At 67.6% G+C, this 57,671-nt stretch carries 45 protein-coding genes, 3 tRNA genes and 1 pseudogene (1 of these 49 running past the window's edge); 24 read left to right on the top strand and 25 right to left on the bottom strand.

The genetic code is table 11. The features are described from left to right. The 5 genes in view from GGR43_RS02640 to GGR43_RS02620 are tightly spaced (at most 58 nt apart) and all read left to right on the top strand, a layout consistent with a single transcriptional unit that may run on beyond the window. Positions 1-349: the 3' portion of a polysaccharide biosynthesis/export family protein gene (locus GGR43_RS02640; RefSeq protein ID WP_246343297.1), read on the top strand. The gene continues 155 nt to the left of window position 1, outside the view; 349 of the gene's 504 nt are visible here — the last part of the coding sequence; the start codon falls outside the window, past its left edge; it ends in the stop codon at positions 347-349. A 58-nt stretch (positions 350-407) separates the two neighbouring features. After that, positions 408-869, top strand: a complete 462-nt coding sequence (locus GGR43_RS02635; protein ID WP_188070407.1) for a hypothetical protein — start codon at positions 408-410, stop codon at positions 867-869. Between the two features lie 49 nt (positions 870-918). Continuing rightward, positions 919-2,214 carry an outer membrane beta-barrel protein gene (locus tag GGR43_RS02630; protein WP_188070406.1) on the top strand — a complete coding sequence of 432 codons (1,296 nt, stop codon included), beginning with the start codon at positions 919-921 and terminating at the stop codon, positions 2,212-2,214. 41 nt (positions 2,215-2,255) lie between these two features. Next, positions 2,256-4,382, top strand: coding sequence for a GumC family protein (locus tag GGR43_RS02625; protein WP_188070405.1), 2,127 nt, complete (start codon positions 2,256-2,258; stop codon positions 4,380-4,382). A 42-nt stretch (positions 4,383-4,424) separates the two neighbouring features. Beyond that, positions 4,425-5,108 carry a hypothetical protein gene (locus GGR43_RS02620; protein WP_188070404.1) on the top strand — a complete coding sequence of 228 codons (684 nt, stop codon included), beginning with the start codon at positions 4,425-4,427 and terminating at the stop codon, positions 5,106-5,108. On the opposite strand, the gene GGR43_RS02615 is transcribed toward GGR43_RS02620, so the two are convergent. From GGR43_RS02615 to GGR43_RS02595, 5 genes are all read right to left on the bottom strand, one after another. Continuing rightward, a complete protein-coding gene (locus GGR43_RS02615; RefSeq protein ID WP_188070403.1) occupies positions 5,084-6,511 on the bottom strand; it encodes an O-antigen ligase family protein in 1,428 nt (475 codons plus the stop codon). The genes GGR43_RS02620 and GGR43_RS02615 overlap by 25 nt on opposite strands. A 40-nt stretch (positions 6,512-6,551) precedes the next feature. Further along, positions 6,552-8,870: a WD40/YVTN/BNR-like repeat-containing protein gene (locus tag GGR43_RS02610; RefSeq protein ID WP_188070402.1), complete on the bottom strand. Its 2,319-nt coding sequence runs from the start codon at positions 8,868-8,870 to the stop codon at positions 6,552-6,554. 302 nt (positions 8,871-9,172) lie between these two features. Beyond that, entirely contained in the window at positions 9,173-9,862 is a 690-nt protein-coding gene (locus tag GGR43_RS02605) for a WecB/TagA/CpsF family glycosyltransferase (RefSeq protein ID WP_188070401.1), read from the bottom strand. A gap of 495 nt (positions 9,863-10,357) precedes the next feature. Then, positions 10,358-11,500, bottom strand: coding sequence for an SGNH/GDSL hydrolase family protein (locus GGR43_RS02600; RefSeq protein ID WP_188070400.1), 1,143 nt, complete (start codon positions 11,498-11,500; stop codon positions 10,358-10,360). A gap of 3 nt (positions 11,501-11,503) precedes the next feature. Then, a complete protein-coding gene (locus tag GGR43_RS02595; RefSeq protein ID WP_188070399.1) occupies positions 11,504-11,770 on the bottom strand; it encodes a spike base protein, RCAP_Rcc01079 family in 267 nt (88 codons plus the stop codon). 254 nt (positions 11,771-12,024) lie between these two features. On the opposite strand from GGR43_RS02595, the gene GGR43_RS02590 reads away from it, so the two are divergent. Then, entirely contained in the window at positions 12,025-12,846 is an 822-nt protein-coding gene (locus GGR43_RS02590; RefSeq protein ID WP_223177262.1) for a WecB/TagA/CpsF family glycosyltransferase, read from the top strand. Positions 12,847-12,878: 32 nt separating this feature from the next. Here the strand turns inward: GGR43_RS02590 and GGR43_RS02585 are convergent, their stop codons facing one another. Then, on the bottom strand, positions 12,879-13,916 hold the full coding sequence (locus tag GGR43_RS02585) for a glycoside hydrolase family 5 protein (protein WP_188070398.1): 1,038 nt from the start codon (positions 13,914-13,916) through the stop codon (positions 12,879-12,881). Positions 13,917-14,163: 247 nt separating this feature from the next. On the opposite strand from GGR43_RS02585, the gene GGR43_RS02580 reads away from it, so the two are divergent. The 5 genes from GGR43_RS02580 (at position 14,164) to GGR43_RS02560 (ending at position 19,002) form a co-directional block, all read left to right on the top strand. Then, positions 14,164-15,066 (top strand): hypothetical protein, encoded by a 903-nt coding sequence (locus tag GGR43_RS02580; protein WP_188070397.1) that lies wholly within the window; start codon positions 14,164-14,166, stop codon positions 15,064-15,066. Positions 15,067-15,073: 7 nt separating this feature from the next. Continuing rightward, positions 15,074-16,522: an oligosaccharide flippase family protein gene (locus tag GGR43_RS02575; RefSeq protein WP_188070396.1), complete on the top strand. Its 1,449-nt coding sequence runs from the start codon at positions 15,074-15,076 to the stop codon at positions 16,520-16,522. Further along, positions 16,519-17,847: an O-antigen ligase family protein gene (locus tag GGR43_RS02570; protein ID WP_188070395.1), complete on the top strand. Its 1,329-nt coding sequence runs from the start codon at positions 16,519-16,521 to the stop codon at positions 17,845-17,847. The genes GGR43_RS02575 and GGR43_RS02570 overlap by 4 nt, the downstream gene beginning before the upstream one ends. 52 nt (positions 17,848-17,899) lie before the next feature. Then, positions 17,900-18,814, top strand: a complete 915-nt coding sequence (locus GGR43_RS02565) for a glycosyltransferase family 2 protein (RefSeq protein ID WP_188070394.1) — start codon at positions 17,900-17,902, stop codon at positions 18,812-18,814. 111 nt (positions 18,815-18,925) lie between these two features. After that, a tRNA-Pro gene (locus GGR43_RS02560) sits at positions 18,926-19,002 on the top strand. Between the two features lie 130 nt (positions 19,003-19,132). Here the strand turns inward: GGR43_RS02560 and GGR43_RS23930 are convergent. After that, a pseudogene (locus GGR43_RS23930) lies at positions 19,133-19,462 on the bottom strand (tyrosine-type recombinase/integrase); the annotation flags it as partial. A 66-nt stretch (positions 19,463-19,528) separates the two neighbouring features. On the opposite strand from GGR43_RS23930, the gene GGR43_RS02550 reads away from it, so the two are divergent. Both GGR43_RS02550 and GGR43_RS02545 read left to right on the top strand, forming a co-directional pair. Further along, positions 19,529-20,971 carry a mannose-1-phosphate guanylyltransferase/mannose-6-phosphate isomerase gene (locus GGR43_RS02550; RefSeq protein ID WP_188070393.1) on the top strand — a complete coding sequence of 481 codons (1,443 nt, stop codon included), beginning with the start codon at positions 19,529-19,531 and terminating at the stop codon, positions 20,969-20,971. Positions 20,972-21,057: 86 nt separating this feature from the next. Further along, a complete protein-coding gene (locus GGR43_RS02545; RefSeq protein ID WP_246343296.1) occupies positions 21,058-22,137 on the top strand; it encodes a L,D-transpeptidase family protein in 1,080 nt (359 codons plus the stop codon). Positions 22,138-22,144: 7 nt separating this feature from the next. Here GGR43_RS02545 and GGR43_RS02540 read toward each other — a convergent pair whose 3' ends face one another. From GGR43_RS02540 to GGR43_RS02525, 4 genes are all read right to left on the bottom strand, one after another. Beyond that, complete coding sequence (locus tag GGR43_RS02540) at positions 22,145-22,405, bottom strand: hypothetical protein (protein ID WP_188070392.1); 261 nt, start codon at positions 22,403-22,405, stop codon at positions 22,145-22,147. 34 nt (positions 22,406-22,439) lie between these two features. Beyond that, the gene (locus GGR43_RS02535) at positions 22,440-24,155 is read right to left on the bottom strand and encodes an NADPH-dependent assimilatory sulfite reductase hemoprotein subunit (protein WP_188070391.1); all 1,716 of its coding nucleotides are present in this window, start codon (positions 24,153-24,155) and stop codon (positions 22,440-22,442) included. An 11-nt stretch (positions 24,156-24,166) separates the two neighbouring features. Beyond that, positions 24,167-25,975 carry an assimilatory sulfite reductase (NADPH) flavoprotein subunit gene (locus GGR43_RS02530; protein WP_188070390.1) on the bottom strand — a complete coding sequence of 603 codons (1,809 nt, stop codon included), beginning with the start codon at positions 25,973-25,975 and terminating at the stop codon, positions 24,167-24,169. Between the two features lie 175 nt (positions 25,976-26,150). Further along, positions 26,151-26,561 carry a MarR family winged helix-turn-helix transcriptional regulator gene (locus GGR43_RS02525; RefSeq protein ID WP_188070389.1) on the bottom strand — a complete coding sequence of 137 codons (411 nt, stop codon included), beginning with the start codon at positions 26,559-26,561 and terminating at the stop codon, positions 26,151-26,153. A gap of 80 nt (positions 26,562-26,641) precedes the next feature. Here GGR43_RS02525 and GGR43_RS02520 point away from each other — a divergent pair, with 80 nt between their 5' ends. Next, positions 26,642-28,417, top strand: a complete 1,776-nt coding sequence (locus tag GGR43_RS02520) for a chloride channel protein (protein WP_188070388.1) — start codon at positions 26,642-26,644, stop codon at positions 28,415-28,417. On the opposite strand, the gene GGR43_RS02515 is transcribed toward GGR43_RS02520, so the two are convergent. Both GGR43_RS02515 and GGR43_RS02510 read right to left on the bottom strand, forming a co-directional pair. Beyond that, the gene (locus GGR43_RS02515) at positions 28,414-28,848 is read right to left on the bottom strand and encodes a DUF6306 domain-containing protein (protein ID WP_188070387.1); all 435 of its coding nucleotides are present in this window, start codon (positions 28,846-28,848) and stop codon (positions 28,414-28,416) included. The genes GGR43_RS02520 and GGR43_RS02515 overlap by 4 nt on opposite strands. Then, entirely contained in the window at positions 28,845-29,693 is an 849-nt protein-coding gene (locus tag GGR43_RS02510) for a LysR family transcriptional regulator (RefSeq protein WP_188070386.1), read from the bottom strand. The genes GGR43_RS02515 and GGR43_RS02510 overlap by 4 nt, the downstream gene beginning before the upstream one ends. A gap of 215 nt (positions 29,694-29,908) precedes the next feature. Between GGR43_RS02510 and GGR43_RS02505 the strand changes: the two genes are divergently transcribed. After that, positions 29,909-30,535 (top strand): peroxiredoxin, encoded by a 627-nt coding sequence (locus GGR43_RS02505; protein WP_188070385.1) that lies wholly within the window; start codon positions 29,909-29,911, stop codon positions 30,533-30,535. Between the two features lie 181 nt (positions 30,536-30,716). Here GGR43_RS02505 and GGR43_RS02500 read toward each other — a convergent pair whose 3' ends face one another. The 5 genes from GGR43_RS02500 to GGR43_RS02480 all read right to left on the bottom strand — a co-directional run bounded on the left by GGR43_RS02500 (position 30,717) and on the right by GGR43_RS02480 (position 35,768). Further along, positions 30,717-32,159 (bottom strand): efflux transporter outer membrane subunit, encoded by a 1,443-nt coding sequence (locus GGR43_RS02500; protein WP_188070384.1) that lies wholly within the window; start codon positions 32,157-32,159, stop codon positions 30,717-30,719. Continuing rightward, entirely contained in the window at positions 32,153-33,052 is a 900-nt protein-coding gene (locus GGR43_RS02495) for an efflux RND transporter periplasmic adaptor subunit (protein WP_188070383.1), read from the bottom strand. The genes GGR43_RS02500 and GGR43_RS02495 overlap by 7 nt, the downstream gene beginning before the upstream one ends. A 2-nt stretch (positions 33,053-33,054) precedes the next feature. Further along, positions 33,055-33,279 carry a DUF1656 domain-containing protein gene (locus GGR43_RS02490; RefSeq protein ID WP_188070382.1) on the bottom strand — a complete coding sequence of 75 codons (225 nt, stop codon included), beginning with the start codon at positions 33,277-33,279 and terminating at the stop codon, positions 33,055-33,057. Next, positions 33,276-35,339 (bottom strand): FUSC family protein, encoded by a 2,064-nt coding sequence (locus GGR43_RS02485; protein ID WP_188070381.1) that lies wholly within the window; start codon positions 35,337-35,339, stop codon positions 33,276-33,278. The genes GGR43_RS02490 and GGR43_RS02485 overlap by 4 nt, the downstream gene beginning before the upstream one ends. Positions 35,340-35,510: 171 nt before the next feature. Further along, on the bottom strand, positions 35,511-35,768 hold the full coding sequence (locus GGR43_RS02480; protein ID WP_246343295.1) for a hypothetical protein: 258 nt from the start codon (positions 35,766-35,768) through the stop codon (positions 35,511-35,513). 520 nt (positions 35,769-36,288) lie between these two features. Here GGR43_RS02480 and GGR43_RS02475 point away from each other — a divergent pair. After that, a tRNA-Val gene (locus GGR43_RS02475) sits at positions 36,289-36,364 on the top strand. 18 nt (positions 36,365-36,382) lie between these two features. Here GGR43_RS02475 and GGR43_RS23705 read toward each other — a convergent pair. The 5 genes from GGR43_RS23705 to hflK all read right to left on the bottom strand — a co-directional run bounded on the left by GGR43_RS23705 (position 36,383) and on the right by hflK (position 43,663). After that, entirely contained in the window at positions 36,383-37,531 is a 1,149-nt protein-coding gene (locus tag GGR43_RS23705) for a winged helix DNA-binding protein (RefSeq protein WP_188070380.1), read from the bottom strand. Between the two features lie 364 nt (positions 37,532-37,895). After that, the gene (locus GGR43_RS02465) at positions 37,896-39,512 is read right to left on the bottom strand and encodes a helicase HerA-like domain-containing protein (RefSeq protein ID WP_188070379.1); all 1,617 of its coding nucleotides are present in this window, start codon (positions 39,510-39,512) and stop codon (positions 37,896-37,898) included. Between the two features lie 457 nt (positions 39,513-39,969). Beyond that, positions 39,970-41,466, bottom strand: coding sequence for a Do family serine endopeptidase (locus GGR43_RS02460; RefSeq protein ID WP_188070378.1), 1,497 nt, complete (start codon positions 41,464-41,466; stop codon positions 39,970-39,972). Positions 41,467-41,588: 122 nt separating this feature from the next. Continuing rightward, positions 41,589-42,431: a protease modulator HflC gene (gene hflC / locus GGR43_RS02455; RefSeq protein ID WP_188070377.1), complete on the bottom strand. Its 843-nt coding sequence runs from the start codon at positions 42,429-42,431 to the stop codon at positions 41,589-41,591. Beyond that, entirely contained in the window at positions 42,428-43,663 is a 1,236-nt protein-coding gene (hflK, locus tag GGR43_RS02450) for an FtsH protease activity modulator HflK (protein ID WP_246343293.1), read from the bottom strand. Before hflK ends, hflC begins: the two co-directional genes overlap by 4 nt. Before the next feature lie 73 nt (positions 43,664-43,736). On the opposite strand from hflK, the gene GGR43_RS02445 reads away from it, so the two are divergent. The 7 genes from GGR43_RS02445 (at position 43,737) to GGR43_RS02415 (ending at position 50,626) form a co-directional block, all read left to right on the top strand. Continuing rightward, on the top strand, positions 43,737-44,702 hold the full coding sequence (locus tag GGR43_RS02445) for an Mrp/NBP35 family ATP-binding protein (protein ID WP_188070376.1): 966 nt from the start codon (positions 43,737-43,739) through the stop codon (positions 44,700-44,702). Positions 44,703-44,750: 48 nt separating this feature from the next. Next, a complete protein-coding gene (locus tag GGR43_RS02440; protein WP_188070375.1) occupies positions 44,751-45,179 on the top strand; it encodes a CoA-binding protein in 429 nt (142 codons plus the stop codon). Positions 45,180-45,579: 400 nt separating this feature from the next. After that, on the top strand, positions 45,580-47,796 hold the full coding sequence (locus GGR43_RS02435) for a xanthine dehydrogenase family protein molybdopterin-binding subunit (RefSeq protein WP_246343322.1): 2,217 nt from the start codon (positions 45,580-45,582) through the stop codon (positions 47,794-47,796). A 14-nt stretch (positions 47,797-47,810) separates the two neighbouring features. Continuing rightward, complete coding sequence (gene hemH, locus GGR43_RS02430; RefSeq protein WP_188070373.1) at positions 47,811-48,833, top strand: ferrochelatase; 1,023 nt, start codon at positions 47,811-47,813, stop codon at positions 48,831-48,833. Positions 48,834-48,846: 13 nt separating this feature from the next. Continuing rightward, the gene (gene phbB, locus GGR43_RS02425; RefSeq protein ID WP_188070372.1) at positions 48,847-49,569 is read left to right on the top strand and encodes an acetoacetyl-CoA reductase; all 723 of its coding nucleotides are present in this window, start codon (positions 48,847-48,849) and stop codon (positions 49,567-49,569) included. A gap of 28 nt (positions 49,570-49,597) precedes the next feature. After that, positions 49,598-49,906 carry a ribbon-helix-helix domain-containing protein gene (locus GGR43_RS02420; protein WP_284278712.1) on the top strand — a complete coding sequence of 103 codons (309 nt, stop codon included), beginning with the start codon at positions 49,598-49,600 and terminating at the stop codon, positions 49,904-49,906. 222 nt (positions 49,907-50,128) lie between these two features. Then, positions 50,129-50,626, top strand: coding sequence for a GNAT family N-acetyltransferase (locus tag GGR43_RS02415; RefSeq protein WP_188070370.1), 498 nt, complete (start codon positions 50,129-50,131; stop codon positions 50,624-50,626). Here GGR43_RS02415 and GGR43_RS02410 read toward each other — a convergent pair whose 3' ends face one another. After that, positions 50,627-55,312, bottom strand: a complete 4,686-nt coding sequence (locus tag GGR43_RS02410; RefSeq protein WP_188070369.1) for an NAD-glutamate dehydrogenase — start codon at positions 55,310-55,312, stop codon at positions 50,627-50,629. Between the two features lie 243 nt (positions 55,313-55,555). After that, positions 55,556-57,070 (bottom strand): PAS domain-containing protein, encoded by a 1,515-nt coding sequence (locus GGR43_RS02405; protein ID WP_188070368.1) that lies wholly within the window; start codon positions 57,068-57,070, stop codon positions 55,556-55,558. Between the two features lie 260 nt (positions 57,071-57,330). Here GGR43_RS02405 and GGR43_RS02400 point away from each other — a divergent pair. After that, positions 57,331-57,406 (top strand) — tRNA-Thr (locus GGR43_RS02400). The last annotated feature ends 265 nt before the right edge of the window (positions 57,407-57,671 follow it).

Below are 57,671 nucleotides of genomic sequence, written 5' to 3'. Positions count from 1 at the left end.
GATCGGCGACATCGCCGCCGACAACCGCACGACGCAGGATATCGCCACAGAGACGCAGACCAAGCTGGCCGACGGCTATCTGCGCGATCCCAAGGTGAACATAGAGGTGGTCAGCTACCGCCCCTTCTTCATCCTGGGCGAGGTCAAGTCGCCGGGCCAATATCCCTATGCCAGCGGCATGACCGTGCTGAACGCGATCGCCACCGCGCAGGGCTTTTCCCCGCGCGCCGAACGCAAGGTCGCCTATATCCGCCGGTCGGGCGCCGCGGTCGAGGAAAGCTTCCGCCTGACCCCGGACCTGCGGGTGTGGCCGGGCGACACGATCCGGGTCGGGGAACGCTATTTCTAAAGTCCCGCGGGCCGCAATGCCGGCCCGGCGGCAATCACCATAATGGGGGGTCTCATCAATGGCTAAGGTAATGGCGGCCAAGTTCAATCTCATACCGCTGGCGCCCGCGCTGCTCATCGCGGCGGTTCCGACCGCGATCCTGTACGCGGCCGAACAGGCGTCCGCCCCGGCGGCGGCGGGGCAGCAGGACGCGGTCGACGCGCCCGCGCTGGCGGCGGCGATCAACGCGGAAGTGGACAGGCTGGCCCCGACCTCCTCGATCAGCGATTATGAGGCGAGCATCATGTTCGTCATCAGCCAGCAGACCGCCACCGACGAGGTCGTGCTGGCCGCGCTCGACATGGCCGATGCCCGCCCCAACCTGCCGGAAACGCTGAAGGTGGCGATCGAGAATATCCGCAAGTCGCTCCGCCGCAAGAAGCTCGGCCGGGGAACGGGCGCGCTGGGGGACGGGGTTTCCTCCAGCTTCTCCTCCCCCTCGATAGGCCTGGGCGGCGGGTCCACCAATTATACGCAATGATTTCGGCCGCACGGCGAAAAGACAGGATCGGCGAGACGAAGGGGCTGCAATGAACTGGAAAAAACTCATCCTGACGGGGATGGCCGGGAGCATCGGTCTTTCGACCCCCGGCTTCGCGCAGGACGACAGCGTGCTGCTCCGCCCGGTCGTGCCGGACGATTTCGACCGGGGCCGCAACGAAAGCGTGACCGAGCGGGCGCGCCCGGATTACGACCCCATCGGCATCAACACCGGCAGCTTCGTCCTGCGCCCGCGGGTGGAACTCGGCCTCGGCTATGACAGCAACATCTACCTGATGAAGGAGAATGAGACGGACGCCGCCTATGCCGTCCTCTCCCCGTCGATCCAGGCCAGCTCCGCCTGGTCCCGCCATGCGCTCAACCTCACCGCGTCCAGCAACCTGCGCCGCTATCTGGGCGAATCCGACCGCAACGAGACGACCTGGAACCTGGGCGCCCTGGGCCGGGTGGACGTCAACAACGCGTTCAGCCTGACCGGCGAGGCGCAGTTCGCGAAGCTGGCGGAAAACACGCTGTCGGGCGCGATCGATTCCCAGCTCGCCGCCTTTTCCCGCTATCGCCGCGATTTCTACGGGCTGCGGGGCGAATATCGCTCCGGCCAGTTCCGCTCCTTCGTCAGCGCCGACCGGACGTCGTTCCGCTTTTCCAACATGACCCTGTCGGACGGCACCGGCATCGATCAGGGCGATCGCGACAGGGACGTCACGCGCGCCGTGGGCCAGGTCGAATATGCGTTCACCCCCAGCCTCTCCATCTATGGCCAGGGCACCTACGACTGGACCGATTATGACCGCGCGCTGCTCCTGTCGGGGCAGGACAACCGCGATTCCGAGGCATTCCGCCTGATCGGCGGCTTCAATTTCGACCTTGCGGGCCTGCTGCGCGGCACGCTGGGCGCGGGCTATATCCGCCGCAATTTCGACTCGCCGCTCTACAACACCGTCAGCGGCCTGTCGGTCGAGGCGCGGGTGGAGATGTTCCCCAGCGAGCTGACCACCGTCACGCTGCAGGCGCGCCGCGCGCTGGAGGATTCGAACATCAACCAGACCACGGTGTTCTTCTCCAACAGCTTTTCGGCGCGGGTCGATCATGAACTGCTGCGCAACCTCATCCTCAACGCCCGCAGCGAGGTCGAATATCTCGACTATGTCGGCAGCCGCCGTCACAACTGGCTCTATCGCGCGTCGACCGGCGCCCGCTATCTGGTGGACAACCGCTTCTCGCTGGGCCTGAGCGCGCAATATACCAGCCGCACCACGCAGGCCGGTTTTTCCAGCGGCTTCCAGGATTTCCGCGGCCAGCTCTCGTTGATCGTCCAGAAATAGCGGCCCTCCCTCCCCACCCCCAAGATAAGGTTACCAACTGCATGGAAATCACTCATAAAGTTGACGGATATGAGCGACAGCTTTCTGACATCCTGCAACTGGTGCGGGACGTGCTGCGGCGCCGTCGCCTTACCTTCGGACTGGTCGCGGCGGGGGTGCTGGCACTGGCCGTCGCGCTGATGATGCTGATGACGCCGCAATATGAATCGGTGGCGCGCATCCGCATCGACCCTTCCCAGAACCCACTTGCGAACAAGCAGCAGAGCGACCAGACGACCCTGTCGCCCGAAGCCATCGAAACCGAGGTTTCGGCGATGTCCTCGCTCGACGTGGCGCGCACCGTGGTGAGGGAGCTCAACCTCGCCAATGATTCGGAATTCGCCAAGGGGCTGGACGAAGGCCCGGACGCGGCGCGCATGGGGGCGGAGGAACGCGAGACGCTCGTCGCGCAGGCGGTGCTCAAGAAGCTGAGCGTCGGGCGCGAGAAGCTGACCTACATCATCGCGATGCGCTTCCGCTCGCGCGATCCGGTGAAGTCGGCGAAGATCGTCAACAGCTTCGCCGACAATTATCTCAAGGCCAAGACGGGGATGAGCGTGGGCACCGCCTCGCGCCAGACCCAATGGTATGAGCAGCGCCTGGCCGAGCTGGGCAACGAAATGCGCACGGCCGAGGCGGCACTGGCCGACTATCGCGCGCGGACCGGCCTCGTCGCCACCGACAGCCGCTCCAGCGGAACCGTCGTCGACCAGCAGATCCCGGCGCTTTCCGGCTCGCTGGCCAATGCCGAATCCAACGCGGCGGCGGCGCAGGCCGCCTATTCCTCGGCCCGCGAGCAGATCTCGCGGGGCGGCATCGATTCCGTCTCGGAGGTCCGCAACTCGCCGGTCATCGCCGACCTGCGCAGCCAGCGCGCGCAGATCCTGCGCAGCATGGGCGAGGTGCAGGCCCGCTATGGCGACAAGCACCCCGAAAGCATCCGCGTGCGCGACCAGCTCGCCTCGATCGACGAACAGATCCGGGACGAGGCGGCCCGCGTGGTCAATTCGCTCGCGGCCGATGCGGTGTCCGCGCAGGCGCGCGCCGCCAGCCTGCGCAATTCGCTCTCGCAGCTGGAGGGCGCGCGCGCCCAGAACACCCGCAACGAGGCGATGGCGCAGAGCCTGGAGCGCGACGCGGTGGCCAAGCGCGCCGCCTATGACAAGATGTCGGAAATGGCGCTGACCAGCGCGCAGGCCTCGCAAAACTCGCTCTCGCAGGCGGTGATCGTCGAGCGGGCGCAGCCGCCGATGCAGCCTTCCGCGCCGAACAAGCCGCTCATCCTGGCCCTCGGCCTGGTCGCCGCGCTGGTCGCGGGCGGCGGCACCATCGCGGTGCAGGAAATGCTGGTGACCGGCATGCAGACAGTCGAGGAAGTGGAAACCGCGCTCGGCATCCCGGTGCTGGCGGCGGTGCCCAAGGTCGCCAAGTCCGCCAACCCGGCGGACATATTGATCGAGCGGCCGACATCGCTGTTCGCGGAATCGCTGCGGATCGCGCGCGCGTCGATCCTCGGCGTGCGCGAATCGCGGCCGCCGCAGGTCATCGCCCTCACCTCCGCGCTGCCGAGCGAAGGCAAGACCACCACGTCGCTCGCCTTCGCCCGCACGCTGGCCCTCAACGGCGCCAAGACGCTGTTGCTGGAATGCGACGTGCGCCGCGCCGCGCTGCGTCACATGGTCGGCGATCCGGCGATCGGCGCCGGTCTGGTCGAGGTGCTGCACGATGAAGCGCCGCTGGATGCGGCGATCCAGCCTTCGGGCATCGACAATCTCGACCAGCTGCTGGTGCGTTCCCCCTTCTTCAGTTCCGAAAATCTCTTCGGCGACGGCAAGATGGAGGAGCTGCTGCGCCGGCTGCGTTCCCGCTATGAAAGCATCGTGCTCGACCTTCCGCCGCTGGTGGGGCTGGCCGACGGCCGGTTTCTCGCGACGATGGCGGATGCGGCGGTGCTGGCGATCCGCTGGAACGCGACCCCGTCCAGCGCGGCGGCTTCCGCGCTGGGCTGGATGCGGTCCGACGGGGCCAATCCGATCGGCGCCATCTACACGATGGTCGATTCTTCCGCGGAGGCGATCGGCGGTCTTTACTATTCGAAGAAATATTCGGCCTATTATCAGGGCGAATAGGGTCATCCTTTCCGGGTGATCGAGGATCATCATGTGGAAAAGATGGCAATCGCGACAGCCTGGGGACGCACGCACAGGACCGCCCTTCTCGCATTGGCCATATGCGCCCTTCCCGGCGCATATGGCCTCGATTTCATCCATCAGGAACAGGCCGTCCTCGCCGCGCAGGAGCGGATCGAGCGCAACCATGTGCTGGGCGCGGAAGGGGGCGAGCGGGATTTTGCCCGCCCCTATTCCGCCGGCAGCCCCGGCGATCCGCCCCGTCTCCTCCTCGCCGCCGCGCTGATCCACGCGCAGCAGGCCGCCGCCGCGCCGCTCGCCCCCCAGCGGGCGGCCCTGCTCCAGCAAGCCCGGCAGGAAATCGACGCCATCGCCGCCAGCCGTCCCTATTGGGGCGAGGCCGATGTCGTGCGCGCCTATATCGCCAGCCTTGCCCCGACAGGGCGGCGGGAGGCGCTGGCCGCGCTGGCCCGCAGCTATGAAAGCTCGCCCTATCTGCTGAACGCCGCCGCCTGGCGGTGGCGCTTCGGCATCGAGCATTGGGGCGAGCTATCCCCCGCGATACAGGCGCATCTGATCGACGAGGCGGTCTGGCTCGCGCGGCTGAAGCCGGACCAGCACCCGCAGGTGATGGACCTCGCGCGCGGGACCGACGCCTACAAGCCGCTGCTGCTTCGCTGGCGCGAGGTGCGGCTCAGGGATCAGAATTTGTACAGGCGCCCCTGATCGGCCGGGGCGGCAGGGCCGGTCAGCAGCGCAGGCTCCCTCCTGCCGATGGCCCTTCCTCCCCACAGCACGCCCGCCATGGCGAGGAAGAGTATCGCCAGCGCGGGCACGTTGAGGCAGATATCGACCAGCGCGCAGCAGAATATCTGCACCAGCGCCAGCAGCGCTGCCAGCCGCCCCGGCGGCCATCCCTCGTTCCGCAGCCCCGTCAGTATCGCCGCCCCGACATAGAGAAAGGCGAGCGCCAGCAGGCCGAAATAGGGAAAGCCGCCGTTCAGCAGCAGCTGGAGCATGATGTTATGGGCGGAATTCACGTTCCACACCGACTGCGCCATTTCGATGTTCGACAGGAAATGGGCGTTGAGGCTGGGAAAGGCGCCGAGGCCATAGCCGTAAAAGGGCGCCTTGCCCACCAGTTCGGCATAATGGCGCCACATGGTGAAGCGATCGCCCAGATCGCCGCCCGCCGAGGAAAAGCGGTCCATCAGGATCGCGCCCGCCGCCGCCAGCAGGACGACGCCCGCCGCCGCCAGCGCGAGGACGGTCCGCCGCAGCGTCGCCGCCCGGATCCGGTTGCGCGCGCGGCTTCCGATCAGGCCCGTCCCCAGCACCAGCAGCAGCACGACGGCGACCAGCGCCGCGAAGCGGGAAGCGGTCGCGATCATCGCGCCGACGAACAGGAAAAAGCCCGCCCCCGCCAGCAGCGCCGCGACCGGCCTGCGCCTGCGGCCCGGTTGCAGATAGCCGAACACCATCCCCGCGGCGAGGATCGCCATCGCCCCCGCCAGCGCGGCGGTGACGTTCGCATTGCCGATCGTTCCGGTGAACCGCCCCTGCCGCGTCACCGTCCACAGGTCGAACGCCATGTCCATGTCGCTGGCGCGCAACGCCAGCCCCCACAGCACCCAGGCCGCATTGAACAGCAGCAGCCAGCGCAGGAAACGCGACGCCGCATCGGGATGCCGCCCGATCAGCGCCCCGCACGTCAGCGCCAGCACGCCCGCGAGAAAGCCCAGCATCTCCGGCCCGAAAAGATCGCGCGCGAAGGCGACGGGCGGCCCTGCGCCCGGTATCATCCGCACCCCCTGGTTGACGAGCCACACCCAGCCCGTCGCCGCCGCGCAGAGCAGCAGCACCGGCATCACCCGCCGCCAGAAGCGCCCGGCAGGACGATAGACGACCAGCAGGAAAATCAGCAGCGCCGCATTGACGATATAGGCCACCGCCTGCCCCAGCAGGCTGTTGAAGCCGCCCAGCAGCGCGCCCAGCGACAGCAGCAGCGCGGCGAGCGCGGGCGCCTGATCGCGCACCGGCGTCCACAGCGCGCGCAGCCCCGCCGGGCGGGCGCGCCGCTTCACCGCGCCGCGCACCTGAAGCCCCAGGGCAGGCCCGTCCGCGTTCATCGGCGCGCTCCGGCTCCGCCCGGCCGCTGCCCGGCCAGGATCAATTCACCGCCCTGCATATGCGTTCCGCATTCCCCCTTTTCGCCGCCGCGCACGGCCCCGGCTCGCCATAGACCCAGCCCGACCCCATCAGCCCCAGATAGACGCGGCCGAATATATCCTTGTCCGCCTCCATCACAACGACCTGATCGAGCCGGTCGAGCGGAAAATCCGCAATGCGCCGCCAGCTGCCCAGCGCATCGGTGGAGCGCCAGATGCCATAGCGTCCCTCCACCTTGCCGGAAATATAGATGGCGGGATAATCGACGCCCGGCGCGGCCTTGCCGAACGCGATGTCGTCGACCTGCGACACCGTGTCGATGCGGCTCCAATGCTCGCCGCCATCGGTGGAGCGCAGCAGCTGCTCGCTCTCCCCCGGCTGCGCCGAGGTGAAGAACAGATGCCCGGCCCGCCCCGGCACCGCCCTCAGCTTCGCCCCGAAGCCGTCGCGCGGGGACAGCCTGCCCTTATGGACCTGCTCCCAGCCGCGGCCGCCGTCGACCGTGCGCCACAGCCCGGCAAGGCCGGGGTTGGACGCGTTGCCTCCATGATAGAAATAGAAGGTGCCGGGCCGCACGCGATCGGCGGCGAGGGTTTTGCGCTGGACCCAGATATTGGGGTAGGACCCGCTATAGGGCGGCACTTCCCCCGGAAAGACCACGCGATGCCATGTGAGGCCGCGATTGAGCGTGTAGAAGGGCGCGCGGTCATAGCCGGGAACCCAGACGATATTGTCCGGCGTGTCGGCCGCGACGGCGATGGTGCCGAACGCCATGCGCCACGGGTCGTCGGCGCGGGTTCCGGGCGGCTGCGGCAGGGTCGGGAATTTGTGCCAGTTCCGCCCGCCGTCGCTGCTATATCCCGCCATCACCGCATTGCCGTCGCCAGAGCAGCAGAAGGTGCGCGTGTCCGACGCATTGGTGACGATGAAGTCGGGATCGGCCGGGGTCCACGCAATCTGCTGCGCGGCGATCAGCACCCGCTCGGCCGGGCCATAGCCGGTCGAAAAGGCGTCCAGATCCTCCTTCAGGTGAATCCCGAAATCGAGCGCGGCGAAGAGCGGCGCGCGCCCCGCGGGCTGGATGACGTCGCTCGCCACCAGTTCCTCTATCCCGCGCACCGCGCTGGTCCAGACCAGATCGGTGCAGCCTTCCGGGCAATCGGCATAATAGGGCCCGGCCCCGGTCATCGCCCACAGGCGGTCCGGCACCACCGGATCGGGAAAGAGCGCGCCGGTGGCGAAATAGGAAATATCGGTCACGCGCAGCCAGGGCGGCTCTCCCTCGCCCACGCGCGCCCGGTGGTTCAGCCGGGTCCAGCTTTCGCCCTGATCGGCCGAGGCGAAGGCCGTGCCGCCGTCGTCCACCACGACGATCCGGCCCGAACGGGGGTCTATCGCCACGCCGACGAAGCCATGGGCGGCGACGCGCCCTTCCGCGACCAGATTGCGCCAGCGCCCCTGATGCAGCCGGTAGACCGACCGCTCGGTGCTCGACACCGCGAAGAAATCGCCGCCGGGCGCGAAGGCGCCGCGCGCCAGATCGCGGGGCGCGGCGCCCTGGTCCGCGCCGACCGGCACGAAGCTGCGCCCCTTGTCCGTCGATCGATAGAGGCCATGCCCCGGCGAGAAGAGGAGCAGCGGCGCGGCGCGCTTCGGCTGTTCCGGGCCGGGCGGCGCGAACCAGACCAGCATGGGCGCGGGGGCCTCGTCCCCCTGCGCGGCGGACGGCGGCACCGCAGCCACCGCCTGCCAGCTGCGCGCGCCGTCGGTGGAGCGCCACAGCCCCTGCCGCTCGGTCCCCAGGAACAGCAGGTCCGGGTCGTCCGGGCTGACGGCCAGAAAGGCGCCGCGAAAGCGATGGGCGCCATCGGGCGAGAAGCGGAACTCCGGCCCGCCCGCCGGGCGGGTCCAGCTGCGGCCGTGATCGTCGGACCGATATATCCTGCCGCGCAGCGCCATATAGAGGCGGCGCGGGTTGCCGGGCGCGACGGCGATCTCATAGACGCCTTGCGCCATGCTGCCCTGCCAGCGATCCTCCGGCGGCATGGAGCGGGCGGTGACGAGCTGCTCCCACCGCCCCGCCTCCTTGCGCCAGATATAGGCGCCATAGACATCGGTGCGCACGATGCGCGTACCGCCCCGCGCATCGCTGGCAAAGCCGGTGACGCTGCCGCCGCCGCCGATCGCGACCGGCTTCCACACATAGCTTTCCCCCGGCACCGGGCGTCCCGCCGCCGACAGAGGCGGCGGCGGCGAGGTCGCGGGCGTCACGCCCCCGGTGCGCAGCACCATCGCCAGCCCCGTCCAATCGGCGAGCAATGCCAGAATTGCTGCGACAGCAACAAGAACACCGCCATATCGGAGATGGGGGCCTGCGCTCATCGGGGGGCTGAACCTCATTTATCCACGGCGGTTCAATCCGCCCTTCGACCGAAAATAAGATATAAGATTCAGAAAGATAGGCAACATCCCTGCCACTCGATTCGTCTCATTCGACATAAGGCGGCGGGAAAGGGGCGTTTTTACGGCCTTCCGCCGGCCGGCCCGCCATCGGCGGGCGGCGCGCGCGATACGCAATTGCAGCAGGATTTCCTTCGCACCGCACCGGCACAGGCGCGGCGTCATCCGCGAGTCTTGGTCAGCAGATGATAGAGCGCCACCGGGTTGGTCATCACATAGCGCTTGCCCAGCCGCCACGGCTCCTGCCAGACGCGGTAGAGCCATTCCATGCCGATCTTCTGCAACCAGAGCGGCGCGCGCGGAATCCGGCCCGAATAGAAATCGAACAGGCCGCCGCAGGTCCGGATCCAGGCGACCCCGGCCAGCCTCGCGCGATTGCGGACGGCGAATCGCTCCTGAAGCGGACTGCCCAGCCCCAGCCACAGCACGTCCGCGCCGCTTGCGCGGATATCGGCGCACAGCGCCTCTTCCTCGTCCGCGCTGAAATAGCCGTCCCGCACGCCGACGATCTGGAGTCCGGGAAAGCGCGCCTGCAACTGCTCGGCCGCCTTGCGCGCCACCCCCGGACGCGCGCCGAGAAAATAGAAGCGGATGCCCTCCCGCGCGGCGGTTTCGCAGGCGTCGAGAATGAAATCGGTGGTCGCCACCCGCTCCTTCAGCGGCTCCCGGCACAGCAGGCGCGTCGCCAGCACCGACGGCATCCCGTCCACATCGACGATATCCGCCTGCGCGATGAGGGAGCGGAACTCGCTGTCCTGATGATATTTGGCGATGACCAGCCCGTTGGACGCCACGATCAGCTTGGGAGTCGTGGAAAGGCCGGCGCGCGCGGCCATGGCGTCATCGACCATTTGCTGCGCCAATTCCCGCCGGGTCGCCCTGGAACTTCTGATCCCTCCCACTAAGACGGTATCAGAGTTCATTCCATTCCCTCGAAACTGCAGACGTCCTCCATGTGCAGACCAGCAGGCTACGCAGCGTCGCCTAAAAATTCCTTTAACCAACGGGGCGGCTCGTGGCCAGACGCATCAGGACGGAGGGATGATATCCCGGACTGCCCGGCACGACAAACCCGCTTCGCCGCGCCTTTTCCATAGCGGATCAGGCTCCGGCCACCCGAAGAACCGGGTACGCGATCTGCGCACGTCTGAAAACCCGTTTTCGCTGCCTTTCTGTCTCAAAAAGAATTGCATTCGGGCGGCAGGGGAACGGCGGCGGAGCCATTTCGGACCAGCCGGGGGAAAGTCCTCCGGCGCCGCCGCCGCTCGCCCCGCCTGCCCTGCGCCGCGCGCCGCCTCATGGCCGGCGCGGGAACAGGGCCGGGCGGGTCCATCAGCGGGGGGCGATCAGGCGGACAGCGCGATCTGCGCGTAGAACTGCCCCTGATCCTGCGCGCCGAACCAGTTGGCGTGGAACGCATCGCCCGCGTCCGCCATCAGCCCCCTTGCGCTCGCCTCGGCATAGCTGCCCCAGCGGTCGCCGAAGCTGTAGACGGCGACGTTCTTCGCCTGCGCGACGGCGATCTGCGCCGCGTCATAGGCCTGCATCAGTTCCACCGTGGTGTCGGTCAGCGCCGAACGGATCGGCAGGATGATGCGCGGCACGATGCCCCTGGACTGGCACTGATCGACCCACGCCTGCACATAGCCCTGAAAGACCGCGAGGTCGGTCGGCGCCGAGCTTTTCCAGTCGTTGACGCCGATCTGCCACCAGCATTCGTCTCCCGCCGCCAATATCTGCTCCGGATAATAGAGCGAGGCGCTGGCGGCGGTGCTGTTGGCGAGGTTCTGGGCCTTCATGCCGCTGGCCGATCCGTTCAATATCTGGAAGCCGGGCAGCCTGCTGTTGTAGCACCAGATCGAATCGATCGACACATTGCCGCTCGCGGCGGTGCGGCGGATATCCGCCTTGTGCGCGCCCAGCGCCACCCCGTCGGCAGGGCCGATCGTGACGGAGCCGAAGCCCGCGGTGGCGTTATACTGGTTGAACGCCTTGGTGACGCCGCCGAAGCTGATTTCGCCGGTGCTGCGGCTGTTGTCCCGCGCATAGGTGAATATGCAGCTGTCGCACTGCGTATCGGGCGCGAAGGTCCAGATGCTGGTGGTGTCGGTGTTGTTGCGGATCGTGCCGAAGACGGCGGTGGTGACGGCCCAATAGCCCCAGCCGCTGCCGGTCATGCTGATGCGCGGGTCGAAGCTCATGAAGCCGCTCGCGCTGGTATAGCCGCCGCTGCCCGCGACGAACTCGTCCTGCGCATAGCAGCCCGCCGCGATGAGCGCGTCGCGCATCCGCCGCGACGGCCCGCAGCGCTGCGCCGCCGCATTGCCGCTGGGATAGGCCGTCATATAGCCGATCCCGGTGCTGTCCCCGCGCAGCATGATCCTGCGCGGGCGGGCGAGCGGCGCGGAAAGGCCGGGAAGGCCCTGCCGCCTCGCCCAGCGCGCCGCCGCCCGGCTCGAAAAGCCGAGGCTGCCTGATGCCCTCGTCATCGGTCAGGCCTCCGCGATCAGGTTGGAGGCGGTGGTGCCGGTCGCCCGCACATATTGCGCGCGCACCGCGATATAGCTCGCGTCCGGCAGGTTCCTGTAAGTGACGTCGGCCACGCCGTCGACGCCGCGCAGCGTGACATCGCCGCCACTGCCCACATAGATGCCCTTGGGCACCAGGGTCAGCTCGTCGGTGTCGTGCGGCACCAGCGTATAGGGCGCGCAGGACGGGGCGGCCGGGGCGTCGGCAAAGGAGTTGAACGGGTTGGTCATGCGGTGTCTCCATCGACCGGCGGGAGTGCCGGCGAAGAGGTGGGGTATCCACAATAGCATGGTGTAGGACATAGTTTTTATCCATATAGGTTATTTCTCTCGTCCGGAACCAGAGGCACTCATGGCCCAAAGCGCCCAATTCCTCCAAGAAATCCGGCAATTCGCCGCGACCGCCGCGACAGAGCATCTTGCGGTGCGGCGAACTTTCCTGCATTTACCGGGCGATATCCGTTCAGACAGGAAGACCGATCCCCGTGACCAGCCACGTGTCTTTTCGCCTTGACCCCGACAAGGACAGGAAACGGCCTCCCCGCGTCATAGTGGGCGGATTGCCGACCGTTTCGGTCACGCGCGCGGGGCTGGCGGACATGATGGTGGAAGACTGCGTCCGGGCGCGCGCCGCCGCCGGGCAGGTGCCGCCCAAGCTGGTATTCTCCTCCAACGGCCAGGGCGTTTCGCTCGCGGGGCGCAGCCGCGAATTCCGCGACACCATGCTGGAGGCCGCATGGATCCACGGCGACGGACAGTCGATCGTGATCGCCAGCAAGCTGACCCAGGCGCCGCTGCCCGAGCGCATCGCCACTACCGATTTCTTCCACGACGCCGCCCAGGCGGCGATCGAACATGGCCTGTCCTTCTTCATCTTCGGCGGCTCGGAAAAGCAGAATGCGGCGGCGACCGACGCGATCGGCAGGCTCTATCCGCGCCTGAAGATCGCCGGACGCCGCAACGGCTATTTCAAGCCGGAGGAAGAGGAAGCGATCTGCGCGGAAATCCGCGAAAGCGGCGCCGACGTGCTGTGGGTCGGGCTCGGCAAGCCGCTTCAGGAGGAATGGAGCGTCCGCAACCGCCACCGCCTTGGGGGCATTGGCTGGCTCAAGACCTGCGGCGGGCTATACGCGTTTCTCTGCGGCGACGCCCCGCGCGCGCCGGAATGGATGCAGCGCTTCGGCCTCGAATGGCTGTTCCGCACGATGAAGGACCCCAGGCGCCTCGCCTGGCGCTATCTGACGACCAACCCGCATTCCTTCTACCGCCTGCTGGTCCACACCCGCCGCCGCCCGATCGAGCGATAGGCCCGGCCGCTCCCGCATCGCGGCAAGCAGGTTCAGCCCGCCCCGCTCTCCGCCAGCCGCGCCATCACATAGCGGCCATAGGCGGTCGGGGTTTTCCAGTCCTTTTCGACCAGGCTGGGCTGGGCGCGCGGGCTGAAGCTGTAGGCGAACCAGCTCATTCCGTTTGCATCGAGCAGGCGCAGCAGGGGATCGGCGAAGGATTGCGGCGTCGCGAGGAATTGCGGGTCGCCGACCTGCGCAAACCCCCATTCGGTGACGATCACCGGCCGGTGCTTTTGCAGATTGTCGAGGCGGACCAGCCAGTCGGGCAGGCTCTGCCGCCCCTGGCGCGGATAGACGTGCCAGGCATAGGCGATATTGTCGCTTTCCACCGGCGCCTCGGCAATGCCGCGCAGGTCGTAGCTGTAGCGATTGCCGGAGCAGATGACGACATTGTCCGCCCGCGGCCGGATGACGGTGCCGACGATGTCGGTCCACACCGCGCGCAACCGGGGCCAGAGCCGGTATTCGACATCCGGGTTCCTGGGATCGCGGATCGGCTCGTTGAAAAGCTCGAACGCGATGCCGCCGTCAGGGGCGTATAGTTCCGCCATTTCGGACCAGAAGGCGCGGCATTTCGCGATGCTGGTGTCGAAGGCGTCCGCGCGGGTGCCCCATGTCGCGGGCGGGCGGAAGGTGAAGCCGTCGGGAAAGCCCAGCGCGTGCCAGCAGAGGATGACGAACAGCCCCGCCGCCCGCGCGGCGCGCACATTGTCCGCCACCCTGCGCCGAGCGCCTGGCGTGTCGGCGTTCCAATAGCCGGGGTGGACGCTGATCCGCACCGCATTGGCGCCCCATGTCCGCGCGATATCGCGATAGGGGAAAAGCGCGGGCCGTCCGGGCTTCAGCAGATCGCCGACCACCACCCCGCGCAGCCGGACGGGCTCGTCGCCCAGCAGCAGGCGGTTGCCCGATGTCCGCAGGCGCGGCGCCTTCGCCGCCTGGGCGGCCGCGCCCGTCCCGGCGACGCCGGCGGCCAGCGGCGCAAGCCCGGCCAGCATGGCCCGCCGGTTCATGCAGAGATCGATCATCGCAAACGGCCTTTCCGAACCTTCGACATCCGGCCCGCAGGGAGGGGTGAACCGCCTGCCCGTCCCGCGCCTGTCACTGTGCGTCGCAAAATAATATGGCTATGAAAAGAGAAAGGATGTTATTGTCCGGCCCATCCAGTTCAAGCCCGGAACGACAATGACAGCATGGTCTATGCAGACGGAAACTTCTTTTTCATCTTCCGGGGATATCGGCCATAAGCGCCATTGCTCCAGCACGGGAAACGGGATGAGCGCTGAACGGATCGATCGCTTCCAGCAGATCGCGGCGACGAATCGCCTTGCCCTTCCCCCCGCGACGCTGGAGCAGATCGCCCGGCTGGATACCGCATTGCAGCATTGGAAGACCCCTGCGCTGATGCGGGAGTTCGGCCCCGCCTTCACCCGGACATGGCGGGAGATCACCGCCCCGCTCGCCCCGCCGCAGCGCAGGCAGTTCGCCGCCCTCTATCTGGCGCAAAAGGCGCTCGCCATCGACGACGTGCTGCGGGAAAGGTCGCTCACCCCCGCACTGCTGGCGCGTTATCCACTGGCGCTCGACCGGCTGGCCGACACGCTGGAGGCGATGCCCGATCCCTATGATTTCGACGACGAGCTGTTCATCAAGGATCTGCGCCTGGTGCTCGGCCTGGGCGTTCCGGCAGGCGCGTGCATCCTCGACATCCGCAGCCGCATGGGCGGCACCATCCTGCTCGGCGTCGCGCGCCGCGATCCGCTCCGGGTCCTGCGCACCGGAGGGAAGATCCCCTGCTTCCGCCTCTATCTCGACCCCCGCTATCGCGAGGCGTTCAACCGCGAGGGCATGATCGACTATTATCGCGAGGCCGGGGAATTGCTGGTCCATCACCCGGACGTGTACGGCTTCGTCTGCAAGAGCTGGTTCATGGACCCGCAACTGGAAAGGGTCAGCCCGCGCCTCGCCCATCTCTCCACCATCCCGCTGTCGGCGGGCGCCTTCGTCATCACGCGCAAGGCGTCGGACGGCGACCGCGCGCGCGCGCTCAAGACTTCGCCGACGCGCAGGGCGCTGCACGAGGCGGGGAAGTATGAGCCGCGGGCGGTCTCGCTCGTCTGGCCGCGCGAGGGGATGATCCGCTGGGCCATGGCGCAACGGCAAGAGCGGAAGGCCTGACCTCCCGATGTCGTCCCCCCTGTACCGGCATACGCTGATCTACCTGTTCGGCCGCATCGGCCCCGCGCTGCTCAATCTGGTCGCGACCGCCATTTTCACGCGCCTTGCCGCGCCGGGCGACTATGCCGCGCTGGTGCTGTCGGTCGCCGCCGCGCAGCTGGGCAGCGCCGGCCTGTTCCAATGGTTGCGGATGAGCGTGCTGCGCTATGCCGTGGGCGATGACGCGCCCAGGGTGATCGGCACGATAACGCGCCTGTATCTGGCGCAGGGGCTGGTCTGCACGCTGCTGATGGTCGCGCTCTGCTTCCTCCTGCCCGCATTCGGCCTGCCCTGGATCGTTGCCATCACCTGCGGCGTGATGACGCTGGCCCAGTCGTGGTTCGACTTCACCCAGGAATTGCAGCGGGCGGCGCTTCAGCCGGTGCGCTATTCGCTGTCCTTCGCGGTGCGGGCGCTGCTGGCGCTGGCGCTCGGCTCGGCCGGCATCTACCTGACCGGCAGCGGCTTCGTGCTGGTGCTGTGCGTCGCGCTCGCCTATTTCCTCGCGCCGATCCCGTTCATGGGCGCGATGTTCGGCCGGCCGGATTTCAGCCGCGACCCGGAACTGACGCGGCGGATCGTGCGATACGGGCTGCCGCTGGGGCTGGCGCTGATGCTCAACAATCTGGGCGTCACGGCGGATCGCTTCATCGTCGCCTATCTGCTCGGCGCGGAGGCGGCCGGGCTGTATGGCCCGACGGTGGAACTGGGCCGCCAGAGCATCTTCACCCTGCTGCAAAGCGTGACGCTGGCCTGCTATCCGCTGGCGATCCGCGCGCTGAAGAACCATGGCACGCAGGCCGCCGTCGAGCAGATGGCGAAGAATTTCGGCTTCCTGATGGTGATCGCCCTGCCCGCCGCCGCCGGGCTGGCGGTGATGCGCGTCGAGATCGCGCAGATCATGCTCGGCCCGCTGTTCCGCGACACGGCGGCGCAGCTCTTCCCGCTGGTGGCGGTGTCGACGCTGCTGCTCAGCCTCAACACCTTCTATTTCATCCAGGGCAACCAGTTGGGCGAGAATACCGGCGGGCAGGCGACCGTCGCCGCGATCGCCGCCGTCGCCACGCTGGTCCTGAATTTCCTGCTGATCCCGGCCATGGGCCTCAAGGGCGCGGCGGTCGCGGCGGTGCTGTCGCAGAGCGTTTCGCTGGTCGCCTCGATCATCATCAGCCGCCGCTCCTTCCCGCTGCCGATACCGCCCGCCCATCTGCTGCGGCCGGCGGCGGCCACCGCGATCATGACCCTGGCCATCCTCGCCGCCCAGCATGCCTGGCCGGGGATGAACCTCGTCAGGACGCTGGGGCTGTTCTGCGTGGCGGGGCTGGCCTATGGCGCGGGTGTGCTGCTGACCGATGCGGGGGACATGCGGCGGCTTTTCTTCAAGGCCGTCAAATTCAAAAAGGGACTTCTATCGTGAAAAGGGCGGGATTCAGGCGGGCTGGCGGGCTGCGCTTCACCGGCGAAATGATCTATGTCGCCTTTGCCATCGCCTTGTGCAGCGGCGGCCTCAATCATCTGGTCGTCGATCCCGTCGGGCTGGTGGACAGGCTGCAAAGCGGGCAGGCTTCCTGGCTGGCCCGCCTGCTGCCTTTTCCGGGCTATCTCTATGTCGCCTATGTGATGCTGCTTTCGCCCGCCCATTTCGTGAAGACGCTCAATTCGCTCGGCATCTTCCTCGTCCTCACTCTCGCCTGCGTGCTCTCCAGCCTCTGGTCGCTGTCGCCGGTCGATACGCTGATCCGAAGTCTCATCCTGGTGGCGGCGACCTTGTTCGCGGTCGCCATTTCCGCCCGCTTCGACAGGCGGGAGGTGCTGCTGATCGTGGGGCTCGCCCTCGTCATCGTGTTCCTCATGGGCATGGCCGCCTTCCTCGCCGCCCCTTCCATCGGCCAGCATCAGGACAAGCTCTACCCGTCGATACGCGGCCTGTTCCTGCACAAGAACGTGGCCGGACGCACCTATGTCATCGGCATCCTCGTCGGCCTGTCCCTGTTCTACGCCCGGCAGTTCCCGCGCTTCGGCCTCTTTGTAACGGCATGCTGCGCCGCCGGGATCGCCGCGACCCTCTCGGCTTCGGCGCTCATCAACATGGTCACGATGTTCGCGCTGTTCCCCATATTGAAAATCTATCACTGGAAGCCGCAGGTCGCCCTTTTCCTCATCGCGCTGCTGGGCTTCGCCGTCTGGCTCCTCTTCTATTTCGAGGTGGTGGACCTGATCATCGAATCGGTGCTGGGCAGCCTGGGCAAGGATACGACCCTCACCAACCGCACCTTCATCTGGGAACAGCTGATCAACCTGCTGACCAGCGGCCCGCACTGGATACTGGGCTATGGCTATGAAGGCTTCTGGACATCGCCCGAAGGCGCGATGCTGACCTTCGACCCGCGCTATTTCGTGCCCGGCCATGCCCATAACGGCCTGCTCCAGACGGTCGTCGCGCTGGGCGTGCTGGGCGGCGCGCTGCTGGTCTATGGCTATCTGAAGCTGCTGGTGCGGAAGTTCACGCTGCTGGCGAAATATCCCGACGGGCTCTGCATGTTCGACGCGGCCTTCATGATCTTCTTCTTCATCACCAACATGACGGAGCAATCCGTGCTGAGCGATGACGGATTGCTGTGGATCATGTTCATAATCGTGGCGACCCTGCGCGATCCGGTGGGCAGGGCCAGCGCCCGTGGCGGCCTTCGCCTTCCCCGCCCCGGAAGCCCCGCCGTCCCCAGCTCGCTTCCCCGCGCCTGAGGTCTTCATGCGCGGAACCCCTCAGGCACAGGCCCAGGATGGAGATCAGGATTTGAGCGCCCCCGTCGTCAGCATCGTCATCCCCTATTATAACCGCAGGAACACCATCGACCGGGCGATGCGGTCGATCGCGGACCAGAGCTTCCGGGCCTTCGAAGTCGTCATCGTCGACGACGGATCGACCGAACCGCTGCAGGCGGCGGATGTCGAGTGCCGGGGCTGCGACGTGCGCATCCTCCGCCAGGACAATGCGGGCGCGAACGCGGCGCGCAACCGGGGCATCATGGCCGCGCGCGGCAAATATGTGGCGATGCTGGATTCCGACGACGAATTCCTGCCCCATCATCTCGAAAACGCGGTTGCGGCCCTCGACGCCGCCCCCGCCAATATCGCGGTGTTCAGCCCCGTCATCGTCGACAGGGGAAACGACAAGCGCTTCATTAAGCCTCCGCGCGCGCCACGGGAGGGAGAGCATATCGCCGATTATCTCCTGCGCGACAGGGGCTTCATCCAGACCTCGACGCTCGTGCTGCCGAGGGAACTTGCGCTGGCCACCCAATATGGCGCCGGGCTGCCCTACGGACAGGACAAGGATTTCGCCATCCGCCTTTATGACCATGGCGTCCGGTTCCGGATGCTGCCGGACCCGGCGGCGATCTGGGCCGACGGCTTCGATCCCGACCGCGTATCGAGCAAGGCGGTCGCCGGAAGGCGGTCGGAATGGCTGGACAGCGTCAGGCCCATCATCACCGACAGGGCCTATCATGGCGACCGGGGCTGGAGCATCGCCCGCTCCTACCGCCGAGAGGGACAGGGCGCCAAGGCACTGTGGCTCTATCTCAACGCGCTGGCGCGCGGATGCTATTCGCCCCGGCTGGCGCTGATGATCTTCACCCAGATTTTCGTGCCGGAGAGGAGCTATCGCCGGCTGATCGACTTCATCGGCCCGCTGCTGAACAGGGCCTGAAACCCGTGGAGATTGCAAGACCGAAGAATTCTCCGATTTGGCCTTGCACAATCGAATCCAGCATTCTATGGAGCCCCCCTGTCTTGCCGAAACCAAGCGTTTCGGCCCGGTCGGGGAGTAGCTCAGCCTGGTAGAGCACTGTCTTCGGGAGGCAGGGGCCGGAGGTTCGAATCCTCTCTCCCCGACCAAAAAACCTTTGATATTCCATTTTGTTATCCCAATAAAGACATGATCCAACGGTTCATATTGAACCTTGGGCCTTGCGCTCGATAGCGCTGACAACGCTCGCAGATGGTCCTGGCTGAACCTCGCATAATATTTCTGCGTCGTCCGGTCGTCGTCATGGCTCATCATTTGCGCCGATTCTGGCATTGAGACACCCGATTCGGCGGCCCAAACCGCGCCAGTATGGCGCAGGGTATAGGGCGTCGCATGGACACCGCTCCTTTCGCTGGCGGCCTGGAACGCCTTCTTTATGTTCGCAACCCGCTTACCACCGCGCTCGATCACATACATGGAAGTGCGCGCCTTGAACGCCGCCTGTAGCGCGGCAAGCAAGGTATCGCCTATCGCAACGACCGTGCGGCGCTTGGCTAAGCGCCGGATGACGGATATCGATGCGCCGATAGGAATTTTTGGTTGCGCCACAGCAAATTTCGGGATTTGAAGCCTTCGTGGCTACAGGGCCTGTGTCAGGTGCAACGGAGTGTGTTTATGATCCGCCAGAATATCGTTCCCGTCATATTGGCCGGTGGATCGGGCACGCGCCTTTGGCCCTTGTCGCGCAAATCCTATCCGAAGCAGTTCGTGCCGCTGCTGGGCGAGGAGACGCTGTTCCGCCAGGCGGTGCGGCGCCTGTCGGGCGAAGCCGACGGGCTGCATTTCGAAAGGCCGGTCATCCTGACCGCCACCGATTTCCGCTTCATCGTGATGGAGCAGCTGGGGCTGGAAGGCATCGAGCCCGGCGGCGTGCTGATCGAGCCCGCCGCCCGCAACACCGCGCCCGCCATATTGGCCGCTGCCCTGCATCTCATGGCATCCGACCCCGAAGCGATCATGCTGGTCGCGCCGTCGGATCATGTCGTTCCCGATGCCCCCGCCTTTCAGGCCGCCGTCGCGCAGGGCATCGAAGCCGTGCGCAACGGCGATCTGGTGACGTTCGGCATTCAGCCGACCCATGCCGAAACCGGCTATGGCTATCTGGAGCTGGCGGCGAAGCCGGACGCGGACGGCACGCCGGTCAAGCTGGCCCGCTTCGTCGAGAAGCCCGATGCGGAGCGCGCCGGGGCGATGCTCGCGGCAGGCAATTATATGTGGAACGCGGGGATCTTCCTGTTCGCGGTCAAGGACCTGATCGCCGCGTTCGAACGGCATGCGCCGAGCCTTGTCGGCCCCGTGCGCGGCGCGGTGGAGCAGGCGCAAACCGACCTCGACTTCCTGCGCCTCGCGCCCGGTGCGTGGGAGGAGGTCGAAGATATTTCCATCGATTATGCGATCATGGAACGGGCGTCCAACCTGTCGGTCGTGCCCTATGGCTCCGGCTGGTCGGATCTGGGCGGCTGGGATGCCGTCTGGCGCCATTCCGACGCCGATGAGAACGGCGTCGCCCTTTCCGGGTCGGCCAATGCGCTCGATTGCCGGGATACGCTGCTGCGCTCGGACAGCGAGGGGCTGACGGTCGTCGGCCTGGGATTGAGCAACATCGTGGCCATCGCGATGAACGACGCGGTTCTCATCGCCGACAAGAGCCGCACGCAGGATGTGAAGGATGTGGTCGACCTGCTGAAGCAGAAGCAGGTGGCGCAGGCGACGCATTTCCCCAAGGATCACCGCCCCTGGGGCTGGTACGAAAGCCTGCTCGTCGGCTCCCGTTTCCAGGTCAAGCGCATCACCGTGCTGCCGGGCGCGTCGCTCAGCCTGCAAAGCCATTTCCACCGCTCCGAACATTGGATCGTGGTGGAGGGAACGGCGCGGGTGACGGTGGATCAGGAGGTCAAGATCCTGACGGAGAACCAGTCCATCTATATTCCGCTCGGCGCTGTCCATCGCATCGAAAACCCCGGCAAGATCCCGATGGTGTTCATCGAGGTCCAGACCGGCGGCTATGTCGGCGAGGACGATATCGTCCGCTATGAGGATAAATATGCGCGGGAGTGACGCGCGCCGCTGAACGGACAGGCAGCGCGCGCAGGAACCCGACGGACTCCCGGCGCGTTCCCTTCCCAAAAGGAAGGAGACCCTGCTTGAAAATCCGCGCCTGTTTCCCCGCCGCCACCCTGTGCCTCCTTGTCGCCTGCCAGCAGCCCGCCGACACCACCCCTCCGCAAAATCCGCCGGAAAAGCCCTCCCCCAACGCCCAGTTCGAGGCGCTGCGCTTTGCCGATGCGAAGGAAGGCGGCGGCGACTACCGGCCGCCCGACATGATGCAGGTGGAGGTGATCCTCGACCGGCTGGGCTTTTCCAGCGGGGTGATCGACGGCAAGGCGACGCCGCTGGACGAGCTGGCGCTGCGCGGTTTCCAGACCGCCCACAAGCTCCAGCCCACCGGCAAGCTGGATGACGCCACCAAGGCCGCGCTGCTGCGCTGGAAGGATGTCGCGCCGGTCCGGCTCGTCACCATTCCCGCCGAATTCGCGAAAGGTCCGTTCGTGCCGGACCTGCCGCACCAGAATGCGGCGCAGGCCAAATATGACCATCTGGGCTATCGCGACCTGATGGAGGCGCTGGCCGAGCGGTTCCACACCACGCCGGAAACGCTGAAGGTGCTCAACGGTCCCGAACTGAAACCCGGCCCCGGCGCGGTCATCCGCGTGCCCAATGTCGCCGATGCCGACCCGACCAAACTCGGCACGGACGAGCGCGGCTGGAACCGCACGCTGATGATGCTGGGCGTATCGCCGGATCAGCCCACCGCCGCCCGCGTGGTGGTGGACAAGTCCGACGGCGCGCTGCGCGCCTATGCGGAGGACGGCGCGCTGCTCGCGCAGTTCCCCGCCACCATGGGCAGCCGGCATGATCCGCTGCCGATCGGCAAATGGACGATCCAGGGGGTCAGCCGCAATCCCGACTTCCATTACAACCCCAAGCTGTTCTGGGATGTCAGCGACGCGGCGAAGGACCATCTGCTGAAGCCCGGCCCCAACAATCCGGTCGGCGTGGCGTGGCTCGACCTGTCCAAGGAGCATTACGGCATTCACGGTACGCCCGAACCGGCGATGATCGGCAAGAGCGAAAGCCATGGCTGCGTCCGCCTGACCAACTGGGACGCGGCGCGCCTCGCCCAGATGGTGAAGGCGGGGACACCGGCGATATTTCAGGAATGAGGGCGCCTCAGGCGGGCGTTTCGACCAGTTCGACGATCTCGAACGCGTAGCTTTTCCAGCCGCGCATGCGGGCGGCTTCCTCGGTGGCGATCCGCTTTTTGCGGGCCTCCGCGAGGGAGCGGCTATGCCCCCAGAACACCTCGGTCTTGCCGTTCTCCAGCTCGGCGACGATGCGCCAATAATGGGTGAAGGCGTCGGTGGTGGGGCCGATCGTCTTCACATAGCCGTCGGGCATGGTGGCCGTCAGATAGCGCCGCTTCTTCTTCATGACCGGCCCGATCTGCCAGAGGCGGCGCGCGCCTTCAATCGTTGAAATAGCGCCCCTCGGTCACTTCCCGCACGATCCCGGCGCGAATGGTGAAGTCGCCGAAGCGCTCTCCGGGCTGGCGCTCCCGCGCATAGCGGCCCAGCACCTCGTCCAGCACCTCCAATATCACCCCTTCCCCCACATTTTCGCGGATCATGCGATTGAGCCGCTCGCCGTGGAAGCCGCCGCCGAGATAGAGATTATATTTGCCCGGCGCGCGCCCTGTAAAACCGATTTCCGCGATATAGGGACGGGAGCAGCCATTGGGACAGCCGCTCATCCGCACCGTGATCGGCTCTTCGGAAAGGCCGTGTCGCGCCAGCATCGCCTCCACCTTGTCGAGCAGGCCGGGCAAATAACGCTCGCTCTCCGCCATGGCGAGGCCGCAGGTGGGCAGCGCCACGCAGGCGATGGCGTTGCGACGGATCGGCGAGACGCTTTCCTCCTCCAGCCCATGCTCGGCCAGCACCGCGTCGATCGCCGCCCGGTCCTCCGGCCGGACCCCGGCGATGATGACATTCTGGTTCGGCGTCATGCGGAACGTGCCGCGATGGATATGCGCAATGTCGCGGAACGCATCGAGCAGCTTCAGGTCCAGCCGCCCGTTCTGGATAGTGACGGTGCGATGCAGCCGCCCGTCCGGCGTCTCGTTCCAGCCGAAGCTGTCGCCGTTGGAGGTGAAGGCGTAGGGCCGCGCCTCCTCGAACGGCGCGCCCATCACCCGCTCGATCTCCGCCTTGATCCAGCCCAGCCCCTTGTCGTCGATCGTATATTTGAAGCGCGCCCGCGCCCGGTCCTTGCGGTCGCCATAGTCGCGCTGCACCGTCATCACCGCGTCGGCGCAGGCGATCATCCGGTCGGCGGGGATGAAGCCGATCACGCTGGCGAGCCGGGGATAGGTTTCGGGCGCCTGATCCGTCCGCCCCATGCCGCCGCCGATCGCGACGTTGAAGCCTTCCAGCCCTTCCGGCCCGCCGATCGCGATGAAACCCAGATCCTGCGCATAGACGTCGATATCGTTGGACGGCGGCAGCGCGAAGCCGATCTTGAACTTGCGCGGCATGTAGGTGCGCCCGTAGAAAGGCTCCTCCGATTCCGAGGACGCGACGCGCTCGTCCCCATACCAGATTTCATGATAGGCGCGGGTCCTGGGGATCACATGATCGCTCACCCGCTTGGCCATCGCCGCGACCTCGGCATGGAAGCGCGAGCTTTGCGGATCGACCGTGCACATCACGCCGCGGCTGTCGTCGCCGCAGGCCGCGACGGTATCGAGCAGCGTTTCGTGCAGCCCCTGGATGATCGGGCGCAAGCTGTCCTTCAGCACCCAGTGGAACTGGAAGGTCTGGCGCGTGGTGATACGCAGCGTCCGCCCGCCATGGGCGCGGGCCAGTTCGTCGAGCTTCAGCCATTGCGCGGGCGTGCACACGCCGCCGGGCAGGCGCACCCGGATCATGAACTGAAAGGCCGGCTCCAGCTTCTGCCGCCGCCGCTCGTCGCGCACATCGCGGTCGTCCTGCTGATAGATGCCATGGAATTTCATCAGCTTGACGTCATCGGCAGATGGCACCGCGCCGGTGATCCGGTCGAGCAGGCCCTGCTTGATGGTGCCGCGCAGATAATCGCTGGCGTCCTTCATCCGCTCGTCGGCACTTAGCCGGTCGAGCGGTTGCGAGAGGTCGTGGCTGCGGTCGATGGTCTGGCTGGTCATGCTCTGCCCTCTCAATAGACGTCGCGCTGGTAGCGATGGTCGGCCTGCAACGAGCGGACATAATCCTCCGCCGCCTCGCGCCCGGTGTGCGCCTCCTGCGCGACGACATCGATCAGCGCCTGATGCACGTCGGGCGCGAGATTGGACGCGTCGCCGCAGACATAGACATGCGCGCCCTCCTCCAGCCAGGCGAAGAGGTCGCGCGCCTGCTCGCGCATCCGGTGCTGGACGTAGACCTTGTCCTGCCCGTCGCGGGAAAAGGCGACGTCCATCCGCCCCAGCGTCCCGTCCTTCAGCCAGCCCTGCCATTCCGTCTGGTAGAGGAAGTCGGTGCGGAAATTGCGCTCGCCGAAGAACAGCCAGCTCTTGCCGCCCGCCCCGCGCGCCTCGCGCTCTTGCAGGAAGGCGCGATAGGGCGCGACGCCAGTGCCCGCGCCGATCATGACGATCGGGGTGTCGTCGCCGGGCAGGCGGAAATGCGCGTTGCTCTGGATATAGACGGGCAACTCGCTGTCCGGCTCCGCCCGGTCGGCGAGCAGGCAGGAGGCGACGCCGCAGCGCGTTTCGCCATGCAGCTCATAGCGCAGCGGGGCGACCGTCAGATGCGCCTCGTCCGATACCGAGGCAAGGCTCGACGCCAGCGAATAGAGGCGCGGCTGCAACGGGCGCAGCGCGGAGACGAAGCCCTGCGGCATCACCGGCGACACCGGATAGCGGCGGACGATATCGATGATGTGGTGGGTGCGCAGAAACACGGACCGCTCGCCCGCGCGGTCTTCCTGCTGCAACTGGCGCAGCGCCCCCGCCTCGCTGATCAGCGCCCAGTAATCGAGGAAGCGCGGGGTCGCGGCGGTGATCTCGAACCGGTGGGTCAGCGCCTCGCCCAGCGCCAGTTTCTGCCCCCTATGCTCGAACTCGGTATCGGCGGAGAGGGCCAGCGCGTCGAGCAGCGCGGCGACAAGCTGCGGGTCGTTGGAGGCGGCGATGCCCAGCGCGTCGCCCGGCTCATAGCGCAGGTCGGAGCCTTCGAGCGAAAATTCGATATGCCGCGTTTCCTTGCTCGACCCCCGGCCGACGATCGGGATGTTGTCGAGGATGCGCGCCGGGAACGGGTTGCGCTTGTCGAACAGCGGGACGGCGGCCTGTGTCATGGGGGCGGCCGCCGAAGCGGGAACGGCGGCGGAGGCTTCGCGCGTTTCGGCGGCGAGCTGCGCGACGATCGCCCCGGTCCAGGCGGCGGCGGGCTCCTCATAATCGACGTCGCAATCCACCCGCCCGGCGAGCCGTTGCGCGCCCAGTTCCTCGAACCGCTGGTCCAGGCGCTTTCCGGCCTGGCAGAAATATTCATAGGTCGAATCGCCCAGCGCCAGCACGGCGAAGCGCACTCCCTCCAGCTTCGGCGCCTTGCGGCCCTCGATGAATTCGAAAAAGCCGGTCGCGGGCTGTGGCGGATCGCCCTCGCCATAGGTGCTGACGATGACGAGCAGATCCTGCTCCTGCCCCAACTGGCGGACCTTGTAATCGGCCATGTCGATCCGCTTGCATGCCAGACCGGCGGCCTGCGCGGCCTGTTCCAGCGCCAGCGCCAGACCGGCGGCGTTGCCGGTTTCCGTTCCGTAAAGGATGGTCAGCGAACGCGCGTCCGCGGCAGCGGCGGATGACGCCGGTTGCGACAGGGGGCGTCGCAAACCGGCGTCAAACCCGGCAAAATAGCCGCTGATCCAGCGCGCCTGCATCGGATCCAGCGACCGGGACAGTTCCTCTACCAGCCGCACCTGCTCCGGGGTCAAGGCACTCCCCGGAAATTCCGATGTCGTCATTCGCGCTTATCCTCGGCGTTCCGCGCCTCTTCCCCGCGCTCCGGCCTGCAACAGGATCCTCTCCGGGCGCCGGATAACAGGCAGCGTCTTTCACTCAGGCCCCGACTGTGCGCGCGGCAATAGCATAAGGCAAACGACTATTATTTGTGTTTAAACACAATATATTTGCACTTAATCACGCAATCTGGTCGAGCAACTGGGAAAGAACCGGCCGCATGCGCTGGATTTCCTCGCGGTGGATGGCCGACAGCGCGTCCAATATCTCATAGGCGCGGGGCGTCAGGCGCAGGCAGGCGCGGCGCCGGTCGTCCGCCGCCGGTTCGCGCACGACCAGCCCCAGCGCCACAAGACGGTCGACAAGGCCGGTCGCGCTGTGCGGCTTCAGGATCAGGCGCTCGGCGACGAGGCCGACCGTTGCCTGCCCCACCGGCGCCGCGCGGATCGCGAGCAGCGCCTGATGCTGCTGCGGCGTCAGCCCCATCTCTGCCGCCCATGTCTCGCTGAACGCCAGAAACCGGCGGATCGCGTGACGGAAATCAGCCAGCGCCCGATAATCCGCGTCGTCCAGTTCCCCGTCGCGCCCCATCGATTGATCTCCACCGTTGAATTATATCGCAATACGATATAACTGCCGCCAACCCAATAGCCGGAAAGCCCGTCCTGCCCATGTCGCTTACCCCAATGCGCGCCGTCGAGACACATCAATTGGCCGATCACAGCGTCGACCGGCGCATGGCGCTGCTCGCGCTGATGGCGATCGTCGTCGGCACCGGCGGGGCGCTGGGCGCGTGGCTGTTGGTGAAGCTGATCGCCATCGCCACCAACCTCTTCTGGTTCGGGCGGCTTTCCGCCGATCACAGCCTGATCACCGACGCGTCGGTCGGCCTGCTGCTGCCGCTCATTCCCGTCATCGGCGCGCTTGTCGTCGGGCTGATGGCGCGCTTCGGGTCGGACAAGATACGCGGCCACGGCATACCGGAGGCGATCGAGACGATCCTGTTCGGGGAAAGCCGCCTCTCGCTCAAGGTCGCGCTGCTCAAGCCGCTCTCCTCGGCGATCTCGATCGGCAGCGGCGGCCCGTTCGGCGCCGAAGGGCCGATCATCATGACCGGCGGGGCGATCGGCTCGCTCTTCGCCCAATGCTTCCACCTGAGCGCCGCCGAGCGCAAGACGCTGCTGGTCGCGGGCGCGGCGGCGGGGATGACCGCGATATTCGGCACGCCGCTGGCCGCGATCCTGCTGGCGGTCGAGGTGCTGCTGTTCGAATGGAAGCCGCGCAGCTTCGTGCCGGTGGTGGTCGGCGCGCTGGTGTCGTTCGCGTGGCGGCCCTTCCTCATCGGCTCCGGCCCGATGTTCGCGGCCGCGCTGCCGCTGCCCGGCACGTCGTGGGATCTGCTCGCCGCCGCCGCCATCGGCATGGCGGTCGGGGTGGAGGCGGCGTTCCTCTCCACCGCGCTCTATCGCATCGAGGATCTGTTCCACCGGCTGCCCGTCCACTGGATGTGGTGGCCCGCCATCGGCTCGGTCGTCGTCGGCCTTGGCGGCCTGATCGATGCGCATGTGCTGGGCGCGGGCTATGCGAGCATCCAGGGCCTGCTCGACGCGTCGCTGCCGATGCGGGCGATCGCCGCGCTGCTGGTGGTGAAGGCGGTCGTCTGGCTGGTCGCGCTCGGCTCCGGCACATCGGGCGGGGTGCTGGCGCCGATCCTGATCCTCGGCGGAGCGGCGGGCTTCCTGCTCGGCCAGTATCTGCCGGGCGAGCCGGGCTTCTGGGCGATGATCGGCATGGCCGGAATCATGAGCGGGGCAATGCGCGCGCCGATGACCGGCGCGCTGTTCGCGGTCGAGCTGACCGGCGCGTTCGACGCGGTGCCCTGCACCATCGCGGCGGCGGGCGGCGCCTACGGCGTCAGCGTGCTGCTGATGCGCCGGTCCATATTGACCGAGAAGATCGCCCGGCGCGGGCGGCATATCCTTCAGGAATATACGGTCGATCCGCTCGACCTGTTGCAGGCCGAGCAGGTGATGACGCGCGATCCCGCGACCCTGCCCGGATCGATGACCATCGGCGAGGCGGTCGCCTTCTTCGCGGCGGAGGCGGTGCACCGCAGCTATCCGGTGGTCGATAGCGAGGGCAGGCTGCTCGGCCTCGTGTCGCGCGCCGATGCGCTGCGCTGGCAGATGGACGCGGACGCCGCGCCGGTCCCGCTGGCCGAGGCGGTGTCCGACGCCGCCCAGCCGGTCGCCTATCCCGATACGCCCGCGGGCGTGGTGGCGGACCTCATCATCGAATCCGGCATCGGCCGGATCCCCATCGTCGCCCATGGCACGCGGCGGATCGTCGGCCTGCTGTCGCGTCAGGACCTGCTCAAGATACGCAGCGCCCATCGCGCGGCGGAAACGGGGCGCAGCCGCTTCATCGGCCGCAAGCGCGATGTTTAGCGGCCGGCGCGAAGCAGGTCGGCGGCCTGCTCGATATTCACCCTGTGGCTTTCGAGCATGTCGAGCAGGTCGGCGCGCAGGCCCTCTTCCTCCACCTGCGGCAGCAGCGCTTCCAGCCTGCGCACCACCCAGGACTGGCCGCGATTGAGGAAGGCGAGCCGCTCCCACGGGTCCGCAATGGCCATCGCCTTGCCGTAAAAGGCGCCGGTCCGGCGCGAAGGCCGCGCGCCCAGCCGCCGCACATGGCGCGAGAGCATCGCGCACCACCGCGCCTCGTCGCCGCGCACATGGCGCATCAGCGCGGCAAGCGCCTCGCCCGACGCGTCCCGGATGCTGGCGAGCGCCACCCGCGCCCCGGCCCGCTCTGCCTCCAGCAACTCGTCGAGCGCCGCGACAAGTTCTTCGCCACCGGCAGGCCCGGCTCCGCTCATGCCGTTATCGCGGCGGCGGCGCGCAGGCCGCTGCGGATCCTGTCCATCACCCCCGGATCGGCCTTGGTCGAATGCACGACATAGGCGGAATAGGAGAATTCCGGGCTGTCCGGCACCAGCGCCAGACGCCCTTCCTCCAGATAGGGGCGGATGAAGCCCTTGCGGAAATAGCCGCTGCCTCCCGTCGCGAGGATATAATCCAGCGCCAGCGGCCCATAGCTGATCGAAACGACCGCATTGGGCTGGTCCGGGAAGGCGGCCTGATAGCTGGCGGCGAAATCCTCGCCCCAGTCGATCTGGACATGATCCTCCGGGCCGAGCGGGCGGCTGGCCGGGGTGGTGCGGACCAGCACCAGCTTTTCCTCGAACAGCAGCTCGGCGATCACGCCGGGGCGGCTGGGCGCGGCATAGAGCACCGCGACGTCGAGCGCGCCGTCCTGCACCTGCTCCATCAGCCGGTCGGAGGCGGCGATCTGCGTGCTGACCGCGATTTCCGGGCATTCCCGCCGCATCCACAGCAGCCAGTGGCGCAGCAGCGGACTCCACAGGCTGAGTTCCGCGCCGACCGTCACCACCGTCTCGCGCCCCGGCGGCAGCGCGACGGCGCGGCGCGCGCGGTCCCACACCTGCACCAGCGTGGTGGCGAAGCGCAGGAACTGCTCGCCCGCCGGGGTCAGCTTCGCCCCGGCCTTGTTGCGGATGAACACCGGCCGGTCGAGCTGGTCCTCCAGCACCCGGATGCGCGCGCTCACCGCCGTCTGCGTCAGGTTGAGATTGGCCGCCGCGCTGACGAAGCTGCCCGTCTTGACGACCTCCAGAAAGGTGCGGGCGACGCTGATGTCCATGAAGCAAATTCTTTCATTTCAATAGATGTTATCATTCCAGTTTATGATGGATGATAGGCCAAAGCCTGCCCGACCACAAGAGCGGCAGGCAGGATGCCACCTTCCTACCGATACGGATTTATTATCATAAATATTGCATATAAATCCATATAACATTCGTTTGTTTAATGGTTTTCGCTGTTTCAGACTGCGGGTCTCTGCATGAAGGAGTCCCCATGTCCATCCAACTCGGTCAGGTCGCCCCTGACTTCGAACAGAACAGCACGCACGGCCGCATCCGCTTCCACGACTGGCTCGGATCGAGCTGGGGCATATTGTTCAGCCACCCGAAGAATTTCACGCCCGTCTGCACGACCGAACTGGGCGAGGTCGCGAAGCTGCGGCCCGAATGGGACAAGCGCAACGTGAAACCGATCGGCCTGTCGGTGGACCCGGTCGAGGCGCATCACAAATGGGAGGTCGATATCGAGGAAACGCAGGCCGCCAAGCTCGATTTCCCGATGATCGCGGACCCCGACGCGCTGGTTTCCACCCTCTACGACATGATCCACCCGGAAAGCGACCCCATGGTGACGGTGCGCTCCGTATTCGTGATCGACCCGTCGAAGAAGGTGCGGCTGATCCTCACCTATCCGCCCAGCACCGGCCGCAATTTCAACGAGATATTGCGCGCGATCGACAGCCTCCAGCTGACCGACGCGCGCAGCATCGCCACGCCGGTCAACTGGGAACCGGGCAGCCCGGTGGTGATCTCGCCCAAATTGTCGGAAGAGGAAGCCAGCCGCCAGTTCCCGCAAGGCTACAAGACGCTCAAGCCCTATCTGCGGATGGTGGAACTCTGAAAACTATGCAGGATCGGGTAGACATTTGGCTCAGGTGGAGCCGAAAAGTTCGCTTTCCGAGCATCGGAGCGCAGCGGACTTAAGGTCCGTGAGCACCGAAGCACAGGAAAGCGGGCTTTGCAGGCCCGCATGAGTCAAATGTCTACCCGATCCCGATCTTGTCTCCGGGAGCGGCTACTCCTTATCGGCTCCCGGAGGCACCCTCCGTCCCCTCCTCCATCCAGCCGCCGCCCAGCGCGAGGAACAGCGCGATCTGGTCCGCGTTCGTCGCTGCCTTCGCCTGCGCCAGCGCCTGCTCGGCGGCGACCAGATCGCGATCCGCCTCCAGCGCGGGCAGCGCCCCGACCTTGCCGCCGCGCCGAAGCTGCGCAGTGCGCGCGGCGACCCGCGCCGCCTCGTCCCGCGCGCGTTCCAGCCCCCGCTGCTGCTCCAGACCCGCCGCATAGCCGTCGAGCGCCGTCTCCACCTCCCGCAACGCGTTGAGCACCGCCCCGTCGAAGGCGGCGAGGTCGGCGCGCGCCTGCGCCTGCGTCGCCTCGATCCGCGCCCGCGCCGCGTGCCGGTTGAGCGTCCAGCCGATCAGCGGCCCCAGACCGAAACGGTTGGTCAGCGGCGAGAGGAAATCCGCCGCCGCGCCGGTCGATCCGATCGACGCGCCCAATCTTATGTCCGGGTAGAGCGCGGCGGTGGCGACCCCGATCCGCGCCGTGGTCGCGGCCAGACGCCGCTCCGCCATGCGGATGTCGGGCCTGCGCTTCAATAGCGCCCGACCGTCGCCCACCGGGATCCGGCGCGTCAGTTCGAGCGGCCGCCTGCACCCCGGCAGCGCCGGGTCGGCCTCGCGCGGGGTGCCGCCCGTCAGCGCGGCCAGCCGATACGCCGCGCCTCGTTGGCGCGCGCCCAGCCGGGGCAGGCCTGCGCGGCTCGCCTCCAGCAGCCCCTGCTGCCGGTCCAGCTCGAACCGCGCCGCCCGGCCATGGGCGATCAGCGCGCGCGTCAGGGCGATGCCTTTCTCCTGCACCGCGATGGCGCGGCCCAGCACCTCGATCTGATGCCCCGCATTGCAGAGATCGGCATAGGCCCGCGCGGTTTCCGCCGCCACGGTGACGCGAACGAGATCGCGCGCCGCCACCGCCGCCTCGGCATCCGCGCTCGCCGCCTCGATGCCGCGCCGGATCGCGCCGAACAGGTCGAGATCATAGCCGACCGCGGCGCCCGCATTGTAGATCTGGCGGACGGGAGGCTTCACATGCTGCAATTCCGCTTCGGCCGAACGCTGCGCCCAGCTGGTTTCGGCATTGACCATGCCCTGCACCTCGCGCGCCGCGCCGCGCTCGTCCAGCAGGGCGAGGCTGCGCTCCAGATTGGCCTGCGCCACCCGCAGGTCGGTATTCGCCGCCAGCGCCCGCGCGACCAGCCCGTCGAGCACCGGGTCGTCATACAGCTTCCACCAGCGGTCGGGCAGCGGCTCCGCCCCGGTCACCGCCGCCCCGGACAGAAAAGCGCCCTGCGCCGCCGGGGCGTTGATCTTCGCGGCTTCGGGCAGATGATAATCCGGCCCCACCGTCGCGCAGCCGCCGAGCAGCGCGGCGGCGAACAGGCTCGCAAGGCCGCGCCTCACCATGGCAGGCTCCGCCGCACGGCGCGTCCGTCGTCGCGGGGGTGGACGACGACCGTGGCGGTCTGGCCGGGGATCATCCGCACATTGGCCGGTATCGCGTCGATCGCGATCCGCACCGGAATGCGCTGCGCCAGCCGCACCCAGGTGAAGGACGGGTTCACATTGGCGAGCTGGCCGTCCGCGCCCGCCCGCTCCCGATCCTCGACGCCGCCTGCTATGCTCTCGACATGGCCCTTTATCTCGTCGGCGACGCCCATCAGATAGACGCTGGCGGGATCGCCCACGCGGATGGCGGGCAATTTGGTTTCCTCGAAATAGCCCTCCACCCGCATCGACCGGGTATAAACCAGCGCCAGCGCGGGCTTGCCCGCCGTCAGATAGACGCCCGGCTGCAACGAGACATTGGAAACCGTGCCGTCGACCGGCGCGCGCACGATCGTCCGCTCCAGATTGAAGCGGGCGAGGTCGCGCGCGGCGCTCGCCTGCCCGATCGCCGCGCGCAGCTCCTCGACGCGCGCCCGGCCCTGCTCGATCGCCTCGGCGGCGATCACATCGGTCATCGCGCGGTTGCGCCGATCCTCCCGCACCGCCTGCGCCAGCGCGGCCTGCTGGCTGGCGAGCACCGCCTGCGCCTGCTCCAGCGCGATCCGGTAGCGCGGCCGGTCGATGACGAAGAGGACATCGCCCCGCTTCACCTCGCCATTGTCGGCCACCCGCACCTCGGTGACGAGGCCGCTCACATCGGCGGCGACCGGCACCATGTCGGCGCGCACCTTGCCGTCGCGCGTGACCGGCTCGACCTGATAGCGGATCCACAGCGCGTAGATGGCCGCGAGGATGACAAGGAGGACGAGCAGCGTCGCGATCGAACGCAGCAGATTGTGGCGATGAAGCATGGTCAGGACAGGACACCGTGAGGAAGCAGGAGATCGGCGGAAGCGCTCAACCCCCACCAGAGCAGCGCGAAGAGCGCGAGTTCGAACAGGCTGGGGTGCCAGAGCAGGCGATATATCGGCAGGCGCTGGATCGGCACGCGCAGCAGATAGACGAGCACCGCCGCCCCTATCGCCCAGACGAGCGCGGCGGGCATGTAGACGCCCAGCACATGGATTTCCTCGATCATGGGCGCGCCTGCCCTCCGGCCAGCGGCGCGGCCGCCGGGAAGAGGTTGCACCGCATGCCGACCAGCGCGCGCAGGGCGGCGCGGCGCGGTTCGTCCGGCCCCAGCGCGAGCAGCGCGGACAGCGCCTCGTCTATCGCGCGCAGCATGCCGGGCGGCGGCGGATCGGCGCGGCCGTGGCGCCAGCGCGCGGCGTAGAAGCCCGACAGGCCGGAAAGCACCGCGCCCAGACGGTGGCGGGCATCGTGCGGCACATGCGGCAATGCCCGGCGGATCGGGATGATGTTGCGCCCGATGCGCAGGTCCGCCAGCCCGTCCGCCGCGTGCAGCGCGTCGCCCGGCGGGGCCACCGCCATGCGCGCGGCGACCTGTCCCAGCCGGTCCACCGCCTGCATCGTCCAGCGATCCGGCAGGAACGGCCGCCTGATGTCGGCAAGTTGCGCCAGCTCGGCCCAGTTGGACCGCAATATCCGCCGCGCCGTTCGCAGCACATTGGCGGAGCGGAACATCTTGGTGACGGCCAGGGTGGAGGCGATGCCCCCCAGCTGCGCCAGCCCGGTGTTGACGAACACCGCGAAATCACCCTGAAAGCGCGCCTGAAATCCCATGGCGACGATGAAGCAGGAGAACATCGGCAGCGCCTGCGGCGAGCGCGCCGGGTCGGCCTGGATATAGCCCATCCACAGCAGCGCCGGGGCAAGCGTGATGACGAGCATCTCATAGCCGTCGACGCGCGGCAGGATGACGAAGAGATAGAGCGCGGCGACCGGGAAGGTCCTGAGCGTGGCCGACAGATAGCGGCCGATGACCGGCGCCGGGTCGTCCTGCGTGGCGAAGGAACAGGTGATCAGCGCCGCGAACGCCGCCGTCGCCGATCCGCTGGGCCAGGCGAGCAATATCCACACCGCGCAGTAAAGCGCGATCGCGCTCGCCGTCGCCAGCCCGGCGAGCGCGGCGACGCCATGGTCGCGGGCGAGCGCGAACGGCTCGGTCGAAAGCGCCTTGAAGCCGGGCCTGCCGGGCGATCCGATCCGCGCGGCCAGCCTGCGGCTCGCGGCGAGAGCGGCGAGGAATTCCGCGATCCTGACGCAGGCGCTGGCGGTGAGCAACGAGGTCCAGTCCGCCCGCGCCTCCGCCTCGTCGGCCAGCGCCTCGCAGCGGCGGATGAGGAAGCCGGCGCGATGGACCGGGCTGCCCTCGTCGGCCAGCCAGGCGGCGATATCGTCGAGCAACTGCGCGAGCGGCGGCGGCAGCGCGTCCTGCCCGCGCAGCAGGTCGAGCCGGTTGGCGGCGGCGGAGGCCAGCGGCAGGATGTTCGCCAGCTGCTGCTGCAACGCCCTCACCCGCCGCTGCGTCGCGGGCGCCCAGCGCTGGTCGAACGGCAGGTGGACGGCGATCATCCCCAGTTCGGTGATGTCGGCCGCGAGCGTGCGCCGATGCTCGTTTTCCAGCCGCGTGTGGCGGCCCGCCAGCGCCTCGGCCGTCCAGCGGCAGGCATGGCGCAGGAAGGATTGCGCGCGGGCGCGGATCACCGGCGTCGCGCTCCACGGCTGGAGCAGCGCGTGCACGGCGGTCACGCACAGGATCGCGACCGTCATCTCCTGCACCCGCGCGATGGTGGTGTCGAAGATGTTCACCGGGTCGTCGAGATAGGGAAAGCTGATCACCGCCGAGCTGAACGCCGCCATCTGAAACAGGAAGGCGCGTGGCGTGCGATCCAGCACCGCGAGATAGATGCACAGGCCAGTCCAGCTCGAAAGGCACAGCACCAGCAGCTCCGGCGAATTCTGCAAATTGGGCACGAGCAGGATCGTGACCGCCGCCCCGGTCGCGATGCCGCCCAGCCGGTAGAGCACCTTGGGCCGGAACGCGCCCGCCATCGGCTGCGCCGTCACATAGACGGTCAGCAGCGCCCACCACGGGCGCGGCAGGCTGGCGCTGAAGGCGATGGCGAGGGTGATCGCCGCCGCGATGAAGCTGCTCAGCGAGAACAGCAGTTTCTGGGGATCGATGACCGGGGCAGGCAGCGACAGGCTGATACCGCGATCCGCAACAGGCTTCATCTTGGCGACCGTGACATATTTGCGGGATTGTCGCGATCACCAGCGATCGGGCCTACCCTCCCTTGGATTCGGGAACGCTCCATAGTCGCGCGCGGGCGCCGGGCCGTAGATCAAAATATTGATGGATAAGCACAAATATTTTGCATGATGGGGCTGTGCGCGGTGTGGCGGTCAGCGGCCGTGCACCTCGTCGGTTTCGATATCGTCCCCTTCCGGCGCATCCTGCCCCGCGCCCGACAGCAGGAAGGCGCCGATCGGCACGGCGAGGAACAGCATGAGCAGAAGTTGCTGCTCGCCCAGCACATTGCCCTGACGAAGATGCGCGAAACCGAGCCATGCGGCGGCCGCGACAAGCATCCAGAAAATACCGCGCGCGGCGAACGGGGCGCGAACAGGCGAATGGCGCGGCGCGGGCTCCTCCATGGGCATCCTCTCCCATCCCCGGCATGGATTATCGGCCCTCTTCGTGGCCCTCGCCGGTTTGTCCCCGCATGATGGAACTGGATGGGCCGGTCAGGCAAACGAATGTTATTGATGCCAAGGGGCAAGAATATTGGGGATAGAGCGAGGGCTATATCGGCGATCCATGCTTTTCCGATCCAGCGCACCAGTCCGGTTGCCGGAGAGGGAGAAGGTTGATCCCGTCCCTCATAAGTAGGCCACAGGCATTGGCTCGATGCGAGCATCGGCATTCCTGAAAGGAAGCGGGCATTTTCAACCGTTCGGGCTGAGCTTGTCGAAGCCCCGCATTGCCCTGGAACAACAGAGAAACAGCCGTTAAGTGAATTTACCCTTTGGGCCGACACGCTCAGGCAGCGGTTCGGCCAGATACGCTCCTCAGCATTGCAGAGCGCACCGTTCATCAGGCAGTCGAGTCTCGACCGAAACAACTTGACCGCATGAGGCTGTCGAGATAGCGGCACTGACAATCACCGCGCAATGCGTGGGAGGGCGATTAGCTCAGTTGGTAGAGCGTCTCGTTTACACCGAGAATGTCGGCGGTTCGAGCCCGTCATCGCCCACCATTCCTTCGACGATATCGGTCAGGACAGGGATTTGCCCCGGCCCCCGCCGCCGTCGCCCCGCCCGCCGGCTTGCAGCAGCAGGTCGTGGCTTTCCTCGAACCAGCGCGTCACCGCCGCGACGCCCTGCTGCGACAGGGCGATGAAGATGCGCCGCCCGTCGTCGGGATCGGCCTGCCGCTCCAGCAGCCCGCGTTCGGTCAGCTGCCGGATCCAGCGCAGCGCGGTGGTGGGCGGCACGGCGGCGGCGATGCAGAGGCTGGAGACGGATACCCGCACATTCTCCAGCCGGGCCGCCATCAGATCGAGCAATATGTCCCAGGCCGGGTCGGCGAAAAGGTCGGCGGGGAAGATGCCGTCGCGCAGGCGGCGAGCGCGCAGCACCGCCCTCACCTGCCGGGCGGTCACCGCCCCGGCTCCGGCCCCGATCCCGTCCGGCGCGGACAGCGCGGCATAGGCGCGCGCAGGCGACTGCACCGACGGTTCCCGCCCCTCATTCTGCGCGGGCAGCGCGAACTGGCTGGGCGAGCGGTTCTGCACCAGCGCCTCGATCGTCCGGCTGAGGCGCACCAGTTCGTCGCTCAGCTTGTCGAGCCGGGGATCGGCATTCTCGCCCCGGCCGATATCGTGCAGGCGCGCGCGGTCCTGCCCCCGCCCGGCAAGCGCGGCCAGCGTCGCCACTATGTCCTCGCGGTCGGGGCGGCACAATATGGCCGCGCGGTCCGCGTTGACGATGGCGTGGACATGGTCCAGCCCTTCCAGATCGACGGCGACCGCCAGATACATGCCCTGATTGCCCGCCATCGTATCGAGCCGGGCCAGCAGCAGGTCCAGCCCCGGTTCGGCGCCGGTGCAGCGGACCAGCACCGCGTCGACATCGACGATGCGGGACAGCCGCTCCGTCGCGGCGCCCAGCGGCACCCGGTCGAGAATGCGGAACCCCAGCGCCTGCGCCAGATCGGCGACGTCGTCCCCGGCTTCCGCGCCGGGCACCGTCCACAGGCCGTCCGCCAGGATCAGCAGCGAGGGCTGCTCCGCCTGCCGGGCGAAATCGTCCCAGTTCCGCACGGCCGCGCCATCCCGCCCGGCCCCGCCGCCATGATCCTGCCCGGCTCCGGGAAATGCCGCCGCAAACCCGCCATCCGCCGGAAAGCCCCTGTAACCACTCATCCCCTGTACCCCATTTCGCCCCGACCGGAGCCGGAGCCCGACCAACACCCTTTCCGCCAATATGGCGACAGATGCCAGATTCACCCGCCAACATTAATCCGAAACGGAGGGATGTTTTCCGATAACCCCATGGAATCCGAAAGCGACGCTTCGGCAGGGGGCGATCCATCGGGATTTGCTGGCGTCGCCCCCTCAGGATCGAACGGATATTTCATCCGAAACGGATCTTAATAAGCCCGCGACGCGGCTCTTCCTTCCGAACCGCGCCCCGGCCAGATGTTCATATTATGTTCCGATCCGCTGAGTCCAGCGAAAAGTTCATGGAATGTTCTGCCTGCGCAGACCACCGCCCGCGCCGCCCTTCCTATTTGAACAGGCCGCCCAATATGCCGCGCACCAGTCCGCCGACAAGGCCCCCGCCGCGCGAGGATTTGCCGCCGCCGCCCAGGATCGACTTGCCCAGCTCGTTGGCGACCTGCCGCCCGATCGAGGAGGCCGCCGAGCGGGTGGCCGATTGCACCGCCCGGTCGAGCGCGCTCGGCTTGGCCGCTTCCCGCGCGGCGGCGGCCTCGGCGCGCTTCTGCTCGCGCAGTTCCTCGGCGCGGGCCTTTGCCTCGACCTTCGCCTGCTGGGCGGCGAGCTTGTCCGCCTCTGCCTGCGCCTTCGCCGCCTGCGCGGCGGCAGCGGCGGCCGAGCCCCGCGCGGCGAGGATTTCCTCGGCGCTTTCCCGGTCGACCGGCGTGTCATATTTGCCCGAACAGGGCGAGATCGACTGGATGATCGCGCGCTCCTTCGCGTCGACGGGCCCCAGGCGTGAACGCGGCGGCGCGATCAGCGTGCGCTGGACCATCGAGGGCGAGCCGTCCTCCTGCAACACCGACACCAGCGCCTCGCCCACCTTCAGTTCGGTGATGGCGGTCGCGACGTCGATATCCGGGTTGGCGCGGAACGTCTCCGCCGCCGCCTTCACCGCCTTCTGGTCGCGCGGGGTGAAGGCCCGCAGCGCATGCTGCACGCGGTTGCCGAGCTGGCCTGCGACCTCCTCCGGGATATCGATCGGGTTCTGGGTGACGAAATAGACGCCCACGCCCTTCGACCGGATCAGGCGCACCACCTGCTCGATCTTGTCGACCAGCGCCTTGGGCGCATCGTCGAACAGCAGGTGCGCCTCGTCGAAGAAGAAGACCAGCTTCGGCTTTTCCGGGTCGCCGACCTCCGGCAATATCTCGAACAGTTCGGACAGCAGCCACAGCAGGAAGGTCGAATAGAGCTTGGGGCTCTGCATCAGCCGGTCGGCGGCGAGGATGTTGATAGTGCCCCGCCCCTTGTCGTCCACCTTCAGGAAATCATGGATATCGAGCGCCGGTTCGCCGAAGAACATGTTGCCGCCCTGGCTGTCGAGGCTGAGCAACTGGCGCTGGATCGCGCCCACGCTCGCCTTGGTGACGTTGCCGTAGCGGGCCGAGAGCGTGTCGGCATTTTCCGCGCACCAGGCCAGCATCGCCTGCAAATCGCCGAGGTCGAGCAGCAGCAGCCCCTCCTCGTCGGCATAGCGGAAGGCGATGGTGAGCACCCCTTCCTGCGTGTCGTTGAGGCCGAGCAGGCGCGAGAGCAGCAGCGGCCCCATCTCGCTGATGGTGGTGCGGACGGGGTGGCCCTGCTGGCCGTAGAGATCCCAGAAGATCGCCGGATTGTCGGAATAGACATAGGGATCGAGGCCGATTTCCTTCGCGCGCGCCTCCAATATTGCGGCGTTCTTGAAGGTCGGCGATCCGGGCATGGAAATGCCGCTCAGGTCCCCCTTCACATCGGAGAGGAAGACCGGCACGCCCTGGGCGGAGAAATTCTCGGCAATGCCTTGCAGCGTCACGGTCTTGCCGGTGCCGGTCGCGCCCGCGATCAGGCCATGGCGATTGGCGCGCTTCAGGTTGAGCATTTGCGGCTGCCCGCCCGCCGCGCCGAGAAAGATGCCGTCCGCCATGTCCATTCCCTCCCACCTGTGGTCGTTACGGGATAGCGGCGCAGAGGCTTCCTGAAAAGCCCCGGAACGGCATGACGGGAGGGCGCGGGACTTGACGGACCTTCGCCTCTGCCATCACTCCGGCGCGGGCCAGGGCCGCAGGCGATGTCGCGCGCCGTCTCCCCAGATGCCGGCCTGCGCTGGCATGACGGGGAATATATGTCTGATTTTCGTCGGGGAGCGAACGTTCCTCCCCCTTGGTGGAGGGGGACCACCCGCAGGGTGGTGGAGAGGCACCATCCTCAAGCGTAACGTCCGGCGGCCTGTCCCCCCTTCACCATGCTCCGCATGGTCCCCCTCCCCGTACCGGGGAGGATCAGGCCCCTTCTGGCCGAAACCAGCCCGCCCAAGTCTCGAAAAAGCCACGGGCCGCGCCGCGTGGAAGCGGGCGGCCCGGCGCCTGTAAACTATTGTCCGTTTATTTGCCGCGCAGGCGGACCGGAATGAACGCCGCCTGCTGGCCCCGGCGCAGCACCTGAAGCAGCACGGCGTTGCGGCCGGCCTGCTTCGCCTCGCGCACCACGGCGTCGAGTTCGGCTTCGCTGGTGGTCGGCCGGTTGTTCGCCGACAGGATCACGTCGCCCCGGCGCAGCCCCTTGGCGCCCGCATCGCCATCCTGATCGACGGCAGCGATCACCACGCCCCGTGTCGTCGCGGGCAGGCCGAGCTGGCGCACGATGGACGGGGTCAGCGCCTGCACGCTGACGCCCAGATCCTGCGAAGCGGCCTGCGCGCTTTCGCTGTCGTCGGACTGGGAGAAATCCTCATCGGGGCTGCCGCCGAACTGGGCCAGCTTGTCCTCCGGCGGCCGCTCGCCCACCACGGCCGTCACGCTCATCCGCTTGCCGTTGCGGATGAGCTCGATCGGCACCCGCGACCCGATCGGCAGGTTGCTGACCAGCAGCGAGAGCGTCTCGTCCGGCGTCACCTCGCGCCCGTTGACGCGCACGATCACGTCGCCCGGCCTGATCCCGGCCTTCTCGGCGCCCTCGCCCGGCTCCACGCCCTGCACGAATTCGCCCCGGTTCTTCGCGAGACCGAGGGAATCGGCCATATCCTCGCTCAGCGGGCTGATCTGCACGCCGAGATAGCCACGCCGCACCTTCTCGCCCTTGCGCAGCGTCTCGATGATCGGGATCGCCTGTTCGGACGGAATCGCGAAGCCGATGCCGACATTGCCGCCCGACGGCGAGAGGATCTGGCTGTTGATGCCGATGACATTGCCGTTCATGTCGAACATCGGGCCGCCGCTATTGCCCTGGTTGATCGATGCGTCGGTCTGGATGAAGCGGTCGTAGGTGCCGCCGGTGTTGCGATGGACGGCAGAGATGATGCCCGCCGTCACTGTGCCCGACAGCGCATAGGGGTTGCCGATCGCGACCACCCAGTCGCCCACGCGCGCCTTGGTGCTGTCGCCGAACTTCACGAACGGGAAGGGCTTGGAGCCGACGATCTTCAGCACCGCGAGGTCGGTCGCCGCGTCGCGGCCGACCAGCTTCGCCTCATATTCCTCGCCATTGGTAAGGGTCACGGTGATGCTGTCCACGCTCGCGCCGCGCGCGCCGGGCGACACCACATGGTTGTTGGTGACGACATAGCCGTCGGCCGAGATCAGGAAGCCGGAGCCGAGCGACTGCGCCTGCCGGGTCTGCGGCCGCCCGCCGCCGAACAGATCGCCGAAGGGCGTGCCCGCGAACGGGTTCTGCACCTGCACGCGCTGCTTGGTGGAGATGTTGACGACCGCCGGTTGCAGGCGCTCGACCATGTCCGCAAGGCTCGCCGGGGCGCCGCGCGGCGCGGCGGCCTGCATGCCTTCGTTCTGTGCCGTCTGCGCCTCCAGCGACTGGTGCGTGGTGAGGGCGGCGGCGGTGCCGCCCAGCAGCAGAGCGGCGGTTATGGCATAAGCGTAACGCACTATCGAAATTCCTCTCATTGCCTGTGGAAGCGGCATCCCGCCCCCGACAAAGACCGTTTCCCATGCCCAAAACCGCCTTAACGCAGTTTGAATGGGCGCGGACGCGGATCAAGCCTTCCCGTTCAGCGCCCCCTGAATTCCCGCAGGAAATCATTGTCCGGCGACAGGATGATATTGGTCTCGCTGCCGTTCTGGCTGCTGAAGGTCCGGCGGTAGGCCTGCATCGCGCGATAGAAGTCGTAGAAGCTGGCGTCCTTGCCGAAGCTGTCGGCATAGACCTTCGCGGCGGCGGCGTCCGCCTCGGCGCGGATGATCTGGGCCTGCTTCTCGCCCTGCGCGCGGATGGTCAGCGCCTCCTGCTCGCGCGCGGTGCGCATGCGCTGGAACGCGCTCTGCAACGGCGTGCCGTCGGGCAGGTCGGCGCGCTTGATCCGCACGTCGATCACCTCCGCGCCATATTGGCGGGCGATGCGGTTCAACCCCGCCTCGATATTGTTCATCACCTGCCCGCGTTCCGGGCTGAGCAGCGCGGCGAAGGGCCGCTTGCCCAGCTCGTTGCGCAGCGCAGAACCGAGGATCGGACGCAGCGCGTCGGACACCCGCTCCTCGCTGCCCGCCGAGATGTACATGCGCAGCGGGTTGACGATACGATAGCGGGCGAAGGCGTCGACCTGCAGGCGCAGCTGGTCGGTGGACAGCACCTGCTGGCGCTCCATCTCGACCGACTGGATGCGCTTGTCGATCCACACGATCTGCTCTGCGAACGGGATGCGCAGCGCGACGCCCGCGCCGGTATGGCCGAACACCTCGTTGGGCTTGTAGCGGTTGATGATGCGCACCGGCTCGCCGAAGCGGACGATCACCGCCTGCCGCGTTTCGGGCACGATCGCCACCGTGCTGCCGATCAGGATGAGCACCGCCAGCGCGATCAGCACCAGCACGACGGGGTTGCGGGAGCCGGTCATTGCGCGCCTCCCTGCTGCTGGGCGCCCTGCGCGCGCTGGCCCGTCGCGGGCGCGGCCGCGGCGGCCCCTTCCGCCGCCTTGGCGCGGCGGCGCAGTTCGGGCAGGGGCAGATAGGGCGTCACATTGCCCGCTTCGATCACGGTCTTGTCGACATCGGCCAATACGGCCTCCATGGTTTCATAATACATGCGGCGGCGCGTCACTTCGGGCGCGAGCCGGTACTGCTCGTACACCTTGTCGAACGCCGCCGCCTCGCCCTGCGCGCGGGCATTGAGCTGCTGCGCATAGGCGCGCGCCTCGTTCATATAGGTCTGCGCGGCCTGCTGCGAGGCGGACACTTCCTTGAACGCGTCGTTCACCGCCTCCGGCGGGTCGGCCTGCTTGATCGCGACGCCCTGCACCTTGATGCCGGCGCGATAGGAGTCGAGGATTTCCTGCATGCGCTGCTCGACCTGCTGCTCGATCGCGGTGCGCCCCGCACCCAGCGCGTCGTTCAGCGACACGGTGGCGACGACCGAGCGCATCGCCGATTCGGCCACTTCGCGGATGGTCGTGTCCGGGTCGGCGATCTGGAACTTGTACTGCTGCGGATCGCGGATGTTCCAGCGCACCGAATAGGCGAGGTCGATGATGTTCTGGTCGCCGGTCAGCACCAGATTTTCCGCGTCGTTGGCAACCGAGCCGATATCGATCGTGCGGATTTCCTCGACATCGACGCTTTCCATCGTCTCGAACGGCGCGGGAAGGGTGAGGCCGATGCCGGGTGAAAGCGTGCGGCTGTATTTGCCGAGCATCAGCACGACGCCGCGTTCCTGCGGCCCGATGCGATGCACGCTCGTCAGCGCGATCCACAGGACGACGATGATGCCGAGCGCGATCGGCCACAGCGTGCGGCCGCCCGGCCCGCCGGGAATGCCGCCGCCGAACGGGCCGCCGCCATCGCCCCGGCCGTTGCCCAGCCCCTCGCGGCTGCGGCGCAGCAGGTCCTCGATCAGCGAGGGCCGCCCGCCCGGCGCGCCGCCCCGGTCGGGACGACCGCCGCCTCCCGGCGGCTGGGTCCAGGGGTTGCGAGGCCCGTCGTTACCGGAACCGCCGCCGGCGTCATTGCCTCCGCCCTGACCGGGCTGATCTTCTCCCCCTTTTCCACCCCATGGCCCCTGCGCCATGGCATTGACCGGCGTGCGCCAGATGGAAGCGGCTATCCTGCGAAGCGAACGTCTTTTTCTCATCATGTCCTTTCCTATAGGTAGGCCCGCCGGGGAAAAACAGTGTCTTTGCCATGATTAATCGCATATGGGGCAATTCATGACCGACCTGAGCGCCCTTTCCCAACGCCTTGCGAGCCTGACCGGCAACCGCACCAGCACCCCGCGCCTGCGCGACGGCGTGCTGACGCTGGTGCTGGACGTCAGCGGCCTTGCCCGCGACGCGCGCGTGGCGATGGCCGAGGCGGTGGAGCGGGAAGCTCGCGCCGTCCCCGGCGTCGAGGACGTTCGAATCGCGCAAACGGCGGAAAAGCGGGATCGCGCGATCGTCGCCGTCGCCTCCGGCAAGGGCGGGGTCGGCAAATCGACCGTCTCGGCCAATCTGGCGATCGCGCTGGCGAAGCTGGGGGTGCGCGTCGGGCTGGTCGATGCCGATATATACGGCCCGTCGCAGCCGCGCCTGCTCGCCAGCGAGGGCGAAAAGCCGCAGGCGGAGGAAAAGCAGCTCATCCCGATCCGGGGCGCGGGCGTGCCGATGCTGTCGATGGGCCACCTCGTCCAGCCGGGGCAGGCGATCGCGTGGCGCGGGCCGATGGCGGCCAATGCGCTCGGCCAGATGATCGACGCCCGCTGGGACGATGCCGAGGTGCTGATCGTCGATATGCCGCCGGGCACCGGCGACGTGCAGCTTTCGATGATCCAGAAGCATAAGCCCGCCGGCGTCGTTATCGTCTCCACCCCGCAGGACCTGGCGCTGATCGACGCCACCCGCGCGGTCAACCTGTTCGAGCAGGCGCATGTGCCGATGATCGGCCTCGTCGAGAATATGGCGGGCTATGCCTGCCCCCATTGCGGCGAGATTTCCGACCCGTTCGGATCGGGCGGCGCGGAAAGCGCGGCCGGAGTGATGGGCATGGCCTTCCTCGCCCGCATCCCGCTCTCCATCGCCATCCGCACCGCGTCGGACGCGGGAACGCCGCCCGCCGCCGGAACCGGACCGGACGCCGAACCGTTCATGGCGCTGGCCGGGCGGGTCAAGGAATGGCTGGACAGGCGGCAGGCTTAACCCCTACCCTGCCTCATCCGCCATGACGGGATGAGACAGGAGCGCGCCATGCCGCTTTCGACCGACCGGGATATCGCCGATCTGCTTTCCTCGACGCGCACCATCGCGCTGGTCGGCGCGTCGGAGCGCGTCGGCAGGCCCAGCAACGGGGTGATGCATTTCCTGCTGGCGCAGGGGTATCGCGTCATCCCGGTCAATCCCAAGCTGGCCGGGACGACGCTCCACGGCCAGACGGTGATCGGCGCCCTTGCCGACATCGGCGAGCCGGTCGACATGGTGGACATCTTCCGCAACAGCGAGGCCGCCGGGGAAACGGTGGACGAAGCCATCGCCATCGGCGCGAAATCGGTATGGCTGCAACTGGGCGTCATCAACCCGGCGGCGGCGGATCGCGCCGAGGCGGCGGGCCTCAAGGTGGTGATGGACCGCTGCCCCGCGATCGATATCCCCCGGCTGGGGTTGCCGCCGGTGGGCTGAGCGGGAAGCCCGGACAGACGGCTTCATTACGCAGCGAGCCCGCCCGCTTCCGGCACAACATCCGTTCGCCCTGAGCCTGTAGAAGGGCTGTCCTTCCTTCTTTCCTCCCTCCAAAAGAAGGACAGGGCTTCGACACGCTCAGCCCGAACGGAGGAAGGTTCCGGACGGGAAGGGAGCATGGCGTTCCCTATCAAATCCCCCTCGCAAATGGCGATATCGCTTCAAGACCAATCCGTTACCTCGCGGCGAGCATCCCGCCTGCTCCGACCCGCCGTTTCGCCTTTGCCTTTGCCGCGCGCGCTGGCTATCAGGCGGCATGCGTCGATCATCAGGGCAGCACAGGAAAAGCGGCGGCGTGGAGGCGATCGGGGGGGCGATCGGCGCGGCCATCGACCGGCGCATGCTGCTGATCGGCGGGGGCGCGGCGGCGGGGCTGCTGATCGCGTGGGGCGTCTGGCCGCGCAGCTATCGCCCCAATCTGGCGAAGGGCGCCAACGAAACCCTGATCAACGCCTTTCTGAAGATCGACACCGCCGGGCAGATCATCGTCGTCGTGCCGCAGCTGGAAATGGGCCAGGGCGTCACCACCGTGCTGCCGCAGATCCTCGCCGACGAGCTGGGCGCCGACTGGCGCACGGTTGCGGTGCAGGGCGCGCCGATCAGCCCGCTCTACGCCAATGTGCTGCTGGCCAGGCAGTTCCTCGCCAACGACTGGTCGCGCCTTGCGGGCGGCGCGGGCGACTGGGTACTGGAACAAATCGCGACGCGCGAGGCGATGATGCTGACCGGCGGCTCCACCTCCGTCCGGGCCTTCGCGCAAAGCTATCGCGACGCGGGCGCGGCGGCACGGGTGCTGCTGTGCAAGGCGGCGGCGGCGCGCTGGGACGTGTCGTGGGAAAGCTGCTCCATCGTCGACGGCCTCGTCACCGACGGACAGCGCAAGCTGCGCATCGGCGAGCTGGCGTCGGAGGCGGCGGGCTTTTCCCTGCCCGACATCCTGCCCGAACGCTCGCCGGACGATGACAATAAAAGGCTGCTGGGGCAGGACGTGCCCCGGCTCGACCTTCCTTCCAAGGTCGACGGATCGCATAATTTCGCCGCCGACATCCGCCTGCCCGACATGCTGTTCGCCTCGATCCGGCAGGGGCCGCCGGGCGCGGTGCGCCTCGTTTCTACGAAGGAGGCCGAGGCGGCGAAGATCACGGGCTTCCTGCAACTGGTGAAGCGCGACCAGTGGGTGGCCGCCGTCGCGACCAACTGGTGGGCCGCGAACAAGGCGCTCGACCTGCTCGATCCGACATTCGAGACGGACACGCCGCCCGCCGACAGCAAGGCGATCGCGCAGGCGCTGGAGGACGCGTTCGACGGCGACCGGGGCAGGCGCATCCACGAACGGGGCGACCTCGCCAAAAGCTTTTCCGGCGCAAGGCTGCTGCACGCCGACTATCGCGTCGCCCCGGCGCTGCATCTGGCGATGGAGCCGCCCTGCGCCACCGCGCGGGTTTCCGACGGCCGCGCGGAAATCTGGGTCGCGAGCCAGGCGCCCGCCTTCTGCCGCCGCGCCGTCGCCGACGCGCTGGGCATGGCGGAGGAGGCAGTGGTCCTCTACCCGCTGTCGGCGGGCGGATCGTTCGACCGGCGCATGGATCATGAGGCGGCGGTGCAGGCGGCGCTGATCGCGCGGGAGATGAAGCGTCCGGTGCAGCTGCTCTGGTCGCGGGCCGAGGACATCATCACCGACCGGCCGCGCCCGCCCGCCCATGCGCGCATGACGGCGCGCCTCGTCACCGGCGGGATGATCGACGGGCTGGCGGTGAAGATCGCTGCGCCTGCCGCCGATGCCGAGACATGGGCGCGCATCGCCCATCGCACGCCCGCGACGGAGGCCGCCGCCCGCGCTTCCGCGCAGGCTGACGCGCGCGCGGTGTCGGGCCTGCCCGCGCCCTATGCGATCCCGAATATCGCCGTCGATCATTATCCCGCCGCCATCGGTCTGCCCACCGGGCGCTGGCGCGGGCAGGCGGACAGCTACACCTGCTTCTTCACCGAGGCCTTCATGGACGAGCTGGCGCAAAAGGCGGAGATAGAGCCGATGTCCTTCCGCGTGCAGCATCTGGGCCACGACCCGAAGCTGGCGCAATGCCTCACCACGGCGGCGGCCATGGGCGGCTGGCAGGGCGGCGTCGCGGGCAGCGGACAAGGGCTGGCCTGCCACCGGATGGACGGCGGCGCGATCGCGCTGCTGGTCGAGGCCGGGATGGAGAATGGCGCGCTGCGGGCGAAATCGATCATCGCCGTCGCCGATGTCGGTGCCCAGCCCCATCCCGACATCGCCCGCCAGCAGATAGAGGGCGGCATCGTCTTCGGCCTCGCCGCCGCGATGGGCTGCGCGGCCCAATATGACCAGGGCCTGCCCGCCCGCGCGATATTGGGGCGGCTGGGCCTGCCCCGGCTCGCCCATGTCGGCGCCATCCATGTCGAACTGCTCCCCGGCGACGGGGAACCGGCCGGCGTCGGCCAGATCGGCGTGCCGCCGCTGGCGCCCGCGCTCGCCGGGGCGCTCTTCACCCTGACCGGGCGGCGGCACCGCAGCCTGCCGCTCATCCCCCCCGCCTGACGGGAGCCATCCTCATGTCCCCTGCCCCTTCCACTTCCTCCCCGAAGATCGGCGTGCTGATCGTCAATCTCGGCACCCCCGACGCGCCGGAGCCGGGCGCGGTCAGGCGCTATCTGGCGGAGTTCCTGTCCGACCGGCGGGTGGTGGAATTGCCCCCCCTACTCTGGCAGCCGATATTGCGGGGCGTCATATTGACCACCCGGCCGAAGAAATCCGCCCATGCCTATCGTCAGGTGTGGATGGACGAAGGCTCGCCGCTCGCCGTCTACACCAGCGCGACCGCCGCCGCGCTGGCCGAACGCTTCGCGGGCGAAGGCGTGCGGGTCGACTGGGCGATGCGCTACGGCAATCCCTCGATCGCGGACCGGGTGCGGGCGATGCTGGATGCCGGGGTCGAGCGGCTGCTGTTCGCGCCGCTCTATCCGCAATATTGCGGCGCGACGACCGCCACCGCCAATGACGCGCTGTTCGCCGTGCTGGCGGGCCTGCGCGCGCAACCGGCGGTACGGACGCTGCCGCCCTATCATGACGAGCCCGCCTATATAGAGGCGATCGCCGCCACCATCCGCGCCGGCCTTGCCACGTTGGACCGCGCGCCCGATGCGCTGCTGCTCAGCTATCACGGCATGCCGGAGCGCACGCGCACGCTGGGCGACCCCTATTATGAGCACTGCCTCGCCACCTCGCGCCTGCTGACAGAAGCGCTGCGCGATATCTTTGCGGGGCCAATCGAAACGAGCTTCCAGTCGCGCTTCGGACGCGCCAAATGGCTGGAGCCGTCGACTGAAACCAGGCTGGCGGAAATGGCCGCAAGGGGGCTGCGCCGGATTGCCGTGGCGACGCCCGGATTCTCTGCGGATTGCGTCGAGACTCTAGAGGAAATCGCCCTGCGGGGCGAGGAATTTTTTCGCGAAAATGGGGGGGAAAAGCTCCACTATTTTCCTTGTTTGAACGCGGGAGCCGAGGCTACAAATCTCTATGAGAGGATGATCCGTCGGGAGCTTTCCGGTTGGTTGCCTCCTCCATCCTTGGACTGAGCAGGAGAGCTGTATGAGCAGAGTTGCGATCGTCACCGGCGGGACCCGCGGCATCGGAGAGGCGATCAGCCTCGCGCTGCGCGACAAGGGGATGACGGTGGTTGCCAACTATGCCGGCAACGAACAGCGGGCCAGGGAATTCACCGACCGCACCGGCATCGCCGCCTATAAATGGGACGTGGGCGATCATCAGGCCTGCCTCGACGGCTGCGCGCAGGTGGAAAAGGACCATGGACCGATCGACGTGCTGGTCAACAATGCGGGCATCACCCGCGACGGCGTGATCCAGAAGATGAGCTTCGACGACTGGAACGAGGTGATCCGCGTCAACCTGGGCGGCTGCTTCAACATGGCCAAGGCGATCTTCCCCGGCATGCGCGACCGCAAATGGGGCCGCATCGTCAATATCGGCTCGATCAACGGGCAGGCGGGCCAATATGGGCAGGTCAACTATGCCGCCGCCAAATCCGGCATCCACGGCTTCACCAAGGCGCTGGCGCAGGAAGGCGCGAAATACGGCGTCACCGTGAACGCGCTCGCGCCCGGCTATATCGACACCGACATGGTCGCCGCCGTGCCGCAGGGCGTGCTGGAAAAGATCGTCGCGAAGATCCCGGTCGGCCGCCTCGGCCATGCGGAGGAAATCGCGCGCGGCGTCGCCTTCCTGTGCAGCGAGGATGCGGGCTTCGTCACCGGGTCGACATTGTCGATCAACGGCGGCCAGCATATGTACTGACGCAACGGGACGGGCGGGATCGGCAGACGTGGCGCAAGACGCCCCCTCGCAAGGCGACCCCGCCCCGTCCCTTCCTGCCGGTCCCCTTTTCGCTGGTCCGGTCAAGCACAGCATCACCATTTCCGGTCATCAGACCTCGATCAGCCTCGAACCGCTGTTCTGGCACGCGCTGCGCCGCGCGGCAACGGAGGAAGGGCTGGCGCTCAACGCGCTGGTCGCGCGCATCGACGAGGAACGGATCGAGGCGCTGACCCGCGCCGCGACGGAAACGCACCCGCCCGCCAATCTCGCGAGCGCGATCCGCAGCTGGCTCTGGGCGCGCTATTGCGGGTCTTAAAAGGAACAAAAAACCGTTCGGGCTGAGTTTGTCGAAGCCCTGCCCTTCTTCTTGCCCCAAGAGAAAAGCAGCCCTTGGGCGTCCGCCCCCTCCGGGTCAGCAGCCTGCCCTGAGCTTGTCGAACGGCGCAGGGTGAAGGGTGCCGGGGCAGCCGCTCTTATCCCAGGCATAATTCCCCTCCCGCCTTTGCAGACGCCGGGCCTTTCCCCCATAAAGAGCGCCATGATCATTCGTCCCGAACGCCCGTCCGACGCCGCCGCCATCCGCAGCCTCGTGACCGCAGCCTTCACCGGCGCGCCGCACAGCAGCGGCACGGAAGCCGCGATCGTGGACGCCCTGCGGGACGCAGGCGCGCTCACGCTGTCGCTGGTCGCCGCCGAGCGCGACAATGTCATCGGTCATGCCGCCTTCTCGCCCGTCACCATCGACCGATCGCCGGACGGCTGGTTCGGACTTGGCCCGGTGGCCGTCCGGCCCGACCGGCAGCACGGCGGTATCGGCCGGGCATTGATCGCCGAAGGGTTGCGGCAACTCCGTGAGCGCGGCGCGGAAGGCTGCGTCGTGCTAGGCGATCCGGCCTATTATGGCCGCTTCGGCTTCCGCGCCGATCCTGCGCTGCGCTATCCGGGCGTTCCAGCCGCCTATTTCCAGCGCCTCGCTTTCGACGGCGACAGTCCCGCCGGAACCGTCGCCTATCATCCCGCTTTCACCGCCTCCTGATCACCGCGACATCAGCGTGCGGATATGCGCCGCCAGTTCCGCCAGCATCGCCACATGCGGCGCGGGGGCGGCACGGGCGCGGTCGAGTTGCTGGCGATATTGGGCGATGCGGGCCGCATGCTCCTCCAGCCATGCCTGCACCGCCGCCTCCGGATCGTGCGCGCCCAGCCGCGTCAAGAGGTCGAGCCGCACCTGCTGCACATCGCGGGTGACGCCGGAAAGCAGCTGCCGCTCCCACGGGTCGCTCGGTTGCAGCCGCGCCGCCACCGATTGCAGCCAGTCGATGCCGAACGCATCGCCCAGCCGCACGAAGGCGCTCGCCAGATGCACGACATCCCCGCCCAGCCGCGCGCCCAGGCTGGCGATGCCGACGGCGCCGTCCATCTTGAACAGCAGCGACACACGCTGCGCCAGATCCTGCGGCACGCCCTGCGTCTGAAGATCGCGCTCCAGCCCTCCGGCCAGCGCCAGCATATTCTCCGTCAGCAGGCTGTCCACCTTCTGCGCCAGCGCGGCGATGCCGGGGTGCAGCGCCGCCACCCCTTCGCCCGGCGTGAAGCCGGGGGGCAGGATGCGGATGATCGAGGCCATCTGCGCCCGCATCGCCACCGCGATCAGTCGCAGCAGCTCCAGCCGCCCGGTTTCCGCCATGTCGCGGGCGTCGATGCTGTCCCACAGCGCCTGCACGTCATGGGTGCGGTCGGCGATCACGAAGGCACTCGCCATGTCGGCGAGCGAACAGCTTTCCTCCTCCGCCAGCTCGAACGGATGGATGAGGCCCAGCCGGTTGATGATGCGGTTGGCCAGCTCGGTCGCGATGATCTCGCCGCGCAGCTGGTGGCGGGCGATGGCCTCGGCCTGCCGCTCCCGCATCTGCGGCGGGAAGGATGCGGCGAGGTCGCCGCCCATGCTCTCGTCGCCCGCCAGCGGGCCTTTCTCTATCGCGTCCTGCAAGGTCAGCTTCGCGGTCGAGAGCAGCACCGCCAGCTCCGGGCGGGTCAGCCCCCTGTCGTCCTGCGCGCGGCGCAGCAGCTGGTCGTTGGTCCCCAGCCCCTCCACCTTGCGATCGAGCGTGCCGCTTTCCTCGAATATCTCGATCAGCCGCACATAGCTCGGCAGCGCCTCGACCCCGCCCTGCTCGGCGATGGAAAGGCCCAGCGCCTGCAAGCGATTGTCCTCCAGCACCAGATCGGCCACCGCGTCGGTCATTTCCTCCAGCAGCGCGTTGCGATCCTCGAAGCTCAGCCGCCCCTCGCGCATCTCGCGGTTGAGCGCGATCTTGATATTGACCTCATTGTCGGAGCAATCGACGCCCGCGCTGTTGTCGATGAAGTCGGCGTTGATCCGCCCGCCCTTCAGCGCGAAGGCGATGCGCCCGGCTTGGGTGACGCCCAGATTCGCGCCCTCGCCCACTACCTTCGCGCGCAGATCCTCGCCGTTCACCCGCAGCGCGTCGTTGGTGGTGTCGCCCACCTCGCTGTTGCTCTGCCCGGCCGCCTTCACATAGGTGCCGATGCCGCCGAAGAACAGTAGGTCGACCGGCGCGCGCAGGATAGCGGAGATGAGCGAGGCCGGGTCCATCGCCTCGTTGGTCACGTCGAGCAGCGCGCGCATTTCGGGCGAGAGCGGGATGCTCTTCAGGCCGCGCGAAAAAACGCCGCCGCCCTGCGAAATCAGGCCCTTGTCATAATCGTCCCAGCTCGACCGGGGCAGCCTGAACAGCCGTGCCCGCTCCTTCCAGCTTTTCGCCGGGTCGGCGGGATCCGGATCGATGAAGATGTGGCGATGGTCGAAGGCGGCGACCAGCTTGATCGCCTTGCTGCGCAGCATGCCGTTGCCGAACACGTCGCCCGACATGTCGCCCACGCCGACGACGCGCACCGCGTCCTTCTGCACATCGACGCCCATTTCCGCGAAGTGGCGGGTGACGGACACCCATGCCCCGCGCGCGGTGATGCCCATCGCCTTGTGGTCGTACCCGTGGGAACCGCCGCTGGCGAACGCGTCGCCCAGCCAGAATTCCCGCTCCAGCGCGATGGCGTTGGCGACGTCGGAGAAGCTCGCCGTGCCCTTGTCCGCCGCGACGACGAAATAAGGGTCATCGCCGTCGCGGATCACCATGCCGTCGGGATGCACCACCTGGTCGGCGACGATATTGTCCGTCACCGACAGCAGCGAGCGGACGAAGATGCGATAGCTTTCCGTCCCCTCGGCCAGCCACGCGTCGCGGTCCGCCGCCGGGCTGAGCAATTGCTTGGGGTAGAAGCCGCCCTTCGCGCCCGCGGGCACGATCACCGCGTTCTTCACCCGCTGCGCCTTCATCAAGCCCAGTATCTCGGTGCGGAAATCGTCGCGCCGGTCGGACCAGCGCAGCCCGCCTCGCGCCACGGGGCCGGAGCGCAGGTGGATGCCCTCCAGCCGGGGCGAATAGACCCAGATTTCGCGCCACGGCACCGGCCTCGGCAGGCCGGGCACCTGCGCGCTGTCGATCTTGAACGCCAGCGCCAGCCGCCCGCTGTCGACGAAGAAATTGGTGCGCAGGCAACCATGGATCACCGCATGGATCAGGCGCAATATGCGGTCCTCGTCGATCGCCGACACCTCGGCGAGGCCCGCGACCACCGCCTCGTCGGCAATGTGCGCGACCTCCTCCCGGTCGCCCGCGAACGCCGGATCGTGCAGCGCGTGGAACAGGTCCACCAGCGCGCGCGTCACCGCCTGCTCGCGCCGCAGCGTCTCGACGAAGGTATCGATCGCATAGGGCATGCCGGTCTGCCGCAAATAGCGGTAGAAGGCGCGCAGCAGCACGGCGGCGCGCGGGTCGAGCTCGACCGAGACGATCAGCTCGTTGAAGCGGTCGTCCTCCGCCTCGCCCATCAGCACGCAGGCAAGGCTGGTCTGCAATATGCCGGCGCGGTCGAGCAAGGGCGCGGCCGCCTCACGATCGCGGCGGGCGAGCAGGAAGCGGTGGATATGCCCGCATTCCCCCCCGGCGATCGGCGTGGTGATCTCCTCTATCACGCGGAAGCCGAAATTCTCGAATGCCGGAACCGCGTCGGACAGGGTGATCGCCGCGCGGCTGTAGAGCTTCAGCCGCAGCTCGTCGCTCCGGTCCTCGGCGCGGCGATAGAAGCGGACGCGGCGGTCCCCGTCGTCGCGCAGCTTTGCCATTTCCACAATGTCGAGCGCCGCCTCTTCCGGGCCGGAGCCGAAGCGGTAATTGGGCGGGAAGCCCTCCGCATATACATCGGCCAGCCGCTCGGCCCGCTCCGCCCCCTCGGTCCGCGCCAGCGCATCCTCGATCGCGGGCGCCCAGCCGCGCACCATATGCTTGATCTGCGCGTCCAGCGGAGCCTCGTCCGGCGTCGCCCCGCCGTCGCGCAGGTCGAACGTGAAGCGCAGCAGCGCGAGGCCGCTTTCCTCCAGCGCGGTGGACCAGGCGAGCAGCGGCGCATTGGCCGCCTTTTCCAGCATTTCCTGAATGGCGATGCGGCGCGCGGTGGTCGCATCGTCGCGGCCGATCCAGACGAAGGCGTAAAGATGCCGCGCCAGCGAGGAGGTCGCCAGCACCAGCTTGGGCCGGGGCCGGTCGGACAGCGACATCAGCGTCAGCGCCAGCCGCTCCAGCGTGTGCCGGTCGAAGCCGATCACGATGTCGTGCGGCAGCACGGTCAGCGCATGGAACAACGCCTTGCCCGCATGGCCGCCCGGATCGAATCCGTATTTCTCCATCAGCGCGGCCAGCGCGGAACGCAGCATCGGCACCCGGTCGGGCGCGGTCGCCAGCGCGGCGCTGGTCCACATGCCCGCATGGATCGACAGCGCGCGGATCGTCTTGCCCTCGCGCACCGGCACGATGAACAGGTCGAGCAGCCCGGCGCGATGGACGCGCGAGGCGCGGTTGCTCTTGACGATGAGCGGCGCGCGGCCGCCTTCCTCGAACCAGTTGAACGCCGCCTCTATCGTTGAGGGCGCGAGCAGCGGGTCGCTCTCCAGTGCGGCGATGCCCAGCGTCGCCTCGCAGCTGCCGTCGCGCTGGCAGCGCTGATAGCCGGTCTGGGTCAGGTTGCGGGCGAGCAGCCAGCGCAGCAGCGCCGCGCCTTCGTCATCGGCCAGCCGGTCGGCGTCGGCGGCCAGTTCCTCGCGCATCCGCCCCCAGTCGGCGACGGCGGCGCGGACATGGGCGAGTGTGCCGGCGATCTCCGCCTCCAGCCCCTCGCGCTGGCGCGCGGTGGTGCGCTCGACGCCGATATAGATCATCGATTCCCGCCGCGCGCCGGGGCTGTCGTCGGGCAATATCCCGGTCAGCCTGCCCTTCGCATCCCGCTCGACGCTCAGCACCGGATGCATCAGCCGCCGGATGATGAGGCCCTGCCGGGCGAGGCAGTTGGCGATGCTGTCGACCAGGAACGGCATGTCGTCATTGACGATCGCGATGTGCAGCTTCTGCCCGCCGCGCGCGGCGTCGCCCTTTTTCGCCGCAGCGTCGGTGGCGCCCCTCTGCTCGATCAGGATCGACGGCGCGCCATTGTGCCGCGTGGCGGCGGCGCGGGCCATGAACAGCGCGGCCTCATGGATTTCCCCGGCGCTGAAATCCTCGCGTTCGCCGGGCAGGCTGCCCTGCGCCAGCGCTTCGCCCAATGCGCCCGTCAGCGGAGACTCTTCCGCCGCAACCTTCCTGGCCATATCCGATCCGCTCCTGCAAAACGCTTCGATGATCGCTCCGATGGTGCGAGGAAAGGAAAGCGCGGCCACGGCCCGCAAGGGGCATGGCGGCCTGTCCCGGCCTCGACCGCTCCATCATGCCGGTAAACATCAGGAAGGCAACAGCTGCAGGGGCCATCGGCCGACGGCAACGCCCGGTGCGCCGCCCCTTCGGGCAGGCGGGCCTCAGGCGATGACGGCGCGCGAAGGCCCACCGGACCGGCCTCAGAGGCCCTTGCTCGCCTCGATCAATATCTTCTGTGCGGCCTTGTCCGCCATGTCGACCCCGGCCACCAGCGCGATCCCGCCATCCGCCTCGCGCCGGGCGACCACCACGGCGAGGCCATGCTCGTCGAACGGCAGCGCCGCCGCGTCCACCGCATGGGCATCGCTCAGCCGCCGCACCGCCCGGTCGATCCGGCGGACGGGGCGGTCCGTCTTTCCGGCCGCGCTTTCCGCCCGGCGTTCGGCGCGCATATCGCGCACCAGCCCCTTGAGGCCGCCTTCGTGCGACAGCAGCTGTCCCGGCAGCTCTCCCCCGGCGAGGCCGCGCGCAAAGGCGTAATCCAGTGCGCAGGCATATTCGGCGATCCGCGTCTTGTCGTGATCGGCGCCGAAGACGAGCTTGATCACCGCCGTATTGGGGCTGCGCGCCTGCACGGCGATGCCCGCCTCCTTCAGCAGCGCGTCATAATCCTCCGGCGCGGCGCGGGCTTCGAGCGCGAAATCATAGGCGTTGCCGATCGCGCGATACAGGGCGACGCGGCTGCGCGCGTCATTCTCGCCCGCCTCGGCGGCGCTTTGCCGGGCGAGGGTCAGCCGCGCGGAAAGCCCTTCCTCCGCCGCTTCGGCCGGCATGGGCGGGGCCGCATCCATCTCCGCATCCAGAACCGGATCGATATCCTCTATGCCGATGGGATCGTGCTCGACGGCGGCTTCCCAGTCCGCGACATCGACAAGCGGCTCGTCCCGCGCGGGTTCCGGCGCGACATCCACCAGGTCGAGCGGCTCCTCCCGCTCGAACGCGGCAAGGTCCAGTTCCGCGCCCTCTTCCTGCCGGGCTTCGACGGCGAGCACTTCCGCATCCAACGGTTCGGAAAGGTCGAAATCGGCGGTGGCCGACGGCCCCTCGGCCCAGATCGCCCCATCCCCCTGCCGCGCCGCATCCGGGCTGGCGAGCGCCGCGCGTATCTCTTCCCCCAGCCCGTCGAGCATCGTCTGGCTGGCGACTTCCTTCCAGTTGATGACGCCGTAGATGAAGTCGATCGTCTCGTCATTGGAGGAAAAGGGCATCAAAATGCCGCGATACATGATCTCGACGCCGCGCTGGTTGGTGAACTCGGCCTCGAATCCCACCGGAGCGGCGTTGGCGATGATCTGGAGATAATGGTCCGTCAGGCGCGAGAGCAGCGAACGGGGCGGCACCTGGTCGATGCGCTCGATCGTGCCGGTGATGCCGCATTCGTCGCGCAGCGCCGAGCCGAGATAGATGATCGCGGGATTTTCCAGCCCCAGCGAAAAGTCCAGCAGCACGCTGAAGGCGCCGAAATCCTCCATCTCCTCCGGGTTCAGATCCTCTATCGACGGAAAGCCCCGATTGCCGAGCAGCGAAACCCAGTAATTATAGGCGCGCACCTGCATACGACGTTCCGACCCGGCGATGACCGGCGGCGCCTCGATCGCCTCATCCTCATAAGGAGCGCTGGCCTCGATTTCGTTCTGACCGCGTAAGCTGTCCATAGGGTTTCCGTTCAAGCTGCTGCAACGAGCCGATAAGTCTTTCCCGAATGTCGCATGGCCATGGTTAACACTCTGATAAAAGAAAGGCTTCGCGCGGAAAGCGCGAGGAGAAAGCGACCGACCGCGGCGGAGGGGCGACGGCGGACCGCCTTTCACCTCCGTTTTGCAGCAACCGTTGCGCTGACTGAACGATCCGGCTTGCCAGCACCGGCCGGTGCTGTTATGCGCAGCGCCGTCCCGGACGGACCATCCGTCGGAACGCCGCAGTAGCTCAGCTGGTAGAGCACGTCATTCGTAATGATGGGGTCGGGGGTTCGAGTCCCTTCTGCGGCACCATATTCTCATGTTAAATCAGTGATTTGAGGGATATTCACTCTCCCTCGGAATCCGCGCGGCTTCGCGCCTGCAAGGACGGTTTGCAGCCCTCACAGGGAATCCCCATTCTCTTTCCCGCCACGCGGAAGTGCGTTCAGGAAATCCTTGAGGTCCATCGGGAATGGAAAGACTGTCCGTCGTCAGAACATTTGGCACAACTCGCGGCGTAAATTAGCGGAGTGCGGGCCTCGTCCTGGGGTTGATATTAAGCGGCGATCTTGCGGTG

The sequence above is a fragment of the Sphingobium jiangsuense genome (assembly GCF_014196495.1).
Lineage (GTDB): Bacteria > Pseudomonadota > Alphaproteobacteria > Sphingomonadales > Sphingomonadaceae > Sphingobium > Sphingobium jiangsuense.
Note: the sequence above shows the minus strand (reverse complement) of the source record. Positions and strands in the feature narration are given on the sequence as shown.

Excerpts from the sequence above, each read along its gene's own strand:
- GGR43_RS02635 (WP_188070407.1), top strand. The coding sequence starts at position 408 with ATGGCTAAGGTAATGGCGGCCAAGTTCAATCTCATACCGCTGGCGCCC.
- GGR43_RS02630 (WP_188070406.1), top strand. The coding sequence starts at position 919 with ATGAACTGGAAAAAACTCATCCTGACGGGGATGGCCGGGAGCATCGGT.
- GGR43_RS02625 (WP_188070405.1), top strand. The coding sequence starts at position 2,256 with ATGGAAATCACTCATAAAGTTGACGGATATGAGCGACAGCTTTCTGAC.
- GGR43_RS02620 (WP_188070404.1), top strand. The coding sequence starts at position 4,425 with ATGGCAATCGCGACAGCCTGGGGACGCACGCACAGGACCGCCCTTCTC.
- GGR43_RS02615 (WP_188070403.1), bottom strand. The coding sequence starts at position 6,511 with ATGAACGCGGACGGGCCTGCCCTGGGGCTTCAGGTGCGCGGCGCGGTG.
- GGR43_RS02605 (WP_188070401.1), bottom strand. The coding sequence starts at position 9,862 with ATGGTCGATGACGCCATGGCCGCGCGCGCCGGCCTTTCCACGACTCCC.
- GGR43_RS02600 (WP_188070400.1), bottom strand. The coding sequence starts at position 11,500 with ATGACGAGGGCATCAGGCAGCCTCGGCTTTTCGAGCCGGGCGGCGGCG.
- GGR43_RS02595 (WP_188070399.1), bottom strand. The coding sequence starts at position 11,770 with ATGACCAACCCGTTCAACTCCTTTGCCGACGCCCCGGCCGCCCCGTCC.
- GGR43_RS02585 (WP_188070398.1), bottom strand. The coding sequence starts at position 13,916 with ATGATCGATCTCTGCATGAACCGGCGGGCCATGCTGGCCGGGCTTGCG.
- GGR43_RS02580 (WP_188070397.1), top strand. The coding sequence starts at position 14,164 with ATGAGCGCTGAACGGATCGATCGCTTCCAGCAGATCGCGGCGACGAAT.
- GGR43_RS02575 (WP_188070396.1), top strand. The coding sequence starts at position 15,074 with ATGTCGTCCCCCCTGTACCGGCATACGCTGATCTACCTGTTCGGCCGC.
- GGR43_RS02550 (WP_188070393.1), top strand. The coding sequence starts at position 19,529 with ATGATCCGCCAGAATATCGTTCCCGTCATATTGGCCGGTGGATCGGGC.
- GGR43_RS02540 (WP_188070392.1), bottom strand. The coding sequence starts at position 22,405 with ATGAAGAAGAAGCGGCGCTATCTGACGGCCACCATGCCCGACGGCTAT.
- GGR43_RS02535 (WP_188070391.1), bottom strand. The coding sequence starts at position 24,155 with ATGACCAGCCAGACCATCGACCGCAGCCACGACCTCTCGCAACCGCTC.
- GGR43_RS02530 (WP_188070390.1), bottom strand. The coding sequence starts at position 25,975 with ATGACGACATCGGAATTTCCGGGGAGTGCCTTGACCCCGGAGCAGGTG.
- GGR43_RS02525 (WP_188070389.1), bottom strand. The coding sequence starts at position 26,561 with ATGGGGCGCGACGGGGAACTGGACGACGCGGATTATCGGGCGCTGGCT.
- GGR43_RS02520 (WP_188070388.1), top strand. The coding sequence starts at position 26,642 with ATGTCGCTTACCCCAATGCGCGCCGTCGAGACACATCAATTGGCCGAT.
- GGR43_RS02515 (WP_188070387.1), bottom strand. The coding sequence starts at position 28,848 with ATGAGCGGAGCCGGGCCTGCCGGTGGCGAAGAACTTGTCGCGGCGCTC.
- GGR43_RS02510 (WP_188070386.1), bottom strand. The coding sequence starts at position 29,693 with ATGGACATCAGCGTCGCCCGCACCTTTCTGGAGGTCGTCAAGACGGGC.
- GGR43_RS02505 (WP_188070385.1), top strand. The coding sequence starts at position 29,909 with ATGTCCATCCAACTCGGTCAGGTCGCCCCTGACTTCGAACAGAACAGC.
- GGR43_RS02500 (WP_188070384.1), bottom strand. The coding sequence starts at position 32,159 with ATGGTGAGGCGCGGCCTTGCGAGCCTGTTCGCCGCCGCGCTGCTCGGC.
- GGR43_RS02495 (WP_188070383.1), bottom strand. The coding sequence starts at position 33,052 with ATGCTTCATCGCCACAATCTGCTGCGTTCGATCGCGACGCTGCTCGTC.
- GGR43_RS02490 (WP_188070382.1), bottom strand. The coding sequence starts at position 33,279 with ATGATCGAGGAAATCCATGTGCTGGGCGTCTACATGCCCGCCGCGCTC.
- GGR43_RS02485 (WP_188070381.1), bottom strand. The coding sequence starts at position 35,339 with ATGAAGCCTGTTGCGGATCGCGGTATCAGCCTGTCGCTGCCTGCCCCG.
- GGR43_RS02480 (WP_246343295.1), bottom strand. The coding sequence starts at position 35,768 with ATGCCCATGGAGGAGCCCGCGCCGCGCCATTCGCCTGTTCGCGCCCCG.
- GGR43_RS23705 (WP_188070380.1), bottom strand. The coding sequence starts at position 37,531 with ATGAGTGGTTACAGGGGCTTTCCGGCGGATGGCGGGTTTGCGGCGGCA.
- GGR43_RS02465 (WP_188070379.1), bottom strand. The coding sequence starts at position 39,512 with ATGGCGGACGGCATCTTTCTCGGCGCGGCGGGCGGGCAGCCGCAAATG.
- hflC (WP_188070377.1), bottom strand. The coding sequence starts at position 42,431 with ATGACCGGCTCCCGCAACCCCGTCGTGCTGGTGCTGATCGCGCTGGCG.
- hflK (WP_246343293.1), bottom strand. The coding sequence starts at position 43,663 with ATGATGAGAAAAAGACGTTCGCTTCGCAGGATAGCCGCTTCCATCTGG.
- GGR43_RS02445 (WP_188070376.1), top strand. The coding sequence starts at position 43,737 with ATGACCGACCTGAGCGCCCTTTCCCAACGCCTTGCGAGCCTGACCGGC.
- GGR43_RS02440 (WP_188070375.1), top strand. The coding sequence starts at position 44,751 with ATGCCGCTTTCGACCGACCGGGATATCGCCGATCTGCTTTCCTCGACG.
- GGR43_RS02435 (WP_246343322.1), top strand. The coding sequence starts at position 45,580 with ATGCTGCTGATCGGCGGGGGCGCGGCGGCGGGGCTGCTGATCGCGTGG.
- hemH (WP_188070373.1), top strand. The coding sequence starts at position 47,811 with ATGTCCCCTGCCCCTTCCACTTCCTCCCCGAAGATCGGCGTGCTGATC.
- phbB (WP_188070372.1), top strand. The coding sequence starts at position 48,847 with ATGAGCAGAGTTGCGATCGTCACCGGCGGGACCCGCGGCATCGGAGAG.
- GGR43_RS02415 (WP_188070370.1), top strand. The coding sequence starts at position 50,129 with ATGATCATTCGTCCCGAACGCCCGTCCGACGCCGCCGCCATCCGCAGC.
- GGR43_RS02410 (WP_188070369.1), bottom strand. The coding sequence starts at position 55,312 with ATGGCCAGGAAGGTTGCGGCGGAAGAGTCTCCGCTGACGGGCGCATTG.
- GGR43_RS02405 (WP_188070368.1), bottom strand. The coding sequence starts at position 57,070 with ATGGACAGCTTACGCGGTCAGAACGAAATCGAGGCCAGCGCTCCTTAT.